General features: G+C 52.7%; 59 protein-coding genes (2 of these 59 cut by a window edge). 25 read left to right on the top strand and 34 right to left on the bottom strand.

Annotated features, from left to right (window positions below):
* The 4 genes from manX to HA51_RS10590 all read left to right on the top strand — a co-directional run.
* A protein-coding gene (manX, locus tag HA51_RS10605; RefSeq protein WP_084934483.1) for a PTS mannose transporter subunit IIAB crosses the window boundary here: on the top strand, positions 1–198 show its end. Its footprint begins 768 nt before the window's first position; only the last 198 of its 966 coding nucleotides appear in the window; its start codon lies beyond the left edge, outside the window; the stop codon is at positions 196–198.
* 57 nt (positions 199–255) lie between these two features.
* Positions 256–1,053 (top strand): PTS mannose/fructose/sorbose transporter subunit IIC, encoded by a 798-nt coding sequence (locus HA51_RS10600; RefSeq protein WP_084934482.1) that lies wholly within the window; start codon positions 256–258, stop codon positions 1,051–1,053.
* Between the two features lie 14 nt (positions 1,054–1,067).
* Positions 1,068–1,913: a PTS mannose transporter subunit IID gene (locus HA51_RS10595; protein ID WP_084934481.1), complete on the top strand. Its 846-nt coding sequence runs from the start codon at positions 1,068–1,070 to the stop codon at positions 1,911–1,913.
* A 92-nt stretch (positions 1,914–2,005) separates the two neighbouring features.
* On the top strand, positions 2,006–2,464 hold the full coding sequence (locus HA51_RS10590; RefSeq protein WP_084934480.1) for a DUF986 family protein: 459 nt from the start codon (positions 2,006–2,008) through the stop codon (positions 2,462–2,464).
* Here HA51_RS10590 and rlmA read toward each other — a convergent pair.
* The 5 genes from rlmA to HA51_RS10570 form a co-directional block, all read right to left on the bottom strand.
* Complete coding sequence (rlmA, locus tag HA51_RS10585; protein ID WP_084934479.1) at positions 2,461–3,267, bottom strand: 23S rRNA (guanine(745)-N(1))-methyltransferase; 807 nt, start codon at positions 3,265–3,267, stop codon at positions 2,461–2,463. The two genes, HA51_RS10590 and rlmA, sit on opposite strands and share 4 nt — an antisense overlap.
* A 138-nt stretch (positions 3,268–3,405) precedes the next feature.
* Positions 3,406–3,615 (bottom strand): transcription antiterminator/RNA stability regulator CspE, encoded by a 210-nt coding sequence (gene cspE / locus HA51_RS10580; protein ID WP_034828712.1) that lies wholly within the window; start codon positions 3,613–3,615, stop codon positions 3,406–3,408.
* Positions 3,616–3,698: 83 nt separating this feature from the next.
* On the bottom strand, positions 3,699–3,773 hold the full coding sequence (locus HA51_RS26925) for a DUF2627 domain-containing protein (protein WP_128599124.1): 75 nt from the start codon (positions 3,771–3,773) through the stop codon (positions 3,699–3,701).
* 530 nt (positions 3,774–4,303) lie between these two features.
* Positions 4,304–5,308 carry an MBL fold metallo-hydrolase gene (locus tag HA51_RS10575; protein ID WP_084934478.1) on the bottom strand — a complete coding sequence of 335 codons (1,005 nt, stop codon included), beginning with the start codon at positions 5,306–5,308 and terminating at the stop codon, positions 4,304–4,306.
* A gap of 18 nt (positions 5,309–5,326) precedes the next feature.
* Positions 5,327–5,605 (bottom strand): YebO family protein, encoded by a 279-nt coding sequence (locus tag HA51_RS10570; RefSeq protein ID WP_084934477.1) that lies wholly within the window; start codon positions 5,603–5,605, stop codon positions 5,327–5,329.
* Positions 5,606–5,823: 218 nt separating this feature from the next.
* On the opposite strand from HA51_RS10570, the gene HA51_RS10565 reads away from it, so the two are divergent.
* On the top strand, positions 5,824–6,060 hold the full coding sequence (locus tag HA51_RS10565) for a YobH family protein (protein ID WP_084934476.1): 237 nt from the start codon (positions 5,824–5,826) through the stop codon (positions 6,058–6,060).
* 37 nt (positions 6,061–6,097) lie between these two features.
* On the opposite strand, the gene kdgR is transcribed toward HA51_RS10565, so the two are convergent.
* Entirely contained in the window at positions 6,098–6,889 is a 792-nt protein-coding gene (gene kdgR / locus HA51_RS10560; protein ID WP_084934475.1) for a DNA-binding transcriptional regulator KdgR, read from the bottom strand.
* 192 nt (positions 6,890–7,081) lie between these two features.
* Between kdgR and HA51_RS10555 the strand changes: the two genes are divergently transcribed.
* Complete coding sequence (locus HA51_RS10555; protein ID WP_084934474.1) at positions 7,082–8,464, top strand: MFS transporter; 1,383 nt, start codon at positions 7,082–7,084, stop codon at positions 8,462–8,464.
* Positions 8,465–8,509: 45 nt separating this feature from the next.
* Here HA51_RS10555 and htpX read toward each other — a convergent pair whose 3' ends face one another.
* The 4 genes from htpX to HA51_RS10535 form a co-directional block, all read right to left on the bottom strand.
* Positions 8,510–9,391, bottom strand: coding sequence for a protease HtpX (gene htpX / locus HA51_RS10550; protein WP_084934473.1), 882 nt, complete (start codon positions 9,389–9,391; stop codon positions 8,510–8,512).
* 218 nt (positions 9,392–9,609) lie between these two features.
* A complete protein-coding gene (gene prc, locus HA51_RS10545) occupies positions 9,610–11,649 on the bottom strand; it encodes a carboxy terminal-processing peptidase (RefSeq protein ID WP_084934472.1) in 2,040 nt (679 codons plus the stop codon).
* A gap of 19 nt (positions 11,650–11,668) precedes the next feature.
* Positions 11,669–12,349 (bottom strand): RNA chaperone ProQ, encoded by a 681-nt coding sequence (gene proQ / locus HA51_RS10540; protein WP_084934471.1) that lies wholly within the window; start codon positions 12,347–12,349, stop codon positions 11,669–11,671.
* A 96-nt stretch (positions 12,350–12,445) separates the two neighbouring features.
* Positions 12,446–12,946 (bottom strand): GAF domain-containing protein, encoded by a 501-nt coding sequence (locus tag HA51_RS10535; protein ID WP_084934470.1) that lies wholly within the window; start codon positions 12,944–12,946, stop codon positions 12,446–12,448.
* Between the two features lie 217 nt (positions 12,947–13,163).
* Between HA51_RS10535 and yebS the strand changes: the two genes are divergently transcribed.
* The 3 genes from yebS to rsmF all read left to right on the top strand — a co-directional run bounded on the left by yebS (position 13,164) and on the right by rsmF (position 18,509).
* Positions 13,164–14,408, top strand: coding sequence for a membrane integrity lipid transport subunit YebS (yebS, locus tag HA51_RS10530; RefSeq protein WP_084934469.1), 1,245 nt, complete (start codon positions 13,164–13,166; stop codon positions 14,406–14,408).
* Positions 14,377–17,010, top strand: a complete 2,634-nt coding sequence (locus tag HA51_RS10525) for a PqiB family protein (protein WP_084934468.1) — start codon at positions 14,377–14,379, stop codon at positions 17,008–17,010. Before yebS ends, HA51_RS10525 begins: the two co-directional genes overlap by 32 nt.
* A 74-nt stretch (positions 17,011–17,084) precedes the next feature.
* Positions 17,085–18,509, top strand: a complete 1,425-nt coding sequence (gene rsmF / locus HA51_RS10520) for a 16S rRNA (cytosine(1407)-C(5))-methyltransferase RsmF (RefSeq protein ID WP_084934467.1) — start codon at positions 17,085–17,087, stop codon at positions 18,507–18,509.
* A 3-nt stretch (positions 18,510–18,512) separates the two neighbouring features.
* Here the strand turns inward: rsmF and HA51_RS10515 are convergent, their stop codons facing one another.
* Positions 18,513–19,160, bottom strand: coding sequence for a metallophosphoesterase (locus HA51_RS10515; protein ID WP_084934466.1), 648 nt, complete (start codon positions 19,158–19,160; stop codon positions 18,513–18,515).
* A gap of 512 nt (positions 19,161–19,672) precedes the next feature.
* Between HA51_RS10515 and HA51_RS10510 the strand changes: the two genes are divergently transcribed.
* Entirely contained in the window at positions 19,673–19,951 is a 279-nt protein-coding gene (locus HA51_RS10510; RefSeq protein ID WP_084934465.1) for a DUF6388 family protein, read from the top strand.
* A 42-nt stretch (positions 19,952–19,993) separates the two neighbouring features.
* Here HA51_RS10510 and HA51_RS27195 read toward each other — a convergent pair whose 3' ends face one another.
* The 5 genes from HA51_RS27195 to copC all read right to left on the bottom strand — a co-directional run bounded on the left by HA51_RS27195 (position 19,994) and on the right by copC (position 23,013).
* Positions 19,994–20,161 (bottom strand): hypothetical protein, encoded by a 168-nt coding sequence (locus HA51_RS27195; RefSeq protein ID WP_169718783.1) that lies wholly within the window; start codon positions 20,159–20,161, stop codon positions 19,994–19,996.
* 107 nt (positions 20,162–20,268) lie between these two features.
* Entirely contained in the window at positions 20,269–20,595 is a 327-nt protein-coding gene (locus tag HA51_RS10505) for a hypothetical protein (protein WP_084934464.1), read from the bottom strand.
* Positions 20,596–21,373: 778 nt separating this feature from the next.
* The gene (locus tag HA51_RS10500) at positions 21,374–21,721 is read right to left on the bottom strand and encodes a YebY family protein (protein ID WP_084934463.1); all 348 of its coding nucleotides are present in this window, start codon (positions 21,719–21,721) and stop codon (positions 21,374–21,376) included.
* Positions 21,722–21,750: 29 nt separating this feature from the next.
* The gene (gene copD / locus HA51_RS10495) at positions 21,751–22,632 is read right to left on the bottom strand and encodes a copper homeostasis membrane protein CopD (protein WP_084934462.1); all 882 of its coding nucleotides are present in this window, start codon (positions 22,630–22,632) and stop codon (positions 21,751–21,753) included.
* 3 nt (positions 22,633–22,635) lie between these two features.
* Entirely contained in the window at positions 22,636–23,013 is a 378-nt protein-coding gene (gene copC, locus HA51_RS10490) for a copper homeostasis periplasmic binding protein CopC (protein WP_084934461.1), read from the bottom strand.
* 153 nt (positions 23,014–23,166) lie between these two features.
* Between copC and HA51_RS10485 the strand changes: the two genes are divergently transcribed.
* Both HA51_RS10485 and exoX read left to right on the top strand, forming a co-directional pair.
* Positions 23,167–23,397: a DNA polymerase III subunit theta gene (locus HA51_RS10485; protein ID WP_084934460.1), complete on the top strand. Its 231-nt coding sequence runs from the start codon at positions 23,167–23,169 to the stop codon at positions 23,395–23,397.
* Between the two features lie 7 nt (positions 23,398–23,404).
* The gene (exoX, locus tag HA51_RS10480) at positions 23,405–24,073 is read left to right on the top strand and encodes an exodeoxyribonuclease X (protein WP_084934459.1); all 669 of its coding nucleotides are present in this window, start codon (positions 23,405–23,407) and stop codon (positions 24,071–24,073) included.
* Here the strand turns inward: exoX and HA51_RS10475 are convergent.
* Both HA51_RS10475 and HA51_RS10470 read right to left on the bottom strand, forming a co-directional pair.
* Positions 24,067–26,130: a prolyl oligopeptidase family serine peptidase gene (locus HA51_RS10475; RefSeq protein ID WP_084934458.1), complete on the bottom strand. Its 2,064-nt coding sequence runs from the start codon at positions 26,128–26,130 to the stop codon at positions 24,067–24,069. The genes exoX and HA51_RS10475 overlap by 7 nt on opposite strands.
* Positions 26,131–26,247: 117 nt before the next feature.
* On the bottom strand, positions 26,248–26,889 hold the full coding sequence (locus tag HA51_RS10470; RefSeq protein ID WP_084934457.1) for a tellurite resistance TerB family protein: 642 nt from the start codon (positions 26,887–26,889) through the stop codon (positions 26,248–26,250).
* A gap of 161 nt (positions 26,890–27,050) precedes the next feature.
* Here HA51_RS10470 and purT point away from each other — a divergent pair, with 161 nt between their 5' ends.
* Positions 27,051–28,229, top strand: coding sequence for a formate-dependent phosphoribosylglycinamide formyltransferase (gene purT / locus HA51_RS10465; protein WP_084934456.1), 1,179 nt, complete (start codon positions 27,051–27,053; stop codon positions 28,227–28,229).
* Positions 28,230–28,325: 96 nt separating this feature from the next.
* Here the strand turns inward: purT and HA51_RS10460 are convergent, their stop codons facing one another.
* Together HA51_RS10460 and zwf are read right to left on the bottom strand one after the other, a co-directional pair.
* Entirely contained in the window at positions 28,326–28,964 is a 639-nt protein-coding gene (locus HA51_RS10460) for a bifunctional 4-hydroxy-2-oxoglutarate aldolase/2-dehydro-3-deoxy-phosphogluconate aldolase (protein ID WP_039335335.1), read from the bottom strand.
* 182 nt (positions 28,965–29,146) lie between these two features.
* Positions 29,147–30,622 (bottom strand): glucose-6-phosphate dehydrogenase, encoded by a 1,476-nt coding sequence (gene zwf / locus HA51_RS10455; RefSeq protein ID WP_084934455.1) that lies wholly within the window; start codon positions 30,620–30,622, stop codon positions 29,147–29,149.
* A 364-nt stretch (positions 30,623–30,986) separates the two neighbouring features.
* Between zwf and HA51_RS10450 the strand changes: the two genes are divergently transcribed.
* The 3 genes from HA51_RS10450 to HA51_RS10440 all read left to right on the top strand — a co-directional run bounded on the left by HA51_RS10450 (position 30,987) and on the right by HA51_RS10440 (position 34,719).
* Positions 30,987–31,841, top strand: a complete 855-nt coding sequence (locus HA51_RS10450) for a MurR/RpiR family transcriptional regulator (RefSeq protein WP_084934524.1) — start codon at positions 30,987–30,989, stop codon at positions 31,839–31,841.
* A 107-nt stretch (positions 31,842–31,948) separates the two neighbouring features.
* Positions 31,949–33,391, top strand: coding sequence for a pyruvate kinase (gene pyk, locus HA51_RS10445; protein WP_084934454.1), 1,443 nt, complete (start codon positions 31,949–31,951; stop codon positions 33,389–33,391).
* Positions 33,392–33,483: 92 nt separating this feature from the next.
* The gene (locus HA51_RS10440; protein ID WP_084934453.1) at positions 33,484–34,719 is read left to right on the top strand and encodes an MFS transporter; all 1,236 of its coding nucleotides are present in this window, start codon (positions 33,484–33,486) and stop codon (positions 34,717–34,719) included.
* 65 nt (positions 34,720–34,784) lie between these two features.
* On the opposite strand, the gene lpxM is transcribed toward HA51_RS10440, so the two are convergent.
* The 3 genes from lpxM to znuA form a co-directional block, all read right to left on the bottom strand.
* Positions 34,785–35,759, bottom strand: coding sequence for a lauroyl-Kdo(2)-lipid IV(A) myristoyltransferase (lpxM, locus tag HA51_RS10435; RefSeq protein WP_084934452.1), 975 nt, complete (start codon positions 35,757–35,759; stop codon positions 34,785–34,787).
* Positions 35,760–35,886: 127 nt separating this feature from the next.
* Positions 35,887–37,215 (bottom strand): murein DD-endopeptidase MepM, encoded by a 1,329-nt coding sequence (mepM, locus tag HA51_RS10430; protein ID WP_084934451.1) that lies wholly within the window; start codon positions 37,213–37,215, stop codon positions 35,887–35,889.
* Positions 37,216–37,229: 14 nt separating this feature from the next.
* On the bottom strand, positions 37,230–38,201 hold the full coding sequence (znuA, locus tag HA51_RS10425) for a zinc ABC transporter substrate-binding protein ZnuA (protein WP_084934450.1): 972 nt from the start codon (positions 38,199–38,201) through the stop codon (positions 37,230–37,232).
* Between the two features lie 77 nt (positions 38,202–38,278).
* On the opposite strand from znuA, the gene znuC reads away from it, so the two are divergent.
* Positions 38,279–39,034, top strand: a complete 756-nt coding sequence (gene znuC, locus HA51_RS10420) for a zinc ABC transporter ATP-binding protein ZnuC (RefSeq protein ID WP_084934523.1) — start codon at positions 38,279–38,281, stop codon at positions 39,032–39,034.
* The gene (gene znuB, locus HA51_RS10415) at positions 39,031–39,816 is read left to right on the top strand and encodes a zinc ABC transporter permease subunit ZnuB (protein ID WP_084934449.1); all 786 of its coding nucleotides are present in this window, start codon (positions 39,031–39,033) and stop codon (positions 39,814–39,816) included. The genes znuC and znuB overlap by 4 nt, the downstream gene beginning before the upstream one ends.
* A 61-nt stretch (positions 39,817–39,877) precedes the next feature.
* On the opposite strand, the gene ruvB is transcribed toward znuB, so the two are convergent.
* The 6 genes from ruvB to aspS all read right to left on the bottom strand — a co-directional run bounded on the left by ruvB (position 39,878) and on the right by aspS (position 45,566).
* On the bottom strand, positions 39,878–40,882 hold the full coding sequence (ruvB, locus tag HA51_RS10410) for a Holliday junction branch migration DNA helicase RuvB (RefSeq protein ID WP_084934448.1): 1,005 nt from the start codon (positions 40,880–40,882) through the stop codon (positions 39,878–39,880).
* A gap of 8 nt (positions 40,883–40,890) precedes the next feature.
* Positions 40,891–41,505 carry a Holliday junction branch migration protein RuvA gene (ruvA, locus tag HA51_RS10405; protein WP_084934447.1) on the bottom strand — a complete coding sequence of 205 codons (615 nt, stop codon included), beginning with the start codon at positions 41,503–41,505 and terminating at the stop codon, positions 40,891–40,893.
* A gap of 206 nt (positions 41,506–41,711) precedes the next feature.
* Positions 41,712–42,239: a crossover junction endodeoxyribonuclease RuvC gene (ruvC, locus tag HA51_RS10400; RefSeq protein ID WP_084934446.1), complete on the bottom strand. Its 528-nt coding sequence runs from the start codon at positions 42,237–42,239 to the stop codon at positions 41,712–41,714.
* A gap of 37 nt (positions 42,240–42,276) precedes the next feature.
* On the bottom strand, positions 42,277–43,020 hold the full coding sequence (locus HA51_RS10395; protein WP_084934445.1) for a YebC/PmpR family DNA-binding transcriptional regulator: 744 nt from the start codon (positions 43,018–43,020) through the stop codon (positions 42,277–42,279).
* Between the two features lie 333 nt (positions 43,021–43,353).
* Positions 43,354–43,785 (bottom strand): dihydroneopterin triphosphate diphosphatase, encoded by a 432-nt coding sequence (gene nudB, locus HA51_RS10390; RefSeq protein ID WP_084934444.1) that lies wholly within the window; start codon positions 43,783–43,785, stop codon positions 43,354–43,356.
* On the bottom strand, positions 43,785–45,566 hold the full coding sequence (gene aspS / locus HA51_RS10385; protein ID WP_084934443.1) for an aspartate--tRNA ligase: 1,782 nt from the start codon (positions 45,564–45,566) through the stop codon (positions 43,785–43,787). Before aspS ends, nudB begins: the two co-directional genes overlap by 1 nt.
* A gap of 234 nt (positions 45,567–45,800) precedes the next feature.
* On the opposite strand from aspS, the gene HA51_RS10380 reads away from it, so the two are divergent.
* From HA51_RS10380 to cmoB, 3 genes are all read left to right on the top strand, one after another.
* Positions 45,801–46,622, top strand: coding sequence for a DUF72 domain-containing protein (locus tag HA51_RS10380; RefSeq protein WP_084934442.1), 822 nt, complete (start codon positions 45,801–45,803; stop codon positions 46,620–46,622).
* A gap of 75 nt (positions 46,623–46,697) precedes the next feature.
* The gene (gene cmoA, locus HA51_RS10375; protein WP_084934441.1) at positions 46,698–47,426 is read left to right on the top strand and encodes a carboxy-S-adenosyl-L-methionine synthase CmoA; all 729 of its coding nucleotides are present in this window, start codon (positions 46,698–46,700) and stop codon (positions 47,424–47,426) included.
* Entirely contained in the window at positions 47,423–48,391 is a 969-nt protein-coding gene (cmoB, locus tag HA51_RS10370; RefSeq protein ID WP_084934440.1) for a tRNA 5-methoxyuridine(34)/uridine 5-oxyacetic acid(34) synthase CmoB, read from the top strand. Before cmoA ends, cmoB begins: the two co-directional genes overlap by 4 nt.
* 3 nt (positions 48,392–48,394) lie before the next feature.
* On the opposite strand, the gene HA51_RS10365 is transcribed toward cmoB, so the two are convergent.
* Positions 48,395–49,015, bottom strand: coding sequence for a LysE family translocator (locus tag HA51_RS10365; protein ID WP_084934439.1), 621 nt, complete (start codon positions 49,013–49,015; stop codon positions 48,395–48,397).
* A gap of 175 nt (positions 49,016–49,190) precedes the next feature.
* Here HA51_RS10365 and HA51_RS10360 point away from each other — a divergent pair, with 175 nt between their 5' ends.
* Entirely contained in the window at positions 49,191–50,288 is a 1,098-nt protein-coding gene (locus tag HA51_RS10360; RefSeq protein WP_084934438.1) for a glycerol dehydrogenase, read from the top strand.
* A 51-nt stretch (positions 50,289–50,339) separates the two neighbouring features.
* Here the strand turns inward: HA51_RS10360 and HA51_RS10355 are convergent, their stop codons facing one another.
* Positions 50,340–51,200: a hypothetical protein gene (locus HA51_RS10355; protein WP_084934437.1), complete on the bottom strand. Its 861-nt coding sequence runs from the start codon at positions 51,198–51,200 to the stop codon at positions 50,340–50,342.
* Positions 51,201–51,369: 169 nt separating this feature from the next.
* Positions 51,370–52,122 carry a copper homeostasis protein CutC gene (gene cutC / locus HA51_RS10350; protein WP_084934436.1) on the bottom strand — a complete coding sequence of 251 codons (753 nt, stop codon included), beginning with the start codon at positions 52,120–52,122 and terminating at the stop codon, positions 51,370–51,372.
* 85 nt (positions 52,123–52,207) lie between these two features.
* Between cutC and HA51_RS10345 the strand changes: the two genes are divergently transcribed.
* The gene (locus tag HA51_RS10345; RefSeq protein ID WP_084934435.1) at positions 52,208–53,347 is read left to right on the top strand and encodes a MalY/PatB family protein; all 1,140 of its coding nucleotides are present in this window, start codon (positions 52,208–52,210) and stop codon (positions 53,345–53,347) included.
* On the opposite strand, the gene HA51_RS10340 is transcribed toward HA51_RS10345, so the two are convergent.
* Positions 53,344–53,898, bottom strand: coding sequence for a VOC family protein (locus tag HA51_RS10340; protein ID WP_084934434.1), 555 nt, complete (start codon positions 53,896–53,898; stop codon positions 53,344–53,346). The two genes, HA51_RS10345 and HA51_RS10340, sit on opposite strands and share 4 nt — an antisense overlap.
* Positions 53,899–54,217: 319 nt before the next feature.
* Between HA51_RS10340 and HA51_RS27685 the strand changes: the two genes are divergently transcribed.
* Together HA51_RS27685 and argS are read left to right on the top strand one after the other, a co-directional pair.
* Positions 54,218–54,340: a hypothetical protein gene (locus tag HA51_RS27685; protein ID WP_007889544.1), complete on the top strand. Its 123-nt coding sequence runs from the start codon at positions 54,218–54,220 to the stop codon at positions 54,338–54,340.
* A 168-nt stretch (positions 54,341–54,508) separates the two neighbouring features.
* Positions 54,509–56,239: an arginine--tRNA ligase gene (gene argS / locus HA51_RS10335; protein WP_084934433.1), complete on the top strand. Its 1,731-nt coding sequence runs from the start codon at positions 54,509–54,511 to the stop codon at positions 56,237–56,239.
* A 35-nt stretch (positions 56,240–56,274) separates the two neighbouring features.
* Here argS and flhE read toward each other — a convergent pair whose 3' ends face one another.
* Positions 56,275–56,414 carry the end of a flagellar protein FlhE gene (gene flhE / locus HA51_RS10330; protein ID WP_084934432.1) on the bottom strand. 268 nt of this gene lie beyond the right edge of the window, so the window shows 140 of its 408 coding nt (coding positions 269–408); the start codon falls outside the window, past its right edge; its stop codon occupies positions 56,275–56,277.

Below are 56,414 nucleotides of genomic sequence, written 5' to 3'. Positions count from 1 at the left end.
GACATCAAATCCGTCAACATTGGTGGTATGGCATTTAAACAGGGCAAAACCCAGGTCAACAACGCGGTCTCTGTCGATCAGAAAGATATCGCCGCGTTCCGCAAATTGAACGAGCGCGGTATTGAACTGGAAGTGCGTAAAGTTTCAAACGACCCGAGATTAAAAATGATGGACCTGATTGCGAAGGTCAATCAGTAGTTCGCTTTTGCCTGCACTGGCGGGCGAATACTTGAGACCTTGCTGAGGAGAAAAGCAATGGAAATAACCACGCTACAAATCATCCTGATATTTATTGTGGCTTGTATTGCCGGGATGGGTTCGATTCTTGATGAGTTCCAGTTCCACCGTCCATTGGTCGCATGTACCTTGATTGGAGCCGTATTGGGTGACATGAAAACCGGTATCATCATCGGTGGTACGCTGGAAATGATCGCCCTGGGTTGGATGAACATCGGTGCTGCGGTGGCACCCGATGCCGCTTTAGCCTCAATCATCTCTACCATTCTGGTTATCGCCGGTGGGCAAAGCGTCGGTGCGGGTATCGCACTGGCCATCCCGCTGGCTGCGGCCGGTCAGGTTTTAACCATCATCGTGCGTACCATTACCGTCGCCTTCCAGCATGCTGCCGATAAGGCGGCTGAGAAAGGCAACCTGAGCGCCATCAGCTGGATTCACGTTTCAGCCTTGGTGTTACAAGCGATGCGTATCGCAATTCCTGCGTTGATCGTGGCGATTTCAGTGGGTACCAGCGTGGTACAGGAACTGTTGGGCTCGATTCCAGAAGTGGTAACAAATGGTCTGAACATCGCGGGTGGTATGATCGTCGTAGTTGGTTACGCGATGGTCATCAACATGATGCGTGCTGGCTACCTGATGCCGTTCTTCTATCTGGGCTTCGTTACCGCAGCTTTCACCAACTTCAACCTGGTTGCGCTGGGCGTAATTGGTGTGGTGATGGCGGTGCTGTATATCCAACTGGCACCGAAATATAACCGCGTGGCAGGTGCTGCTGCCGGTCCTGCGCACAATGACCTCGACAACGAACTCGACTAGGAACAGGTGAAATCATGGTAGATACAACTAACGCTCCAAAGAAACTCACCCCGAGCGATGTCCGTGGTGTGTTCTTACGCTCTAACCTGTTTCAGGGTTCATGGAACTTTGAACGTATGCAGGCGCTGGGCTTCTGCTTCTCAATGGTGCCGGTGATTCGTCGCCTCTATCCAGAGAATAACGATGACCGTAAACAGGCGATTAAACGTCACCTGGAGTTCTTTAACACCCATCCATACGTTGCCGCACCGGTTCTCGGTGTGACGATGGCGATGGAAGAGCAGCGTGCTAACGGTGCAGCCATTGACGATGCGGCCATCAACGGTATCAAAGTGGGTCTGATGGGCCCGCTGGCAGGCGTAGGTGACCCGATTTTCTGGGGTACGGTGCGTCCAGTGTTTGCCGCGCTGGGTGCAGGTATCGCGATGAGCGGCAGCCTGTTGGGTCCACTGCTGTTCTTCATCCTGTTTAACGCCGTGCGTATGCTGACGCGTTACTACGGGGTGGCTTATGGTTATCGTAAAGGCGTGGACATTGTTAGCGATATGGGCGGCGGCTTCCTGCAGAAACTCACGGAGGGGGCGTCGATTCTCGGCCTGTTTGTTATGGGGGCCTTGGTCAACAAGTGGACACACGTGAACGTGCCGCTTGTGGTGTCGCGTATTACCGATCACACCGGCAAAACCACGGTGACGACTGTGCAGTCAATTCTCGATCAGTTGATGCCCGGTTTGATCCCGCTGCTGCTGACCTTTGGTTGTATGTGGCTGTTACGCCGCAAGGTCAATGCGCTGTGGATTATCGTCGGCTTCTTTGCCTTAGGTATCTTCGGTTACTGGATCGGTCTACTCGGTCTGTAATACGCTCGCCGGGGGCTTTCGCTCCCGGCCGTTTTTAGCGGGATTACCTGAGCGCCAACGTTGAGGTAAATTCGTTTGAGGAAGAAAATTTCATGTCACTGACTGACGCTCTGATCGCGCTGCTCATCATCGCCTTCGCCCTGTTCGCACTCTACGATGATGTCATCTTGCCGCGGCGCAATGGCCCCACCAAGCTTCGCGTGGCGTTGCGTCGTCGACACAAAATTGACAGTGGCATTTTTATTGTATTACTGCTGATTTTGCTCTGGAACAACGTCAGTAACCATGGCCCGCAACTGAGCACCACGTTGCTGATGGTGCTGTGCTTTATGGCTATCTGGTTATTCTGGCTGCGTACGCCCAAGCTGCTGATGAAAAACGACGGGCTGTTTTTTGGATGTGTATGGATCGACTATCGCCGCATTCAGAGCATGAACCTCTCTGAAGACGGCATTTTAGTGATGCAACTGGAACAGCGTCGTCTGCTGATTGCAGTGAAACAGCTTGACGATTTGGAGCGGATTTATAACACCCTGGTGGAAGCGCGTTAAGCGCGCTGCCAAAGCGTCAGGACAAAATCGGCATCGCAGCTAAAGGTATCGGCTGCCGCCAGTTCTTGCCACATCTCTTCACGCGCACGCCAGGCAAACGGCGTCATCTGCAACAGACTCACTGCTTCAGCGCCTTTTAACGTCATCTCATAACGAAGCTTTTGTTGTTCGACTTGGCTAAAGCCTTCATAGGCTTTCTCTTCGGCCGCATGCAGTTGTACTTCGCGATAAATGTGCGCTTTAAACTGCTGCAGGTGATGTGGGCCTGGTGTCACGGTGAGTAAATAGCCGCCCACTTTGATGACACGGCTGAGTTCGGCCTCATTACAAGGCGCATAGATACGCACAATGCCATCCAGTGATGCATCCGCAAACGGCAAGCGCTGGCTTGAGGCCACACAGAACTTCACCGCACGGTAGCGCTTAGCCGCCATACGAATCGCCGCCTTCGCCACATCAAGCCCAAATAGCTGTGCCTGCGGCAGTGCTTCTGCCATCGCTGCGGTGTAATACCCCTCACCACAGCCGATATCCAATACCTGCGTGGTTTGGCCGGACAACCGCTGCGTCAACATCTGGGCGACAGCATCACGCAACGGCTGATAGTGCCCTGCATCGAGAAACATCCGGCGCGCCAGCAGCATTTCAGCGCTGTCACCAGGTTCACGGGATCCTTTGTGCTGTACGGGCAGCAGGTTGACGTACCCTTCTTTAGCCTGATCGAACTGATGACCCGCATCACAGCGAAAACTGTTCGCCTGAAGCTGTAAAGACTGATGGCAAAGAGGGCAAATCAAAGACATAGATAACTCCGGGTTAGCGATTCGCGCGCAGTTTACCCTGATCATCTGGCAACAGAAAGGATAAAGAAAAGCCCCGGTCATAGACCAGGGCTTTACAATTCGTGTCAGCGGTGCATGGCACCGAGTCTGAGAGCGAAATCAGATAGCAGTAACGTTTACTGCTGCTGGGCCTTTCTGGCCGTCCTGAATTTCAAACTCAACAGCCTGGCCTTCTGCCAGAGTTTTGAAGCCATTACCTTGGATTGCAGAGAAGTGTACGAACACATCTTTGCTGCCGTCAGCAGGAGTAATGAAACCAAAACCTTTAGACTCGTTGAACCACTTAACCTGACCTTTAATCTTTGCCATTTTTGCAAATTCCTTAGAGTGTTTATATTGCCCGAGGGCAGTCTTACAGAGAAACCAGAGACATTACTGAATGAGGCACTAATTTAAGGTTCGGCAAGGAAGCGGAATTCAACGTCAACGTCTTTACTCGTAACTTCTTTACTGAAGATGCCATACATAAACAGAACTGTACCTCGTTTAACCCACGATTCGTTATCACATATCCGCAAATTAATGGCAAGCCATTTTTAAACGGTGATAGACACGACGCACATTATTGGCTGCAACCTCACATATTTTAGCCGACAGTGCAGTGACAAGTGCGGGGTTCAATAAACGAAAACGTTTATGAGTCAGTATAGTTAGCGCCATCAGGCCGCCAAGTCAAGCGCAGCGGGATGACAAAACCATACCAATTAAAGCAGATTAGATTACGCAGAAAATATTGCACTAATATGGCACAGATAAAATATTCCATCAAAAAAATTACATCTAATGCAACAATCGTGCATTGTGCAAAACTTGTACAGATCCATTTATTAGGTACAAGTCATAAATTATTTTGCACCAAAATCAGGAAAGTAATACGCCACTTGCCCCAAATATATGCACTGCAATTTGGCGGTTATCTTATTTTTAACTATTTACCCAACAATTAAATGTTAAAAAACGGCACCCGGATACTTGATTTAACAAAACAGGCTTAGGACTAATCTGAGTCGATATTCAACAAGCTACGGCTCTCCCCTATTCTCCAGGGAATAAAGCCCTTATTGGACTCTCCCGCTGCCTGCAGCGCTTTCTCCAATGCCGCAGGGGGTTCATCCAGCGGATCATCAGCCAATTCAAACACTCCCCAATGTATCGGCAAAGTGAGTGGGCGGCCAATTGATTGCCAGAGGCGCATGGCCTGGTCCGGGTCCATATGTTGCCCACGCATGAACCATTTTGGTGCATAGGCGCCAATGGGTAATGCTGCAAGGTTAAATGGCCCCAAACGGTTAGCGATCTCAAGTAAGTTATCGCTGTAGCCGCTGTCACCCGAAAACCAAAAATTCAGCGTCATATTGCGTACGACCCATCCACACCAGAGTGAGCGATTCCGATCCCAAAAGGTGCGCATGCTCCAATGTCTGGCAGGGACTGCCGTAAAGGTAAACCCTGAAACGTCGACAGATTGCCACCAGTCCAACTCACTGACATGGCGCACACCGCGTTTGCGACACCATCCGCCCATCCCCAGCGGCACGATGAACTGCGCAGCAGGAAAATGACGGGCAATGCGTTTTACCGTGGGACGATCGAGATGATCATAATGGTTATGCGAAATCAGCACAAAATCGAGATGAGGTAACTGTGTGATACTCAGTGGCGCGGGTGTTTTGCGTTCAGGCCCTGCAAACGGCAACGGGGAAGCTCGCGAAGAGAGCACGGGATCAATAAGTATGTAGCGTTGATTAAGGCGTAGCAGAATTGCGGCATGACCCAACCACCAAACGCGATCGTCATTGCCACTTAAATCTGCGCTTTGACACCAGTTATCAATGAAAGCCGGATATCCGGCCTGTGGCGGCCGCGGCAAATTCTCCGCTTTACGCTCGCGCCGCCAGCGCTGCAAATCCCCAGGCTGACGCAACTCCTCTTCCGGGTTGCGGAAGCCTTCTGGCGTATGATGTGCCAGTGATGCGTCATACCAGGGATTTTGCCAGGCCATTACTGCGTCCTATTTTACTTAACGTTCGGGAATCATCCGGATGAAGTCACGTTGATCCGCGTCATCCTCTTCTTCCTGCTGTTGTGCTGTGGCTGGCTGTTGTGCATCCGCCAGGCGGCGCAGCAGCGCATTCTGTTTTTTCTGCTCTTCTAACAGCGCTTCCAGCAAATGGATCTGTTCACTGGCTCGCACGCTGGCACGGTTGACGAAGAACCATGCAATAAAGGCCACAACAATGATGATGGCCAGAACGCCATAATTGAACAGCGGACTGGTATTTGCGGCTAACTCGTTCATAACTGCCTCTATAGTCAAACATAAAACACTTACACCGCCGCTGATTCTACTCGTTGTGTGCGGAAAAGATAATGGTTGCCAGTGGAAAGCAGATTATCCCGCATCATCACTGCTTTCAGTTATCTCTGATCGATTTAATCGGCAGGACGCGGCATGCTGCTACTATAGAAATGGCAGCGACTTCAGGATAGCTGCGTTATGTATCACAAGGAGAAAAAATGAAACTATTCATTCGAGCGATAATGGTAGTGGCGGTAATCTGGTTGGCAATGCTGTTTACGGGCTATGGTGTGTTGACGGGTAGCAACAAGAATGCAGCAGGACTGGGATTGCAGTGTAGCTATCTCACCGCGCGTGGCATGATCACAGCACAATACTTGCACACTGACAGCGGCATCGTTGGTGTAACCGATTGCCCATTACTTAAGAAAAGTGGCGAAGTAGTAGACAATTGATTCATATAACGGGCTGGCAACAGCCCGTTATACTGTCTCAGAAAGGATACTGGTGGTAGCCCATCTGGTCGGAAATGTTCCGCGCGGCACGATGCAGCATCGCAACATATTCGTTTTTTGCTTCTTCGGAAAAACGGATGGTGGGGAAGGAAATACTCAACCCAGCTATCACCACACCAAAGCGGTCAAACACCGGCACTGCGATACAGCGTAAGCCCTCTTCCTGCTCCTCATTGTCCTCGCCAAACCCCTGTTCTTTTACCTGAAGCAGGACGTCGAGCAGTGCCTCTGCGGTCACAATCGTATTGGCGGTGCTGCGGCGGAATTCAACTTCACTCAAGATCTCCTCCGCTTCGCTGCGATCGCGCCACGCCAGCAGCACTTTACCAATAGCGGTGGTATGCAGCGGGTTACGGCGGCCAATGCGCGAGTACATCCGTAGGTTATAAAGTGAGTCAATTTTATGAATATAGACGATGCTATCTTCTTCCAAAGCCCCAAGATGGATGGTCTCTTTGGTCAGTCGCGATAGTTCACGCATTTCGACATCCGCACTGCGGATGAGATCGACGTTTTGCAGCGCTTTAGCACCCAGTTCAAAAAGCTTGAGGGTCAGTGAGTATTTTTCACTTTCCCCTTCCTGTGCCACATAACCCAGCGACTTCATGGTTTGTAGAAAGCGATACACCGTGCTTTTGGACATCATCACACGTTGCGACAGCTCAGTAATACCGTGATCGCGCTCTTCGCCCAGCGCCTGCAAAATGCCAAACACTTTCATTACCGATGAAACGGAATCTGGCTGTTTATCGTTATCACTGCTCGCCATAGCGCATATCCTTTTTTGACGGTGTTTCAAAAAAAACGGAACAGAATTGCCAGTATATGCGTTTCAGCCCAGTAGCAGCAACGGCTGGTGCTCGGGACACATTCCTTCGTAATTTTTTGTCAATGAATTCGGTGCTTTCCAACACAAAATTGATTAGCATGATGATATTCACTTACTTCACTTATTCCTTTTATGTCCCCTACACCTTCTCAGGATGGCTTGCCAGTGCCGCAGCGTTATGGCGCCATTATTACTATCGCATTAGGTATCATGATGGCGGTGCTGGATGGCGCGATTGCTAACGTGGCCCTGCCGACCATCGCGCGTGAACTCAATGCCAGTCCCGCTGAATCTATCTGGATTGTCAACGCCTACCAGATTGCGATTGTTATTTCGCTGCTCACACTCTCTTTTATCGGGGATATGTTGGGCTACCGCCGCGTCTACCAAGTTGGACTGGGGCTGTTTATCGCCACATCACTGTTTTGCGCCCTCTCCTCTTCGCTAAATATGTTGACCGTGGCGCGCATACTGCAAGGATTTGGCGGCGCAGCACTGATGAGCGTTAACACCGCACTGATCCGCATTATCTACCCACAACGTTTCCTGGGCCGGGGAATGGCGATCAATTCGCTGATCGTCGCCGTCTCCAGTGCTGCGGGCCCCACTGTTGCCGCCGCGATTCTCTCCATCGCCAGTTGGAAGTGGCTATTTCTGATTAACATTCCTCTCGGCATCGTGGCGCTATGGCTGGCACTGCGCTTCCTGCCAGATAACACGCAGAAATCAAAACAACAGAAATTCGACGTACCGAGTGCCGTCATGAACGCACTGTTCTTTGGTTTGCTGATTTCCGCATTGAGCGGCTTTTCGCAAGGTCAGGATGGCTGGTTGATTCTGGGTGAAATTGTGGCATTAGTGCTGGTAGGCGTAGTATTTGTCCGTCGCCAATTGTCGATGCCTGTGCCGCTGTTGCCCGTCGATCTTTTGCGTATCCCTATCTTTTCGCTCTCACTGTGCACCTCAATTTGCTCTTTCTGCGCACAAATGTTGGCAATGGTTTCGCTGCCGTTCTTCTTACAAAACGTATTAGGTCGGGATGAAGTAGCAACGGGCTTGCTGCTGACGCCATGGCCACTGGCTACTATGGTGCTGGCGCCTATTGCCGGTCGTTTAATTGAGAAGTTCCACGCGGGTTTGCTGGGTGGACTGGGGCTGGCGATGTTTGCCGCAGGTTTGTTCCTGCTGGCGCTGCTGCCAACTCATCCTACCGATCTGGATATCATCTGGCGCATGATGCTGTGTGGTGCCGGTTTCGGTTTGTTCCAGTCGCCTAACAATCACACCATTATTTCTTCTGCACCGCGTAATCGCAGTGGCGGCGCCAGTGGCATGCTGGGAACAGCGCGCTTAGTAGGACAAAGCAGTGGTGCAGCATTGGTTGCACTGATGTTCAACCTGTTTAATGACAGTGGCACTCACGCTTCGCTGGTACTCGCAGGCAGTTTTGCTACCGTCGCCGCCGTGGTCAGCATGGCACGTATGACACAATCACGCGCGGTCAGCGATGCGTAAAACAACAAGGGCGCCCTCAGGCGCCCTTGTTCATTCATTACCCTATTACTTCAGATAGTCGCCATTACGCAACGCTTCGATACGCTTATCTAACGGTGGGTGCGACATAAACAGCTCGCTTAGCGATTTGCTTTTACCATTGATGCAGAATGCCATCATGCTGCTTGGCTCCTGCGGCTCATAGCTGGTCTTCAATCGTTGCAGCGCGGCAATCATCTTCTCGCGGCCGACCAATTTGGCAGAACCCGCATCCGCATGGAATTCACGGTGACGTGAGAACCACATGGTAATAATGCTGGCGAGAATACCGAACACCATTTCAAGCACCATCGCGACCGCAAAGTAAACCATCGGGTTGCCGTTGCTGCTCTCTTCACCATCACGGTTACCAGACAAGAAGCCAGAGGCTACTTGCGCAATAATACGCGAAATAAAGATGACGAAGGTGTTCACCACACCCTGGATCAGCGTCATGGTGATCATGTCACCATTGGCGATGTGGGCCATTTCGTGAGCCAGTACCGCTTCCGCTTCGTCGCGACTCATGTTTTGCAGCAAACCGGTCGAGACTGCCACTAACGAAGCATCACGACGTGCACCGGTAGCAAAGGCGTTAATATCTGGCGCGTGGTAAATCGCGACCTGCGGCATCGCAACGCCGGACTGTTGAGCCTGGCGGCTGATGGTTTCCATCAGCCAGCGTTCCGTCTCGTTACGGGGTTGTTCTATCACTTCACCACCAACGGAGCGCAACGCCATCCACTTGGACATCAGCAGTGAAACAAACGCACCGCCAAAGCCAAACAGACCTGCCATAATCATCAGACCCTGAACACTGCTTGACTGGATTCCTGTCAGACTCAGAATCAGTCCGAATACCAACATCACCGCCAGGTTGGTGACCAGGAAAAGCGCAATACGCATCATAAACGTTAATCTTCCTCAGTTGTGCTCGCGCTTATGCGCGGATATATATCCTATGTTCATTACGCAGCATTTCAAGCGACCTTAATCTTTAAGTGCCTAAAAAGACATAACTTTACATTTGGTAACGATACCAGCAAATTCACTCATTCGTCGCCGTGAACAAAGATTCTCTCCAAAAAAAAGCACCGCCGAAGCGGTGCTTTTCAATCAGCAGGCGATTACTTTGCCTGTGCTGCGGCTGGTTGGGATTTCTCCAGCTGCGCCATGTCATTGGCAATTTTGACTGTTTCGTCCAGATACGGGTCTGGCTCTTTATAGTCTTTCGGCAGATCGTCGAGGCTCTTCAGCGGTGCTTTGCCTTCAGCCTGATAGCGTGCGTTGATACGCTCCAGACGCAGTGCATCATCTTCATGATTCTCTTTCTCACGCTGGCCGAGATTGAGTGACACGATATTGCGTTTGTCTTTCATCGCATCGAAGCGCGCAATATCTTTCAAGATGTACTGGAACTCGCGATCTTTCGCGATGCGATCCGCGTGCTCTTTGGTCAGTTGTGGAACCAAGGCTGAAATATCACCGGTTTTGGTGTAAGTCGCCGCGTTCACGCTATCCCATGGCAACGCGTTGTCCTCAAACTTCTCACCCGTTTCAGCCGCTTCCACACCTGTCGGCATCAGCAGGTCAGGCGTCACGCCTTTACGCTGAGTACTGCCGCCGTTGATGCGGTAGAACTTCTGAATCGTGTACTGCACCGAACCCAGTGCAGGCCATTCCGGACGCAGCATTTGATCGTAGATGCGGTTAAGCGAACGATACTGCTGTACGGTGCCTTTACCGAAGGTGGGCTCACCGACAATCAATGCACGGCCATAATCCTGCATGGCAGCAGCAAAAATTTCAGAGGCTGATGCACTGAAACGATCGACCAACACTACCAGTGGACCTTTGTAATAAACGATACCATCGTTATCACTGTCCTGACGCACGCGACCATTGTTGTCACGAACCTGCACTACCGGACCACTTGGAATAAACAAGCCAGAAAGGGATACCGCTTCTGTCAGTGCGCCACCACCGTTGGTACGCAGATCGATCACGATACTGTCGACGTTTTGTTTCTGCAGTTTTTGCAGCTGCACTTTCACATCGTCAGTCAGGCCCACGTAGAAGCCAGGAATGTCCAGCACGCCAACCTTTTCTTTACCGACGTTGTGCACAGTGCCTTTAACCGCACGGTCTTCCAGACGAATCTTCTCACGCGTCAGCGTCACGATACGGGTTTTGGTCCCCTTACCGGCCGGCAGAATCTCAAGGCGCACTTTACTGCCTTTCGGTCCCTTGATTTTGGAAACCACGTCATCCAGACGCCAGCCAATCACATCTTCCATTGGCTTGCCTGGCTGGGCGACACCGACAATACGGTCACCCACGCTGATGGATTTGCTCTTCGCCGCTGGACCACCGGCAACCATCGAGTTGATCACCGTGTAGTCATCGTCCATCTGCAGCACCGCACCGATACCTTCAAGCGACAGGCTCATCTCGGTGTTAAATTGTTCGGTATTGCGAGGCGACAGGTAATTAGTGTGCGGATCGATTTCATGCGCAAAGGCAGTCATCGCCAGCTGGAACACATCTTCGCTGTTGCTCTGTGCCAGGCGGCGGATAGCAAAGTTGTAACGCTTGGTCAGCGTTTCACGAATTTCTTTGTCATCTTTGCCAGCCAGTTTAAGGCTCAGCTCATCATATTTAACTTTGGCATCCCACAGCGCATTTAACTCATCGGTACTTTTTGGCCATGGCGATTTTGAGCGGTCAATGTCAATCGTGTCATTGCCGGCGAAATTCATTGGGCGGTTCAGCACGCTCAGCGCATATTGATAGCGCTCAAAACGGCGTTTCTGCGCCAGGTTATAGAGATCGTAAAAGACATCCAGCTTACCGCTGCGGAATTCATCGCCAAGAGTGGTTTTCTTATCAGCGAATTGCGCAACGTCAGAGGCCAGCAACACATTATGGTTGTAATCGAGCAGATTCAGGTAGCGATCAAAAATTTTCGCGGAAAAATCCTGATTCAAATCGAACTGACGATAATGCGAGCGAGTAAAACGCGAGGTGACGCGCTCACTAACGGTAGGATGCTGCGGATCTTCATGTAACTGTGGAATCTGGTCAGCGCGGGTAATGTTATCTGCGCCAAAGGTGGGGCCTGCTAACAGCAGGCCCGCGATCATACCGATCTTTAAAATGTTGTTCATGCCGAGGTCAGCCTCCGTTTCAGAACTGCAAGTGTTCTGCGCGCACAATCATTGCCATGCCGGAAGCGAGTTGCACCCGAACGCCATCCTTGGTGATTTCAAGAATGGTGGCGTCCATTGCACTTTTCCCTGCTTTAACTTTGATGTTCTGGCCGAGCTGCAAAGTTGAGGTATCAGTGACAGGTATCGCTTGCGGCTGGCGCGGTGCAGGATTACGTTCAGCAGAAGCTGGACGCGGAGCCTGTGGACGCGGCTTACGCGGGGCTTCGCCTTCAGCAGCTTTACGCGGTGCAGGTTTACGCGGGCGACGTTCAGCGGTCTCTTCACCGGCTTCACGCTTCTTCGCTCTCTGCTGATCACGTTGTGCCTGAACGCGCGCTTTAGCTTCTTCTAACTGCTTACGCGCATGCTCTACATGTTGCTCATCCAGCACGCCACAGGCGTTGCCGTCGAGATCGACACGATTTGCACCGGCTTTAATGCCGTAAAGGTAACGCCAGCTCGAGGTATAAAGACGCAAGGCCGAACGCAGTTGCGTCTTGCTCAGGCTGTTTTCACCCTGAACGCGCTCGACCAGATCCTGGAAGATACCGACTTTGAGCGGACGCGCTTCGCCTTCGGCGCTAAAGCATTGCGGAAAACGTTCCGCCAAAAAGGCGATAACTTCTTTACTGCTATTCAACTTAGGTTGATTTTCCATGAAATTTCCTGATTACTACGGGTTTGCCGACCAGAGCAGGCATGAACAGGCGACATTATAATGACAACATCGCCAAATGCTATGTGATCCAGTCGATTAGCTATGCGTCAGCTGAAGAAATTTTTCGATGTCGCTGCCCGCCAGCACTTCACAAAGCCCGTCGGTAAGGGCCACCAGCCCCGTTTCGTCCTCACTATCGAAGCGAGAATAAACCGTACTATCAATGTCCAACACACCCACTAAGGTGCCGTTTACTTTCAGAGGAATCACGATTTCCGCGTTGCTGGCTGCGTCACAAGCGATATGGCCTGGAAACGCATGCACATCTTCAACGCGCTGGACTTTATCCTCTGCAATCGCTGTGCCACATACTCCTTTACCTACCGGAATACGCACGCAGGCAATTTTGCCCTGGAACGGACCCAACACCAGCGTGTTGGGCTCGGTCAGTAAATAGAATCCTGCCCAGTTCACACCTTCCAGACGTTCAAATAGCAGCGCACTGCAATTACCCAGCGCCGCCAGGAAAGAGGTTTCGCCCGCTAATAATGCGCGAACATCACGATTCAAATCCTCGTAAAACTCTTTTTTGTTCATTGTTTAACCATAACTCGTCACTGCAGTGACCCTGTTGTCACTCAGTTGTTAAAATAAGCACTAATAATCCAACCCCATAAGGTGAATCATTGTGTTAGTTACTATACCCTTAGCAGTCGGTGGTTAAGATTTTTCTCGGACCACAGAATGTTGCAGGCAGATTGCTCTGCTCAGCTTGCCGGTAACCGTAACGAACGATGGGCCACTTGCGTCACCTATGAAAATTCACGCTATCAGCCAGACGTTGCCCCACGCACGTTATCAGCGTTGCCCGCAATGCGATACCCTTTTTTCCTTACCGGATGTGAAATCGCATCAGTCGGCTCACTGCCCGCGCTGCCATGCAAAAATTCAAAGCGGCCGCGACTGGTCAATGACGCGACTCACGGTGATGGCCGTGACCATGATCGTGCTGATGCCCTTCGCTTTCAGTCTGCCATTAGTGGATATTCGCCTGCTGGGCATGCGCATCAACGCCAGCCTGGTGGAGGGCGTGATCCAGATGGCGCAACAGGGCAACGTGCTGACGGCCTCGATGGTCGCGTTCTGTACCATTGGCGCGCCCGTGACCTTAGTTGCTGGCATCTGCTATTTATGGATTGGCCACGCCCTCGGCATGAACCTACGTCCGGTATTACTGATGCTGGAAAAACTGAAAGAGTGGGTGATGCTGGATATCTATCTGGTCGGTGTGGCGGTCGCCTCTATAAAGGTGCAGGATTACGCCGCGCTGGAAGTGGGCTACGGTCTGGTTGCGTATATTGCGCTCACGGTATTGAGTTTATTGACGCTGATCCACCTCAACGTCGAACAGCTATGGGAGCACTTTTATCCGCAGGCAATACCGACCTCACCCCCTGAGGAGTGGCAGGTGTGCCTTAACTGCCACCAAACGGGCGTGGCAGATGAGCGCGGGCGCTGCATGCGTTGCCACACGCCGCTCGATTTCCGGCGTCGCCACAGTTTGCAAAAATCCTGGGCCTCGCTGATTGCCTCCATTGTGTTGTTGATCCCCGCTAACCTGCTGCCGATTTCGGTGGTTTACGTCAATGGTGCGCGCCGTGAAGACACCATCTTCTCGGGTATTTTGGGACTCGCTTCAGGCAATATTCCCGTGGCCGCAGTGGTATTTATCGCCAGTATTTTGGTGCCTTTCACCAAAGTGTTGGTAATGCTGACATTATTAATCAGCATTCACTTCAAGTGTGAACAAGGTCTGAAAACCCGTATCCGCTTGTTACGCGCCGTCACCTGGGTGGGGCGCTGGTCGATGTTGGATCTGTTTGTGATTGCGATGACCATGTCGCTGGTTAATCGCGATCAACTTTTTGCTTTTACCATGGGACCTGCCGCCCTTTACTTTGGCGCGGCAGTCATCCTGACCATTATGGCTGTTGAGTGGCTTGATAGCCGCCTGATCTGGGATGCACATGCAACAGGAAACGCCGACTACACCGACTAGCGCAAATCTGCGTAACAAACGCAAGATTTCGCCGTTCTGGTTATTGCCCATTATTGCCCTGCTGATTGCCGGCTGGCTGCTATGGACCAATTATCAGGAGCGCGGTACCACCATTACCATCAACTTCCAGACCGCGGACGGCATTGTGCCGGGCCGCACGCCAATTCGTTATCAAGGCGTGGAAGTCGGTACTGTACAGGGCATCGTGCTGAGCGATGACTACAACAGCATCCAAATTAAGGCCAGCATTAAGAGCGACATGCGTGATGCGCTCAAGGACAACACTAAGTTCTGGCTAGTGACGCCGAAAGCCTCTCTGGCGGGGGTTTCTGGGCTGGATGCGTTGGTTGGCGGTAACTATATCGGCATGATGCCAGGTAGCGGCAACCCGCGTGAGCATTTCACCGCGTTGGATACTCAGCCTAAATACCGCGTCAACACCGGCGAACTGTTGATCCATCTCCACTCACCTGATCTGGGTTCACTCAATACCGGTTCGCTGGTGTATTACCGTAAAATTCCGGTGGGTCGCGTTTATGACTACAGCATTAACAGCAACACCGATGGCGTGACCGTCGATGTGCTGATTGAACGTCGTTTCGTCAACCTGGTAAAAAAACAGAGTCGTTTCTGGAACGTCTCCGGCGTGGATGCCGATATCAGCTTAAGCGGTGCAAAAGTAAAGCTGGAGAGTTTGGCTGCGTTAGTGAATGGCGCGATTGCCTTTGATTCCCCAGAGCAAGGAGAGCAGGCCAACAGTGACGAAAACTATCAGCTCTACCCCGACCTGGCACGCAGCCAGCGTGGCGTGCAGATCGGTCTTGACTTGCCAAGCGGGGATAACCTGAAAGCCGATAGCACCCCTTTGATGTATCAAGGCCTTGAGGTCGGTACCTTGACCAAACTTAACCTGCTACCGGGCGGGAAAGTCACAGGCGAGCTGACGGTCGATCCTTCCGTCACCGGTTTAATGCGCAGCGGTACGCGAATTGAAATGCGTGCGCCTAAGTTAAGCCTGACTGACACCAATCTCAGCAGCTTGCTGACCGGCAACACCTTTGAACTGGTTCCCGGGGAAGGACCCGCACAGGATCACTTCACCGTGTTACCGGCAAGTGAAACCCTGCTGCAAAAACCGGATGTGCTGACCGTACAGCTTAGCGCACCAGAAACCTATGGCATTGATGCGGGCCAGCCGGTGATGCTTTACGGCATGAAAATTGGTCAGATCATCTCCCGTCAGTTGGATGAAAACGGCATCAGTTTCGCCGTGGCGATCAACCCGGAATATCGCCATCTGGTCCACGCAGACAGCAAATTCATCGTCAACAGCCGTCTTGACGTGAAGTTCGGTCTTGATGGCATGCAGGTATTAGGTGCCAGCGCGCGGGAATGGGTGGATGGCGGCATTCGTCTGGTGCCGGGTGCCAAAGGTAACCCTTCTACACGCTATCCTTTATATGCCGATGCAGAACGGGCACAGGAAGGTATTATTGGCGATCAGCCACCAACAACATTGAAACTCACGGCCAGCAGTTTGCCAGACGTACAGGCGGGTTCGGTGGTGCTGTATCGCAAGTTCCAGGTCGGGGAGGTTGTAGATGTGGTCCCACGTGCTGATGCATTTGAGATTTCCGTCCATGTTGAGCCGCAGTATCGCAAGTTACTGACCAATGAAAGCGTGTTCTGGGCCGAAGGCGGCGCAAAAGTGCAATTGAACGGCAGCGGCCTGACGGTTCAAGCTTCTCCACTTAACCGTGCGCTTAAGGGCGCCATCAGCTTTGATAATCTGACTGGCGCGCAGGCGGCAAAAGGCGTGAAGCGCGTGCTATATGCTTCAGAAACCGCCGCACGTGCAGTGGGTAGCCAGATCACGCTGCACACCTTCGATGCCAGCAAGCTGGCGGCGGGCATGCCCATTCGCTATCTCGGCATCAATGTCGGTCAAGTTGAGTCGCTGGCATTGAGTAAAGACAATAATCAGGTGGTGGCGAAAGCCGTACTTTATCCAGAGTATGTGCAAGATTTCGCGCGCGTCGGCAGCCGTTTCTCGGTGGTCGCGCCGGAAATCTCGCCAGCGGGTGTCAATCATCTGGAAACGCTGTTGCAGCCTTATCTCAATGTGGATCCTGGTAAAGGCGCGCAGGCTCGAACCTTCGAGTTGCAGGAAAGCACCATTACCGATTCGCGTTACCTTAATGGACTCAATATCTACGTGGATGCCACCGAAGCCGGTTCGCTGTCGCTGGGAACACCGGTGCTGTTCCGTGGTGTAGAAGTAGGTACGGTCACCGGCACGTCGCTGGGTAACATGGCCGACCGCGTGCAGATAGCGCTGCGCATCAGCAAGAAATATCAGCATCTGGTGCGTAATAACTCGGTGTTCTGGCTGGCGTCTGGATACAACCTCGACTTTGGCCTGATAGGTGGCGTGGTGAAAACCGGCACCTTCCAGCAGTTCATTCGCGGTGGCATTCAGTTCGCGACACCTCCAACCGTGCCACTGGCGCCGCAAGCAGGCGCAGACAAGCACTTCCTGTTGCAGGATGAAGCGCCGAAAGAGTGGCGCAGTTGGGGAACGGCCATTCCGGACCCTAATTAACCAATCGGGCAGCCTGCGGGCTGCCCGTTTTATTTGCACGTGTTACACTTCGCGCTCAATTTGTTACCCGGTAGATGCCCGTGTCCGAACGCTTTCCTGAAGACTTCCTTGCGCTGATGCGCGCCAGCCTCGCTGATGAGGATGAACTACAACGCTTTTTAGCCATCAGCCAACAACCGCTGCGACGCAGCCTGCGCGTGAATACCCTGAAAATCAGTGTTGAGGCGTTTCTGGCACGCACGGCGCATTACGGTTGGCGTCTGACGCCGGTTCCCTGGTGTGCAGAAGGATTCTGGATTGAGCGTGACGATGAATCGTTGCCACTGGGCAGCGTTGCGGAGCATCTCAGCGGTTTGTTCTATATTCAGGAAGCCAGCTCAATGCTGCCCGTCACGGCACTGTTTGACGCTGCACCAGACGCACGTCAGGTCATGGATGTGGCCGCCGCGCCCGGTTCTAAAACCACGCAAATGGCTGCGCTGATGCGCAATGAAGGTGCGATTCTCGCTAATGAGTATTCGGCAAGTCGGGTAAAAGTACTGCATGCCAATATCAGCCGTTGTGGGGTAAGCAACGTCGCGCTAACCCACTTTGATGGCCGCGTGTTCGGCGCTGCTTTGCCAGAACAGTTTGACGCCATCCTACTGGATGCGCCTTGCTCCGGCGAAGGTGTGGTGCGCAAAGACGCCGATGCACTGCGTAACTGGACCCTGGCGAGCACCGAAGAGATCGCCGCGACCCAACGTGACCTGATCGACAGCGCTTTCCATGCATTACAACCTGGCGGCACCTTGATCTACTCCACCTGTACGCTGAATCAGATTGAGAATCAGCAGGTGATTGCCTGGTTGCAGCAACGCTACCCAGATGCTGTGGAAATTATGCCGTTAAATGGCTTGTTTGTCGGTGCTGAGCAAGCGTTGACGCCAGAAGGCTTTCTGCACGTCTTCCCACAAATCTTCGACAGTGAAGGCTTCTTCGTTGCTCGCCTGCGCAAAACGGCCAGCATCCCTGCCTTGCCTGCGCCAACCTATAAAGTGGGTAAACTGCCCTTCTCGCCTGTTAGCCGCAAGTTTTCAGCTGAAGTGCAGCAAGCCGCAGCCAAAGTCGGTATACAGTGGGACGATAATCACAGGCTGTGGGAGCGCGATAAAGAGTTGTGGCTGTTCCCTGCCGCGCTGGAGAGCTGGCTCGGCAGAGTGCGTTTCTCGCGTATTGGACTGAAGCTGGCTGAAACCTTCCCAAAAGGTTATCGCTGGCAACATGAAGCGGTAGTAGCGCTCACTCAGCCAGGCAGCGCGTTAGATTTCGAACTCACCGAAGCGGAAGCGGAAAGTTGGTATCGAGGGCAGGATATACGTCCTGACGCGCTGCCAACGCGTGATGAAATCATTGTCACGTTCCAGCAACAGCCGCTGGGGTTGGCGAAGAAGGTCAGCAACCGCATTAAAAACAGCTATCCTCGCGAACTGGTGCGTGATGGGCGTCTGTTCCGTTAATTTTTACTGAAGCCGAACCAGCGTTAAGCGATTACCGAACACCGCACCGGTATCGATATAGTGCTGGTTCGCGACGTTCAAAGGCTGTTCCAACGGCGTGTGACCAAAATAGAAATCGCTGGCACCCTCGATACTGGCAGACGTACCACGATGATGCCGCCCAAGACGATCTCGACTCCACACCACCTGATGCCAGTCGACATCCTGACCCAGCTCATAATGGCTGGCTGGATAGTCGGCATGGGCAATCACCACAACCCGATCCGCGAGTTCAATGTGCAAGATCAACGGCAAATCGGCGCAGCGCTTCAACGCGTGGCGTGCCGCAATCAGCTCTGCACCTTTCAGCTGCCAGAACCAATCACCGCCATTCATCATCCATAGCATAGGGTCTTGCCCCTCAAGCGCCGAGAGTGCCATCTGCTCATGGTTGCCTCGTACGCAGCGGAACCACGGTTCCTGAAGCAACTGCAAACAGCCGGGGCTGTCTGGCCCACGGTCGATAAGGTCCCCCACTGACAGCAGCAAATCCTGCTCTTTATCGAAATCATGTAGGATGAGTTGCGAATCCAGTTGGGCGCGACAGCCGTGTAAGTCACCGACGACCCAAATGTTACGCCACGTTTTGGCACTCAGCGTTTGGTATAACATGTAATCCTTCCCGGTTGACTGGAAGTTTAGTAAACCCGGCATAAAGTATAGTCCGGTGAGGTGAAGGCAAGGGAGGGAACAGCATGAGCAGCCGTAAACAATTTATCGGGGTGTTAGTGTTTATATTCCTTGGCAGCCTACTGCTGCTGGAATCGATTGCGCGCTTGGTGCATTTGCTGTTTGTTGGGTGACGGCGAATTGCTTCGATAAGATGGCAGGAAGATTTTCATCAGGGCTGCATCCTTACAGCCCTGATGAAAGTCCCGTCCGGCGCTTATCTCCGGCGCTCAGTGAAGGCGTTAGCTCTGTGCGGGACGGCAACGACCTTACCAAGTAAGACAATTCCGAACAAGATAAATGATATTAAATATCATTATCATTCGCGTTATTTACACTTTCCTTACAGTTGAAGTTCAAATCTGTGCTACTCCTCTGCTCCCGCACCTTCAGTCACTTGCTCGCCTTTTGCTTTACTAAACTATAAGTGAAGTGATTTTAAAAGGAGCAAGCGAATGAAAGACTATTACAAGATCGACCTGGAAGTGTTTATGAGTAATAACGCGGATCTTATTAAGGAGATTAAAAGCAAAGCGCCTGTATATGCCGACGAATTGGGATTGGAGGTGGTGCAATATATTAATCGTGAGGTTAAACAAGCTCACCTGGATTATATCGACAGCCTGGGGGTGCACGATCCCTATGAATATTACATCTCACAACATGAAGAGGATCGTTATCTGGCCGATCAGCTGATCGCTCAGCATCGTGCTGCACTGCATCCGACATCCTAGCCTGTTGATTTGCCACACAACTCGTGTGGCAAAGACGGCTGTTTATCGCGAGAGCAAGAAGATAGCCAGCAGGAAAAACACCCACAATCCGGCAAAGGTGGCGAACCCGACGCGCGGGGTTTTCGCCCGACCAACCACCACACCAATAAAGATACACAGCAGCGTTAAGGTGCCAATCATTACCCAGAGAAGATATTGCGCATTTGCCATGAAGAATCCTTATTTACCGGCAATAAAACGATGCGCACTCTTATACCATTTTTCCAGCACGCTGACTGCTACTAAATGACCGCATATTCAGTGCTGGCTTGGGTTCATCAAGCCGTTGGGTGATGGCAACGCACGGTTTTTAACTGTTCTAGCTCCGATAACCGCGCAGCGGCATGTTTGTTGGCGCTGGCCTTGACGATACCGTTGCCGATACCAAAATCGCCGATGAAGCCAATCACGGTCAGCGCATCAAACTCACCGGTTTTATCAATCTGCTGCTGTACGCTGTGGGTTTTTGCGATCTCTTGATCAAGCGTCGCGCAGCTGTAAGTTTGCGCCTCTTCATCACTCACTTTAGCCGATTGCGGGTATTGCTTTAGTGCGCAGCCGGTAAGAAGCATTAACGCGAAAAGTAGACTGGTAGGTTTTAACATCTTATGACTCTCGTTTAGGCCGGTACGGCTGGTCGTTTAGCTGCGAGGAAATGTAGCATGTGAGGCGTGACGCGATTGAGGGAATAACAGGCTGGATTTCGGGCAATTCACGTAAAAATGGAGTAAGGATGTGTTGGTTAAGGCGGTGATATTCGTTGCGAAGTTAATTGTCCTGGTTGAACCTGGATACTACTGCTTTAGCATTAAATATTGATATGTGATTATTGTCATGAACTTTGGTATCAGTGTGGGCCATAGCACCTCTGCAGCTGCCGGGCCGTCATGCAGACGAATAGCGTGAAGGTACCGAGTCAGCGGCACGAGGGCAACCAGCCTCAAAACGGCACCAGACTGCGTTATCACCACACGCGTCAACAAGAATTAACTGATCGCAAAAGTATGTCGATGACCAAAAAGCACTTGGATTCTCGCGGTCAGGAATATGTGATGATTTGATTCGGATATAATTATTTCTGACAAATTTCGGACAGTTTCGTACTTGCTGAAAATAATCCTTATAAAACATCAGCATAAAAAAAGACCCAATACGATTCCTGTATCGGGTCCAGGGAAATGGCTCTTTGAGAGCCGTGCGCTAAAAGTTGGCATTTTTGAAGGCGACTTCTCGCCTTGCCTTTTAAAGGTAGTTCAGGAACGATTATTTTCCAGCCAACCGCGAGGCCAGGAAGAGGAAGCTGCCAACTCTGTGATCGTGCTGACACATCGGAGAAGCAAGCGTAGCGGCAAAATTGTGCGCTACGCCCGTATTTTGGTGTGATTACTTACCGCACAGCTGCTGCGCACGATCAACGATCGGCTGCAGGCTCATTTTCTGACCTGGATGCGCTTTATCTTCTGCCACGATGGTATCAATCGATTGCAGTGTCCCTTTGCCCGCGTCGACACGCGCGTGGGCTTTATCATTAAGTGGATACTGCAACAGTGTGCTCGGGTTGATAGCAAACAGTGAACCGTCTTTCTCGCAGGTCAGCATCACTTCTTCACGCGTGAAGGGCCACTTGTCTTTACCGATCTCAAAACGACTGACGGTAATAATCTGCGCGGCCATTGCCTGGCTGCACAGCGCCATCAGCACGCAAGCTGGAATCAATTTCTTCAGCAAAATATCGACCTCATCTTTTCTTTCATCACAATTCAGGCCGGCGACAACGTGGCAAACACGCTGACCAGTCCGACAACAATAACAGCCAGCAGCAGCTCAAGCTGCGTCAGGCGAATAAAATTCTGTGGTGCCCGGCTGCCAGCAACGTAAAAGCGTGGCACCAGGTAGTAGCGATTGATGAGCGCAATGCCCACCATCATCATCACCAACATGACCTTCATTACTAACATTGCGCTCCAGAACGTGGCAGGCCAGTTCAGTGGTGAACCGGCAATCAACCAGCTATTGATCACGCCCGTCAGTAGCGCCAACGCAACGGCCAAGTGTCCATAACGCGAAAAGCGCATCATGCAACGAATTGCATCCGTGCGGAAAGCGATCTGACGAGCTTCACGCATCAGTATCAATAGCGGATACAGGCCACCGGTCCAGAACGCGGCGGCAATCAAATGGAGTGCATGGTTACTCTGCTGCAGCAAACCCGGCAGGCCGTCACGCATGGCAGCGTGCCCTACTCCGGCTAACGCAATAATTTGCAGTAGCCCACTGACCAATAAAATCTGTTGACGCAGTATGCCACGCAACAGCAATGCCAGTATGCTGACCAGTGCGAAGGCCAGCTCCCAGCGCCAGACGGCACCGAAGCGGGTATTCAACACGGCCTGCCAGGTTTCGACATCGCTAACATTACGCCAGTCGCCGCTCATCAAACCGGTTTGCGTCGCCAGCATCAACAGCGCACTGATCAGACTCAGTAGCGCTGTGGTCACTAAAATTCGATGTAAGCGTTGTGCCAGCACCGGACGATAACGCCGCGGTGCCAGCAGAGCCGTGTAGAACGCACTACCCGCCAGCAACAGCACGGCAAGAAAATGCAGGGCGCGCAGCGCAATCCACAACGTACTCAAGCCCATTGGTTACTTCACGCTGAACGCGTAGCTTCCCTTGGTTTTATGGCCATCCACAGACAGCACATGCCAGTTCACCTGGTATTGGCCGGATGGTAATGGCTTGCTGATAGGGACAATCAGTTGATCGTGCTGCTTATCATTAAGCTTGGCCTTTTCCACTGCCACCGGCTGGTTTTGCACATTCAGCACTTCCACACCGCTGAAGGCCGGTTCGACATCTTCAGTAAAGGTCAGGGTCAAATTTTGTGGAGAACCGTCAACCACCGCTTTATCCGCAGGGACCGGAGTTTTAAGGTGGGCATGTGCCAGTGCAAACTGACTGAATGCTAACGCAGATGACGCCAGTAACAGCGCCACAACTCGGTTTAACGCAGTTTTCTTCATCACTTCTTCCCTTTTTGATGCGGCCAAGCGCCGTCAACGTGGCAGCAGGATACGCCGCTGGTTAAAGCGTGTCGAGACTTGCGATGCGATCCAATTTCCTTGATCCGTAAAGGGGAAACCATTACTTTTGCCCCTGTTTATCAGGAGAAATGCATGAGCCAAAACCTTGCCCTGCTGTCGCAGGAAGAGAAAGACAAAGTGAACGTTGATCTGGCCGCCGCCGGAGTGGCTTTCAAAGAGCGCTACAACATGCCGGTGATTGCCGAAATGGTCGAGCGTGAGCAACCGGAAGCCCTGCGCGAATGGTTCCGTCAGCGCTTGATGGGCTATCGTCAGGCATCGCTCAGCCTCTCTCGCCTGCCCTATGAACCCAAACAGAAGTAATTAATCTATGTTACGCGTTATCGATACCGAAACCTGTGGCTTGCAAGGCGGCGTGGTCGAAGTTGCGTCAGTGGATGTGATCGACGGCCAAATCGTCAATCCGATGAGCGATTTGATTTGCCCGGACCGCCCTATCAGCCGCCAGGCAATGGCCGTGCATCGCATCACGGAAGCGATGGTCGCCGACAAGCCGACTATTGAAGAAGCGATTGGCCGCTATCACGGCAGCCCGCATTACGTGGCACACAATGCCAGCTTTGACCGTCGGATGTTGCCCATCATGCCCGGTGAATGGATCTGTACCATGACACTGGCACGCCAGCTGTGGCCCGGCATCAAATACGGAAATCAGGCACTGCGCCAAAGCTTGAAGCTAGATGTCACGCCACCGAGTGAATTGCACGCCCACCGTGCACTCTATGACTGCTACGTCACTGCCGCACTGCTGATTCGCATTATGGAAACATCAGGTTGGAGCACCAGTGAGATGATCAGTCGCTGCCAGCCTGCGGAGGTCAGCGGCGATGTCTTCCCGTTTGGTAAGTATCGTGGACAGATCATTGGCAGCATTGCCCGCAAAGATCCCGGCTACTTACGCTGGGTGCTGGAAAATGTGCGCGATTTGCGCCCGCCATTGCGGCAGGCGCTACGCAAGTATGTTAAGAGCGATCAATAATCGATGCGGTCTGGCAAACTGCCCTGCGCCAGACCAATCAGGAAGGTAAATTCCTGAGCGACCCCTTCATAAGCTTTGAAGCGCCCTGATTTACCGCCGTGCCCAGAATCCATCTCTGTACAGAGCAATAACAGCGTGTCATTGGTTTTTAACTCGCGCAGTTTTGCTACCCACTTCGCCGGTTCCCAATACTGCACTTGAGAATCGTGCAATCCGGTGGTGACCAGCAGATGCGGATAGGCTTTGGCTTCGATGTTGTCATACGGGCTGTACTGGCGAATGATGTGGTAGTACTCCGCCTCTTCCGGGTTGCCCCATTCATCGTATTCGCCGGTGGTCAGCGGAATTGACGGATCCAGCATGGTGGTGACCACATCAACAAACGGCACTTGCGCCACCACACCGTGGAACAATTCTGGCGCAAGGTTGATCACACCGCCCATCAATAGCCCTCCCGCACTGCCACCCATCGCATACAGCTGCTGCGGATTGGCATAGCCTTTCGCTACCAGCGCTTCCGTCACATCAATGAAGTCGGTGAAGCTGTTCATCTTATGTTTTAAGCGACCATCGTCATACCACTGCTGCCCTAGCTCCCCGCCGCCGCGCACGTGGATAATCGCGTAGACAAAACCGCGCTCCAACAGACTGATGCGGCTGGTGCCGAAACTGGCATCCATACTGCTGCCGTACGCACCGTAGCCGTAAGCCAGCAAGGGATTGCTGCCTGGCTTAAAGTGTTTGCGGTGATAAACCAGCGAAACGGGGACTTCAGTGCCATCACGAACCGTAATCCAATGGTGTTCACTTTTGTAGTCGTCGGAAGTGAAACCCGGCACTGGCGTTTGTTTCAGTACTCGGCGATCACCGGTTTCCATGTTGAGTTCAAACAGCGTGGTTGGCGTAGTCATCGACGAATAACCGTAGCGCAGCGTGTCACTCTCCGGCGAAGGGTTGTAGGCCAGCCAAGTGACATAAGCGGGATCGTCAAAGGCAATCCCTATGCTTTCTCCACTTTCCCAATTGATCTGGCGTAGCGTGTTAACGCCACGCTGGCGCTCTTCCACCACCAACCAATGGCGGAACAGCTGGAAATCTTCCAGTACCACATTGTCACGCGCCGGAATCAATGCCTGCCAGCGATTTTCCGCCAGCCAGGCACTGCGATACAGGCCGAAGTTTTTACCCTCACGATTGGAACGGATATAGAAATGATGATCGTAGTGATCGATGCTGTATTCATGGTCGCGCCGGCGTGGACAAAATACCTGTGGCTGCGCATCGGGATACTCAGCATCGATCAGCTGAATTTCACTGGTGTTGGTGCTGTACATGGCAATCAAGATGAAGTGCTCTGACGTAGTTTTATGCACGCTAAGATGGAAACTCTCATCTTTCTCTTCATACACCAGCTGATCGTCAGATTGTGGATGGCCCAGCTCATGACGCCACACCTGATAAGCCAGCAACGTTTTTGGATGTTTGCGTACGTAATAAAGCGTGCGGGAATCATTCGCCCACGCCACGCTGGAGGAAGTATCGCTTAACACTTCTGGATACCAACTGCCACTCTCTAAATTGCGGAAGCGGATGCCATATTGACGACGTGACAGATAATCTTCTGCCAGCGCCATCACCTGGTTGTCGGGGGTAATCGCCAGTGCGCCCATGGTATAGAAATCACTGTGCGATGCTCGCTGGTTTCCATCGATCAGCAATTGCCAGGGTTCATCAGCAGGTGCGTCCACCGATTGACGGAAATAGATCGGGTATTCATTGCCTACTTCGTAACGACTTTGGTAACGGTAGCCGTTCTTCACATAAGGCACCGAGTGATCCTGTGCGGGAATACGGTCAATGATCTCTTTGAGCACCCGCTGCTGTAAATCGTCTTGTGATGCCATCATCGCCTTGCCGTAGGCATTTTCGGCATGCAGGTGGTCGAGAATCTCGGGATTTTCACGATCATCATCGCGCAGCCAATAGTAGTTATCGGTGCGCGTTTCACCGTGCAGATTCATCACGTGGGGGATTTTTTTCGCTTGTGGCTGATGCATTGTGGCTCCTGTCCCTGAAAAACAACATTCAGCAAGCGTGGCACTTATCACGCGGGAAGCCAAGCATCAGCGCACATGATGTGTAAATGAGAGCGATAACCTGCCTCTCAATCAGGGTTACGCGGCTTTCTCGCTTTCAATATCTCGTTGAATCCCCTCGCGCACGTCTTGCGGAATCTTTAAGGCATCACCCAACGCGGAAAGATAGCTGCGTTCCATAAAGTGATCCACATCGATGGCGGCACAGCTCAGGAAATAGAGTTCTAAGGCTTCCTCTTCGTTTTTAACATCCGCCGCCAACCAGTGTGGGTCAAGAGGACGATTCATCGCTTGTTGGATCAAGGCTTCTGCCTGGGCGCTATAACCGGCTTGATGAATGTTTTGCCCAATCGCCGCATGCTCGCGTTCATCAATGTGACCATCACTTTTGGCCGCGAACACTAATGCCGTGACCAACCGCTCTGCACGTTGATCAACCGGCGTCTGTAATTGACCAAAACCGGGTTCATCCTGATGGGTTTCGCGCACCCGCTGTTTGTACTTGTTCCACAGCACCGCCCCCGCAGCGGCGCCACCGCCAACCAGCAGCGCTTTGCCACCATATTTGGTCAGCAGTTTACGGGTAGATTTACTGGCCACTAATAATCCTGCCAGACCGCCAAGCGCACCGGGTGCTAACATATCGCTCAATCCACCTGATTTCCCGTCCCCACCTTTTTTCGCCAGCACGGATTGGATCTGCTGCAGCCAATTATTCATCGTTTAACTCCTGTTTAAGTTTCCGCATTCCATGCTGCCGCAGCTTGTGTCAGGTAACGTCAGAGCGGGAAAAGTATGGCAAACCTGTTTGAGGCGAATGCGTGAGTACGCAAACGTTTTCGTTTATACTGCGCGCGCATTTTGACTGCTAAGGTGAAATTATGACGACTCTAGGAACTGCGCTGCGTCCTGCCGCAACGCGTGTGATGCTGTTAGGTTCAGGCGAATTGGGCAAAGAAGTGGCGCTGGAGTGTCAGCGTCTGGGTGTGGAAGTGATCGCGGTGGATCGTTATGCCGATGCGCCTGCGATGCACGTTGCCCATCGCAGCCATGTGATCAATATGCTGGATGGCGATGCGCTGGCAGCGTTAATCGCGCTGGAGAAGCCGCATTTTGTGGTGCCAGAAATCGAAGCCATCGCCACCGAAAAATTGCTGGAACTGGAGGCTCAAGGCCAGAAAGTGGTGCCAACCGCCCGTGCTGCGCGCCTGACCATGAACCGCGAAGGTATTCGCCGTCTGGCAGCAGAAGAGCTCTCCTTACCCACTTCAACTTATCAGTTTGCTGACAGCAAAGAGAATTTTGTCGCTGCCGCACATGAGATTGGCTTCCCGTGCATCGCGAAGCCGGTAATGAGTTCATCCGGCAAAGGCCAGAGTTTCATTCGTGAAGCCAGCCAGCTGGATAAAGCCTGGGATTATGCACAGCAAGGCGGTCGTGCCGGTGCCGGTCGCGTCATCGTGGAAGGCGTGGTGAAGTTTGATTTCGAAATCACCCTGCTGACCATTAGCGCGGTCGATGGCATTCACTTCTGTGCACCGATTGGTCACCGTCAGGAAGATGGCGATTATCGTGAATCCTGGCAGCCACAACAGATGACTGAATTAGCCCTGCAACGCGCACAAGATATCGCCGCGAAGGTGGTCAAAGCGCTGGGTGGTTATGGTCTGTTTGGTGTCGAGCTGTTTGTGTGTGGTGATGAAGTGGTGTTCAGTGAAGTCTCACCGCGTCCACATGATACCGGCATGGTGACACTGATCTCTCAGGATATGTCAGAGTTTGCGCTGCATGTGCGCGCCTTCCTTGGCCTGCCTGTTGGCGGGATTCGTCAATATGGCCCGGCAGCATCGGCGGTGATTTTGCCGCAGCTGGATAGCCAAAACGTGCAGTTTGTAAATATCGAAGCGGCCTTAGGTGCCGGTCTGCAACTGCGCCTGTTTGGTAAGCCTGAAATTGCCGGTCAACGTCGTCTCGGCGTCGCGCTGGCAACCGGCGAGAATACTGATGATGCTATCGCGCGTGCTGTCGCGAGTGCCGCAGCAGTGAAAGTTGAAAGCTAATCCTGCCATTCACCTGTAAAGGGTAACTGACAGCGTTTAAGGGCGGCTCCAGCCGCCCTTATAGTACGCGTCACATTTCGCACTCTGGTAAATCCGTTATTTCGCGCCTTCAACCGCTTCACGCGCCAGACGTGTAATACGATCCCAGTCGCCGCTTTCCAGTGCATCGTTTGGCACCAACCACGAACCACCGATGCACAGCACACTTTTCAGCGCCAGATAGTCACGGTAGTTGGCTGGTGAGATACCGCCGGTTGGGCAAAAACGCACCTGCGGGAACGGGCCGCCAATCGCTGACAAGGCTTTGACCCCGCCATTAGCTTCAGCCGGGAAGAACTTGAATTCGCGCAGGCCATAATCCATACCCAGCATCAACTCGGAAACGGTGCTGATACCGGGAATCAATGGCACCGGACCTTCCACCGCTGCTTTCAACAAGGGTTCTGTTAAACCAGGGCTGATGACGAACTGGGCACCGGCATCGGTGACTTCTTTCAACTGCTGAGTATTAATCACGGTGCCCGCACCTACAATCGCTTCCGGCACTTCTTTGATCATCGCACGCAGTGCATCCATTGCCACTGGCGTACGCAATGTCACTTCCAGCACCCGCACACCACCGGCCACCAGCGCTTTCGCCATCGGCACCGCATGTTCCAGTTTGTTGACTACGATCACCGGTACAACGGGGCCCGTTGTCATGATCTGTTCAGCACTTGTTTTCCAGTTCTTCATCACGTTTCCTTGGTTGCTTCAGCCAGGCTTCGCCACGCTGTCAATAATTTCGCTCTACCATACAAGATTGGCTGGAGTGACGTCTATGAGTATCAAATATTTTTGAAACCTAGGTTCATTTTTAAGAGAAATGAATTTTAGATATAAAAAAGCCCGCACATAGCGGGCTTTGATGTCACGGTTTACTCAAACTCATTCCAGGAGCGACCGTCGCGGGTGATCATCGCCACCGAGGCCACTGGGCCCCATGTGCCAGCCTGATAAGGCTTAGGTGCATCGGCATCGGCATTCCACGCATCAATAATGGAATCAACCCAGCCCCATGCCGCTTCAACCTCATCACGGCGCACAAACAGCGCCTGAATGCCGCGCATGGTTTCCAGTAACAGACGCTCGTAGGCATCCGCCAGATGCGACTGGTTAAAGGTTTCTGAGTAGCTCAGATCCAGCTTGGTGGTCTGCAGTTTATGCTTGTGATCCAGACCCGGCACTTTGTTCAGGATCTCGATATCGACCCCTTCATCTGGCTGCAGGCGAATGGTCAGTTTGTTCTGTGGCAGCTCGGCGTAAGAGTCTTTGAACAGGTTCATCTCTGGGTTTTTGAAATAAACCACCACTTCAGAGCACTTGGTCGGCAAACGCTTACCGGTACGCAGGTAGAAAGGCACGCCCGCCCAACGCCAGTTATCGATATCCACGCGGATAGCCACGAAGCTCTCAGTGGCGCTCTGCTTGTTCGCGCCCTCTTCTTCCAGGTAACCCGGCACTTTTTTGCCTTGGACAAAACCGGCGGTGTACTGGCCACGTACCGTTTTGTCACGCACGTTGGTTTGATCAATACGACGCAGTGAACGCAGCACTTTCACTTTCTCATCTCGGATGGCATCCGCACTGAGATCGGAAGGCGGCGACATGGCGATCATAGTGAGGATCTGCAAAAGGTGGTTCTGGATCATGTCGCGCATCTGGCCGGCTTGGTCAAAGTAACCCCAACGGCCTTCAATACCCACTTCTTCAGCCACCGTAATCTGCACGTGGTCGATGGTGCGGTTGTCCCAGTTATTGACGAAGATGGAGTTGGCGAAACGCAATGCCAGCAGGTTCAGTACCGTCTCTTTACCGAGATAATGGTCGATACGGAATACCTGGTTCTCTTCGAAATACTTGCCCACGCTGTCATTGATCTCTTGCGAGGTCTCAAGTGAGGTGCCTAACGGCTTTTCCATCACCACACGCGCGGGTTTGGCATTCAGTTTGGCCGCACCTAAACCGTCACAAATTGCGCCAAAGGTGCTGGGTGGCATCGCGAAGTAGTTGATGGTGACACGTTCTTTCTGGTCAAGCATCTTGCCCAGCTTGGTGAAATGCGAGGTGTCGTTAACGTCGAGGTTGCAGAAGTCGAGACGGCTGCTGAGTTTGTCCCACAGCGCTTCGTCGATCTTCTCTTTCATGAAGGTTTCCAGCGCCTCACGCACCACTTTGGTGTAAGCGTCTTTGTCCCACTCTGCACGGCCCACACCAATGATGCGTGTGGTGTCGTGAATCTGACCCGCTTTCTCCAGTTGATACAGTGAAGGCAACAGTTTCCGGCGTGCAAGATCGCCTTTGGCACCGAAAATAACCAGATCGCATGCCTGGGCTGTTTGTGTTACCGCCATTTTCCTCTCCTCGTTGCAGGATGTACCCGGTTTGAGCGTCCTCATCATCCCAGGTCCTTATTGTAATTTTCTTACAGCACAATGTACTTTTTTCCCCGCATCGGAACAACCCAGACGCGGTGTGGCATTAGCCATTACTTTGAACATGATGGCGAACAAAGGTGTGTTGTGGTGTGCGCTTTACGCGCTTTTTCTGTTTCGATATTTGTCGGGTAAAACCCGGCAACGATCAAAGTATGACAAAAAAATCAGGCTTACATTTGTCCGCTGCTGCGTGCGAGGGCGTATTACACGGTATATTCTTGAGAATTGGCAGCGATTTCATCATTTGATGAAAGTGATTGAGGACTATCAGGTTAACGACATGCTGGAACACATTCAGGCGCAACTTGATGCGCTGAGTAAATCAGAACGTAAAGTGGCAGAACAAATCCTTGCCGCTCCGCAACAGGCCATGCACTCCAGCATTGCCACGCTGGCACGTGCTGCCGACGTCAGCGAACCCACGGTCAACCGTTTTTGCCATCGCATGGGTACGCGAGGCTTTCCCGATTTCAAATTACGTTTAGCACAAAGCCTGGCTAAAGGGCCAAACTGGGTTAGCCGTGATGTGGAAGAAAATGACAGCGTTGAGAGTTATAGCCATAAGATTTTTGATTCTGCATTAGCTGGCCTGAGTCGTGTGCGTCAGCAACTTGATTTACAGGTTATCGATCAGGCCATCCAGGCATTAACCGCCGCCAAAAAGATTGCCTTTTTTGGACTCGGCGCCTCCGCCGTGGTGGCCCATGATGCGACCAACAAATTCCTGCGTTTTAATCTGCCGGTCATCTGGTCAGAGGATATTGTGATCCAACGCATGAGTTGCATAAATAGTGGACCAAATGACGTTTTTGTTCTCATATCACATACTGGTCGAACCAAAAATATGATAGAACTGGCTCGCTTAGCGCGTGTAAACGCTTCCACAGTATTGGCTATCACCTCTCCGGGTTCACCCTTAGCGGCAGAAGCTTCTCTCGCTCTGACGCTCGATGTCCCTGAAGATACTGATATTTATCTGCCGATGGTTTCCCGCCTGGCACAACTCACCGTGGTTGATGTTTTGGCGACAGGTTTTACCCTTCAGCGTGGCACGGATTTCCGCGAAAACCTGAAACGGGTGAAAGAAGCACTAAGAGATTCGCGCCTGGAAAAGCGGGTGCAGGAAAATAATTAACATCACATTCACAATGTGAGTCGAATCACAGCCCATCGATCATATAGAATAGATGACCACACCGTGTCCTACGAAAGTGGCACGTTACTTTGTCAACGGAGTCCTTCATGTCAAGACGTCTCAGAAGAACCAAGATCGTTACCACCCTCGGTCCAGCAACCGATCGCGACAATAACCTCGAAAAAATCATCGCGGCGGGCGCTAACGTTGTGCGACTCAATTTCTCACACGGCACCGCAGAAGACCACCAACTACGCGCCAATAAAGTGCGAGAGATTGCCGCGAAGCTTGGCCGCCATGTGGCGATTCTGGGTGACCTGCAGGGTCCTAAAATTCGTGTATCGACCTTCAAAGAAGGCAAAGTATTCCTGAACGTCGGCGATCGCTTCCTGCTGGATGCTGACATGAGCAAAGGCGAAGGCGATAAAGAAAAAGTCGGCATCGATTACAAAGGCCTGCCAGAAGACGTGGTACCCGGCGACATCTTGCTGCTGGATGATGGCCGCGTGCAGCTGAAAGTGTTGGAAGTACAGGGCGTAAAAGTGTTCACCGAAGTGACTGTTGGCGGCCCGCTCTCCAACAATAAAGGCATTAACAAGCTTGGCGGCGGTCTGTCTGCAGAAGCGCTAACCGAAAAAGATAAAGTCGATATCGTTACTGCTGCGAAAATTGGCGTTGATTACCTGGCCGTTTCGTTCCCGCGTAATGGCGAAGACATGAACTATGCTCGCCGTCTGGCGCGTGAGGCGGGTTGTGATGCTCAATTAGTCGCAAAAGTGGAACGTGCTGAAGCCGTTGCGTCACAAGAAGCGATGGATGATATCATCCTGGCCTCTGACGTGGTGATGGTTGCTCGCGGTGACCTCGGCGTAGAAATTGGCGATCCAGAACTGGTGGGTATTCAGAAAGCACTGATCCGACGTGCTCGTCAGCTGAACCGTACTATCATCACGGCGACTCAGATGATGGAATCCATGATCACCAATCCAATGCCAACCCGTGCAGAAGTCATGGACGTGGCGAACGCCGTGCTGGATGGTACCGATGCCGTGATGCTGTCAGCTGAAACAGCGGCAGGCCAATATCCGGCAGAAACCGTGTCAGCGATGGCAAAAGTGTGCCTTGGTGCGGAAAAAATCCCTAGCGTTAACGTCTCCAAGCACCGTCTTGAAGTGCAGTTCGACAACGTGGAAGAAGCGATTGCCATGTCTGCGATGTATGCCGCAAACCACCTTCAGGGTGTGTCTGCCATCATCACCATGACCGAATCTGGCCGTACAGCATTAATGACTTCGCGTATCACTTCGGGTCTGCCGATCTTCGCCATGTCACGTCACGAACGTACCCTGAATCTGACGGCACTGTTCCGTGGTGTAACGCCCGTCTATTTCGATAGCAACAACGATGGTGTTGCCGCCGCACATGATGCCGTGAACCTGCTGCGCGACAAAGGTTTCCTCGTCTCTGGCGACCTGGTGATTGTCACTCAGGGCGACGTGATGGCGACCACCGGCACCACCAATACCAGCCGTGTCCTGCGTGTAGATTAAACCCTAACGCAATACCGACAGCGGCTGTAACAACATGGACAAACGCGACTGCCTGGCAGTCGCGTTTTATTTTTCTCTGACAAGGAGGCCAGATGGCCCGCTTTCAACCGATTTCTCAACTCACTGGGCGCGTGCTGCTGTTTCCGCTCGCGCTGGTGCTATTTGAGTTTGCGACCTATATCGCCCATGACATGATTCAGCCCGGTATGCTGCTGGTGACCGCTGAATTCAACGTGGGGCCGGAATGGGTCTCCACTTCGCTCACCGCCTATTTGATGGGCGGTGTGGTCCTCCAGTGGCTGCTCGGCCCGCTTTCCGATAAATATGGCCGACGTCCGGTACTCCTGTTCGGCATTCTGTTCTTCGCGGCAGCATGCATTCTCACCACCTGGGTAACCAGCATCCAACAGTTCGTGACGTTGCGCTTCATCCAAGGTATCAGTCTGTGCTTTATCGGAGCAGTCAGCTACGCCGCCGTGCAGGAAGCTTTTGATGAAGCGTTGGCGGTACGCATGATGGCGCTGATGGCTAACGTCGCACTGCTGGCTCCGCTGGCGGGTCCGCTAGCCGGAGCCGCATGGCTAACGGTCGGGGAATGGCGCAGTATGTTCTGGCTGTTCGCAATATGCAGCGTGGTAGCGTTTGTGGTGTTGTGGCGCATCATGCCGGAAACGGCCGGTGACCGCAGTCACTCCATCGCCCTACCCAATCTGGCACGCACGTACGGTCGCTTGGTCCGCGATCGTCAGGTGATGTACGGATCATTCGCTATCGGCCTGGTGTTTATCCCGATTTTAACTTGGGTTGCCTTATCACCGGTGATCCTGATGCACGATGAAGGGCTATCGCGCATGGAGTATGCACTTCTGCAATTACCGGTTTTCCTGGCGATGATCGCCGGTAACCTGACATTAGGTAAACTGGCGGGCCGCGTCCCGATCGAACAGCCTCTCAAATTCGCTGCTTGGCCAATTCTGGTCGGTTTAAGCATCTCACTGCTGGCTAACCTGCTTGATAGTCACACTTACCTGCTGTTGACCGCGGGATTAAGCCTGTATGCCTTTGGTGCAGGTATGGTGAATGCGGGTTTGTATCGTCTGACACTGTACTCCAGCGATGAAGGTAAAGGCAGCGTGGCGGCGATGCTCGGGATGATCAGTATTTTGACGTTAGCCATCGGCATTGAGCTGGCGAAAAGCGGCTACTTCAGTGGCGGAACGCCGTGGTTTAGTGGCATTAATTTCGCAGCAGGTGTGCTGTGGTTTGGTTTGGTCACGTTGTTCCTGCGGGAGCGTAAGCGTCGCAGCCGTGTTGAAGCGGTAGAGTGAGGCGAGATGAATGATGCCGCTACAGACTGTACATGCTGTAGCGGCATCATTCATTGCGCTGAAGACTATTTACGTGGATAGAGATCTTTGCGCACGTAGGGTTCGATATCCCCCTCTTTACGCGTTTTCAACAACTTCAAAATCCAGGTGTACTGCTCCGGATGCGGGCGAACAAACACCTCGACCTCTTCATTCATACGACGCGCCAGGGTGTTGTCATCGGCATCTAACAGGTCATCCATCGGTGGTCGCACATAAATTTCCAACCGATGTGTTTCGCTGTTATAGACCGGGAACAGCGGCACCACGCGGGCTCGGCAGACTTTCATTAATCGTCCAACGGCAGGCAAGGTGGCCTTATAGGTCGCAAAGAAGTCTACGAACTCGCTGTGCTCCGGGCCGTGATCCTGATCGGGCAGATAATAGCCGTAATAACCCTGACGTACCGAGGCAATGAACGGCTTGATGCCATCATTACGCGCATGCATGCGGCCGCCAAAACGACGACGCACCGTATTCCACACGTAATCCATCAGCGGATCGCTCTGGTTGTGGAACATTGCCGCCATCATCTGGCCTTCAGACGCCAGTAACATCGCCGGGATGTCCACTCCCCAACCGTGCGGCACGAGGAAAATGACGTTTTCTTTGTTAGCCTGTAATTCTTCAATGATTTCGCGACCGTGCCAATCCACACGCTGACGGACCCGCGCAGGATCGCGTATCCCCAACTCAGCCATCATGACCATCGCCTGCGGCGCGGTGGCAAACATACGATCAGCAATCTCTTCGCGCTGCGCTTCGCTCAGTTCAGGCAAACAATAGTAGAGATTGATCAGCGCACGGCGGCGCGCACTTTTTGCCAGCTTGCCGGCAAATCGACCTAATCCGCCCAGAATCGGATCGCGCACTCTGGCAGGCAACATCGCCATACCGGCCAGCGCACCAATCGCCAACCAGTTGCCCCAGTATTTCGGTTTTAAAAAAGAACGTTGAAAAACGGGAATAAACTCACTGTTATTTTTCTTTCGGGTTTCCATGCACTCGCCTCTGACAATGACGGGACAATGATAGTGACGGTGGTTAATTTTGCAATCATCATGCGCCAGATAGCAAAAAACCGACGAATAAATCGTCGGTTTTTTCGAGGTTGGCTATCTTAATCGGCTATTTCAGCGCTAACTGCGGCAGATACGTCTTCACATCGGCCAGATAATTGCTGCGATCTTTACCGGTCAGACCTTCCATACGTGGCAGCTTCGCCGTCAATGGATTGACAGCCTGATTGTTGATCCACACTTCGTAATGCAAATGGGGACCAGTAGAACGACCGGTGTTGCCCGACAACGCAATACGGTCGCCACGCTTCACTTTCTGACCTGGCTTGACCAACGCCTTGCTCAGGTGCATATAGCGGGTCATATACTGACGACCGTGACGAATAGCGACGTAATTCCCGGCTGCACCGCCATTTTTTGCCATCACCACTTCACCGTCACCCACCGCAAGCACCGGTGTACCAATCGGCAGGGCGAAATCGACACCTTTATGAGGTGCGATACGTCCCGTCACCGGGTTCAGGCGGCGTGGATTGAAGTTAGAGGAGACGCGATACTGCTTCACGGTGGGGAAACGCATGAAACCACGCGCCAAGCCGGAACCGTTGCGATCGTAGAATTTGCCGTCTTCCGCGCGGAAAGCGTAATAATCTTTGCCACCGCTGCGCAAACGCACGCCGAGCAGTTGGCTCTGGGCACTCTTTCCATCCAGCATCTCACGCGACATTAGCACGCTGAAATCATCACCGGCGCGCAGTTTGCGGAAGTCCATCTGCCACTGCATCGCTTTAATGACGCTGCTGGTTTCTGCACTGGTCAATCCAGCACGCTGAGCGCTGGCGCCAAAGCTGCCGCGCACTTCGCCTTTCAGCACGCTGTTTTGCCACTCACCCTTTTGCATCTCTTGCTGCATCTTGAAGCTGCCATTAGGCTGACGCGCATAGGTGCGAGTTTCACGGCGATCCACTTCCCAGGTAAAGTCCTGTAGTTGTCCATCGGCATCCAGCGTCCAGCTGAGCTGCTGGCCAACGCGCAGGTTACGGAAGTCTTTGTCGCTGCTCACCAGCGCATTGATATCACCGATATCGATGCCGTATTGATTCAGCGCGCTACCGAGGGTATCACCCGAGGAAATGGTGTAATCATGAACGTTCGGATTGTCCGGTACGTCTTTATCGATGTCATCAGCGGGGATGTCTTCTTCCGGTTCTGCAGTGGTCTGGTCGATCGGCTCACTGGCATCCGGTAACAGCGTACGCAGTTCGTTTTTGTCCAGCGTGATATCTTTCACGATGGGCGCAACATCATGGGGATGGTAAACGTAAGGCCGCCATACTGCGACGGCCAACGTAATAACAGTTAATGAACCCAACATAACGCGGTGGGGGCGCGGCAAATTATTAAATGCGAGGGCGACAGAGCGGGCTATCTGCTGCACTTTTACCTATTCCTCTATGCTCCATTCAGGCAGCTCGCATACTGGCTCGACAACTGTGAGAGGAATTTCACATAGCTGTCTTTGGTTAAGCTGATTCCCATGCCCAACGGATCAAGGGTGCCTTTACGCACGTTAGTTCCGCGAGACACGGCATCGATGACGGCCGGCCTGAATTGTGGTTCAGCAAAAACGCATACGGCTTTCTGCTCAACCAACTGTGTTCGTATTTGATGTAGTCGCTGGGCGCCCGGTTGGATCTCAGGGTTGACGGTAAAATGTCCAGCGGGGGACAAACCGTAGTGTTTTTCAAAGTAGCTATACGCATCGTGAAAAACGAAATAACCCTTGTTCTTAACCGGGGCAAGCTGAGCACCTATTTGCTTATCAGCACTGGCTAATTCTGCCTCAAACTGCTGCAAGTTCGCGTCAAGTTTGGCTCTGCTTTGCGGCATAAGTTCCAATAATTTTCCATGGATTGCAACCGCAGATTGTCTCGCTATCTCTGGGGACATCCACAGATGCATATTAAACTCGCCATGATGGTGATGATCATGTGCTGCTTCATCGCCTTCAGACTTTTCTGTATTGTGGTCATGACCGTGATCGTCGTCGTGTTCTTCTTCCTCTTCACCACCGCGAATCAACAAGGATTTAACCCCGGGCATAGCCGCAATTTCGAGGTTCTTAGCAGGCGGTAATTCTGCGGCGGACTTCGTCAGAAACGCTTCCATTTCCGGTCCAACCCAAACGACTAAGTCCGCGTTTTTAATGCGTTTTACGTCTGAAGGACGTAAAGCATAATCATGTTCTGAAGCACCATCTGGCAGCAAAACTTCAACCGGTGTAACGCCATCAGCAATCGCTGCTGCGATAAATCCGATAGGTTTGATTGAAGTCACTACCGCTGAGTGTGCAGGAAGTGCAAAGGCGGCAGCGATTGCTGCAGCAGGAAGAGTGAAAGCGAAGCGCTGCTTAATGTGTAACATAATGCGTCATTCCATCGTGACCCGTTGATGGAATGTGATATTATAACATTCGAAATTCAATGCAACCTGTAAATAATATGTCGCCACTTGTTACACTTGAAAACATTTCAGTGAAATTTTCTCAGCGCCCTGTGCTCGCTGGCATCAGCTTGTCACTTGAGCCAGGAAAAATTCTCACGCTGCTTGGGCCGAACGGCGCGGGTAAATCAACGCTGGTGCGGACTGTGCTCGGCTTACTCGCGCCGACCAGCGGCAGTGTTAAGCGCACGCCGGGTCTGCGTATCGGTTATGTGCCGCAGAAATTGCACATCGACCCGACACTACCTATTACCGTGGAACGCTTCATGCGCCTGACGCGGGGAAGCAAACGTGATGCCATTCTTCCCGCATTAAAACGTGTCCAGGCGGGCCATCTTTTGCATGCTCCGTTGCAGAAGCTTTCGGGCGGCGAAACGCAGCGCGTATTGCTGGCACGCGCCCTGCTCAACCAACCTCAACTCTTGGTGCTGGATGAACCCACTCAAGGTGTCGATGTTAACGGTCAGGTTGCGCTCTACGATTTAATTGATCAACTGCGTAGCGAGCTTAACTGTGGCGTCTTAATGGTGTCTCACGATCTGCATCTGGTGATGGCAAAAACTGACGAAGTATTGTGCCTTAACCACCACATCTGCTGTTCCGGTACGCCGGAAGCCGTTTCGCAGCACCCGGAATTTATCGCCATGTTCGGCCCTCGCGGGGCACAGCAGTTGGCTATCTATCGCCATAACCATAATCATCGTCACGATTTACAGGGACGTATTGTTCTGCGCAAGGGAAATGGTCCGTCATGATTGAACTGTTATTACCCGGCTGGCTCGGTGGTGTGTTGCTGGCGCTGGCAGCGGGTCCGTTGGGCTCATTTGTCGTCTGGCGTCGCATGTCCTACTTTGGCGATACCTTGGCCCACGCGTCTTTACTCGGTGTCGCCTTTGGCCTGCTGCTCAATGTAAACCCTTACTACGCTGTGATTTTAGTGACCGTTTGCCTTGCATTGGGTTTGGTCTGGCTCGAGCGTCGCCCGCATCTGGCCATTGATACCCTGCTGGGTATTATGGCACACAGCGCACTATCACTCGGATTGGTCGTCGTCAGCTTGATGCAGGGTGTACGTGTCGATTTGATGGCTTACCTGTTTGGTGATTTGCTGGCGGTGACGCCGGATGATTTGTGGATGATGGGGGCTGGTGTTGCCATCGTGTTGGCGGTCATGGCGTGGCAGTGGCGCTCACTGTTGTCGATGACGATCAGCCCGGAATTAGCGCAGGTTGATGGCGTGAATATTCAGCGCACACGTTTGATGCTCATGCTGGTCACAGCCCTGACGATAGGCGTGGCGATGAAATTTGTTGGAGCGTTGATCATCACCTCGTTGCTGATCATCCCGGCGGCGACGGCGCGTCGTTTCTCGCGTTCGCCGGAGCAGATGGCAGGCTTTGCCGTTGTGATTGGCATTTTGGCCGTGACGGGAGGGTTAACCTTCTCCGCCACCTACGACACGCCAGCAGGCCCTTCCGTAGTGCTTTGCGCCGCCGTGCTGTTCATCATCAGTATGGCTAAAAAGCCTGCGGCGTAACATTCGACCTAAATGACGCCCCTACCACTGTAGGGGCCGCATGAGTGCGCTGGAAGCCTGTTTACTCTTCGCGGCTAATACCGAAATGCTTGTATGCATGCTGCGTAGCCAGGCGGCCGCGCGGTGTGCGCTGAATGAATCCCTGTTGAATCAGGAAAGGTTCAATCACATCTTCGATGGTTTCCCGCTCTTCGCCAATCGCTGCTGCCAGGTTATCTAATCCTACCGGTCCGCCAGAGAACTTATCGATAATCGCCAACAGCAGCTTGCGGTCCATATAATCAAAACCTTGATTATCGACGTTGAGCATATCCAGCGCGCTGGCAGACACTTCACCGCTCATCACGCCATTAGCGCGTACTTCCGCATAATCGCGTACACGGCGCAATAAACGGTTGGCGATACGTGGCGTACCACGCGCACGGCGCGCCACTTCTAACGCACCCTCTTCACTCAACGACAAGCCTAAGCATGCTGCGCTACGGCTGACGATGTGTTGCAGATCCGGTACGTTGTAAAACTCAAGACGTTGCACAATACCGAAGCGATCACGTAGCGGCGATGTCAGTGAACCCGCGCGGGTAGTGGCACCAATCAGAGTAAAGGGCGGCAAATCGAGCTTAATTGAGCGCGCTGCTGGACCTTCGCCAATCATGATATCCAGCTGATAGTCTTCCATCGCCGGATAGAGCACCTCTTCCACCACCGGTGATAAGCGGTGAATTTCATCGATAAACAACACGTCGTGAGGTTCAAGGTTGGTCAGCATCGCGGCCAGATCACCCGCCTTCTCCAGCACCGGGCCAGAGGTGGTACGCAAATTCACGCCCATCTCATTCGCCACAATGTTAGCCAATGTCGTTTTGCCTAACCCGGGCGGGCCGAAAATCAGCAGATGATCCAGCGCGTCGCCACGCAGTTGCGCTGCTTTGATGAATATCTCCATCTGCTCACGCACCTGCGGCTGACCAACATATTCCGCCAGGAGCTTAGGACGAATGGCACGGTCGAGGCTCTCTTCTTCAATAATAGAGCCGCCCGAGACCAGGCGATCGGCTTCAATCATGCATTACCTCAAATAGCCGCGCGAAGGGCTTCACGAATCAGGGTTTCGCAGTCCGCATCGGGTTTGCCGACTTTGCTGACCATGCGGCTGGCTTCCTGCGGTTTATATCCCAACGCCACCAGTGCTGCAACGGCTTCCGCCTCTGCATCGTTGCTTTCAGGCGCTTCTGATGGTGTGGTGAGTGTGAAGGTAGAATCCCCGCCAAACAGATCACCGTGCATACCTTTGAAGCGATCTTTCATCTCAACGACCAGACGCTCAGCGGTTTTTTTGCCTACGCCTGGCAGTTTGATCAGTGACGCAATCTCTTCGCGCTCAACGGCGGTAACAAACTGCTGTGCGGACATGCCGGAAAGAATAGCCAATGCCAGCTTGGGTCCAACACCATTCACTTTCACCAGCTCACGGAACAATGCTCGCTCTTGTTTGTTGTTAAAACCAAACAGCAATTGCGCATCTTCACGCACCACAAACTGGGTGAAGATGATCGCTTCCTGATTGATTTCTGGTAGCTCGTAAAAGCAGGTCATTGGCATATGTACTTCATAACCGACACCGTGCGCCTCAATTAACACCAGCGGCGGCTGTTTTTCCAGAATATTGCCTCTTAGACGACCAATCACCTGAGCAGTTCCTTATATAAGTCTATCAATACGCTAAATATTCCCACTGAAAAAAGGCGACAATCGACAGAACGCCGATGCGCTAACCTGCGTAACAGATTCGGGTGAAAAAGGGCAACCCATGTCTCAGTCAGTGGAAATATGACGGGTATTTATAACATAAAAAAGGCTGGATCAATATCCAGCCTTCAATGTTTGGGATTTTGCTAGCCTGACCGTAACCGCCCACGCGTCATCACCAGTTTGGTATCGCCTAAGCGCGTCGTATTCTGGCTGAGATGGCAATGGGTAATGGCGATGGCTAAGGCATCGGCGGCATCCGCTTGCGGGTTAGCGGGGAGTTTCAGCAAGGTACGTACCATATGCTGCACCTGGCTCTTCTCCGCGCCTCCGGTACCCGTCACCGTTTGTTTGACCTGACGCGCGGCATATTCGAACACCGGCAAATCGAGATTCACCGCCGCCACAATCGCTGCGCCACGCGCCTGGCCCAGCTTAAGCGCTGAGTCCGCATTCTTCGCCATAAACACCTGCTCGATAGCAAAATAGTCTGGCGAGAATTGAGTGATGATTTCAGTCACTCCGGCGTAAATCAATTTGAGGCGAGAAGGCAGATCGGTGACGTTGGTGCGGATACAGCCGCTGCCCAGATAGCTGAGCTGGCGGCCAACCTGACGAATCACACCGTAACCGGTAACGCGCGAACCTGGGTCGATGCCAAGAATTATCGCCATCGCGCACCTCCGGTGTATGGCAGGGAAGAAAACGCCATTACAGCGTTTCCGCTACCTCATCAGAAATTTCACCGTTATGGTAAACTTCCTGCACATCGTCACAATCTTCCAGCATATCGATCAAGCGCAGCAGTTTCGGTGCCGTTTCCGCATCCATTTCCGCTTTGGTTGATGGAATCATTGAGACTTCAGCGGTGTCAGCTTTCAGACCACCGGCTTCCAGCGCATCGCGCACGGCACCGAGTTCTTCCCACGTGGTGAAGACATCAATTGCACCGTCATCGTAGCTCATCACGTCTTCCGCACCTGCTTCCAGCGCAGCTTCCATCACGGCATCTTCGTCCTGGCCCGGCGCGAAAGAGATAACCCCTTTCTTGCTAAACAAGTATGAAACCGAACCATCTGTACCGAGGTTGCCACCGGTTTTGGTGAAGGCATGACGCACTTCGCCCACGGTACGGTTACGGTTATCACTCAGGCACTCAATCATCACTGCTGAGCCGCCAGGACCGTAGCCTTCATAGATGATGGTTTCCATGTTGGAATCATCTTCGCCGCCCACGCCGCGTGCAATTGCACGGTTCATGGTGTCGCGAGTCATGTTGTTGGACAGGGCTTTGTCCATTGCTGCGCGCAGACGCGGGTTAGAGGCCGCATCGCCGCCACCCAGTTTCGCTGCGGTCACCAGTTCACGAATGATTTTGGTGAAGATTTTACCGCGCTTAGCGTCCTGCGCCGCCTTGCGGTGCTTGGTATTCGCCCACTTACTGTGTCCAGCCATCTTTACTGTTTCTCCGATCTTTAACAGGGTGCAGGCTATCTCACTTGCAATCTTGTCCCCCGGCAGTGCTCGCAATCCTCACGTACAAGAGTACGCTCCGGTTGCTGCGCGCTGACGGTGAACAACCTTGCTGCGCCGATAACGCCTGACTGTTCAATATTGGGCGGGGTAGAACTGGCAATTTTTGCCGATTACGCCCGTCTGTTCAATTTTAGCGGTGCGAGATGAATGTCTGGCACCGGATTTAAGTACGAAGAGAAAAGGGAATACGCTTCGTCGAATTCGTGGAATCTACCTTAATTGCCGCCGGAAAAACGCGCGGCGGCAGGCCATTCAGGTAAATTCTTCGATTGCCTGGCGATTACTCCAGGACTTGGTCAGGGCTGCGGCAGCGGCGGGCTCCAGCCAGCGCGCGGCGAGGTGCTCGGTGAGCAGCGGATCGCGTTCTTGCGGTAGCGCCAATCGGAACCAGTGTTCGCGGTTGTGCGTAGTGCCTGGCGCATAGCGATGGCGAAAGTGCGGGAAGATTTCAAACTCAATGCGTTTGTGGCAATCATCCAGCACCAGCTGTTCACCCGCAACGTCGATACCCAGCTCTTCGGACACTTCGCGCTGTGCTGCCTGACGCGGGCTCTCACCCGCTTCGAGGCTGCCGGTCACGGATTGCCAGAAGCTTTCATCATCCCGTCGCTGCAGCATTAACACCCGGCCAGTATCTCGCGCAAATATCACCACCAGCACTGAAACCGGATGTTTATAGCCCATTACTTGTTCTCTGACTTTTCTTTCTTCGGTGCCACCAGAATACCTAAGTCCAGTAGCGCCGCCGGGTTGGCTTCACTCGGTGCTTCGGTCATCAGGCACGCTGCTGCGGTAGTTTTCGGGAACGCGATAACATCACGGATGTTGTCGGTGCCAGTCAGCAACATGGTCAGACGGTCCAGACCAAATGCCAGGCCCGCGTGCGGTGGGGTACCGTACTTCAGCGCATCCAGCAGGAAGCCAAACTTCTCGCGCTGCTCTTCTTCGGTAATTCCCAAAATGCTGAACACGGTCTGCTGCATTTTACCGTTGTGGATACGTACGGAACCGCCACCCACTTCGTAGCCGTTGATCACCATATCGTAAGCATTCGCCACGGCCTGAGTCGGATCGACAGCAAGCTGTTCTGCCGTCAGCTCTTTTGGTGCGGTGAAAGGATGGTGCATCGCTGCCAGATCACCCTCTTCATCCGCTTCGAACATTGGGAAGTCGACGACCCACAGCGGTGCCCATGCTTTGTCATTGGTAATTTGCAGATCGCGGCCCACTTTCAGACGCAGTGCGCCCAGTGCATCCGATACCACTTTGGCACGATCAGCACCGAAGAAGATCAGGTCGCCATCTTGTGCAGAGGTACGGTTCAGAATCGCTTCAACGATTTCAGGCGTCAGGAACTTCGCTACCGGGCTCTGTACACCCTCGAAGCCTTTCGCACGTTCGTTGATCTTCATCCACGCCAGACCTTTGGCACCATAGATCTCTACAAACTTGGTGTACTCATCAATCTGCTTACGCGTCAGTGCAGCACCGCCTGGCACACGCAGTGCCGCAACGCGGCCTTTCGGATCGTTAGCCGGGCCGGCGAACACCTGGAATTCTACGCTTTGCAGCAGGTCAGCCACGTCCACCAACTCCATTGGGTTACGCAGATCGGGCTTGTCAGAACCATAACGGTTCATGGCTTCAGCGAAGGTCATCTGTGGGAAATCACCCAGCTCTACACCCTTCACATCGACCCACAGTTCACGAATCAGACGCTCCATCTTTTCACGCACCTGCTCGGCAGTCATGAAAGAGGTTTCAACGTCGATCTGGGTAAACTCTGGCTGACGGTCTGCACGCAAATCTTCATCACGGAAGCACTTCACGATCTGATAGTAGCGGTCAAAACCTGACATCATCAGCAGCTGTTTGAACAGCTGTGGGGACTGAGGCAGCGCATAAAACTTGCCTTTATGAACGCGGCTTGGCACCAGGTAGTCACGCGCACCTTCTGGCGTAGCTTTGGTCAGCATCGGGGTTTCGATATCGAGGAAGCCCTCGTTATCCATAAAGCGGCGCACGAAGCTGGTGATTTTCGCACGCGTCTTCAAGCGCTGAGCCATTTCCGGACGACGCAGGTCCAGATAGCGATAGGTCAAACGCGCTTCTTCACTGTTGACTTGGTTAGAGTCCAGCGGCAGCGGTTCAGCACGGTTGATGATGTTCAGCTCGTGGGCGAACACTTCGATATCACCGGTCGCCATGTCGCTGTTGCGATTTTTCTCTTCACGTGCACGCACGGTGCCGGTGATCTGGATACAGAATTCGTTACGCAGCTCAGATGCCAGCTGGAATGCTTCCTGACGATCGGCGTCGAAGAATACCTGAGCGATACCTTCACGGTCGCGCATATCGATAAAAATCAGGCTACCCAGATCGCGACGGCGATTAACCCAGCCGCAGAGAGTGACTTGCTGACCCACGTGGGACAGATTGAGCTGTCCGCAATATTCTGTACGCATAACGTATCCTTTTAACTTCGCCGCTGCTGCAAGACAACATCAGGCCGCGTAACCTTCTGTGATGCTGTCGCAAAAAAGGCGGCTATTATAATGGAAAAACCCAGGCAGGATAAGTAGAGCCAGATCAAAGCGAATAAATGATCGGCGATTATCGCCGCTGTTTTTCCTGCCGATGTGGAAACAGGGTACATTACGCCACACTTTCCCGTCCGCAAAGCATTTAGGAGCTCAGGTTTGACACTTCGTATTGGGTTACCGCAATGGCAGCATGCGCGCTGGAAAATGTTCGGTCTGGAGACATTAGCAGATTACGCCCAGCTGTTTGACTGTGTTGAAGGCAATACCACGCTGTACGCCTTGCCCTCACCCGAAGTGGTGATGCGCTGGCGCGATATGACACACGATGATTTTCGCTTCTGCTTTAAATTCCCGAAGAGCATCAGCCATACCGCCGCGTTGCGTCACTGCGATGAGCTTCTCAACGAATTCTTCCGCTTACTCGATCCACTGAGCCAGCGTATGGGGCAGTATTGGTTGCAACTGCCCGCCACTTTTTCACCGGCACAACTCAAAGACCTGTGGGCGTTCCTTGATAACCTGCCACGCGGTTTTAGCTACGGCGTGGAAGTGCGCCACGAGCAGTTTTTTGCCAAAGGCGAGGCAGAACGCACCCTCAATCGCGGCCTGCTGGAGCGCGGCGTTAACCGCGTGATCCTTGATAGCCGTCCGGTGCACGCCTCAACCTCGCAGACCGCCGCCGCCGTGGATGCACGCGCGAAGAAACCGCGCGTGCCGCCCCACGCGGTGCGCAGTGGATCGCAGCCGATGGTGCGTTTTATCGGTAGCGATAGCGTGGAAGAGAGCGTGCCACTGTTTACGCCCTGGCAAAAAAAGCTGGCGGAGTGGCAGAACGAGAGCGATCCGATGCTGTTTATCCACACGCCCGATATGGGCGAGGTGTTTCCGCTGTTGCAAGCGCTATGGCCACAGCTGCAGCAGCTCGAGCCGACGCTGCGCAATCTGCCCAACTGGCCGCAACAAACGAGCTTGTTCTAAACGCAAAGCGGGTGCAGCTTGAGGCAGTTTCTGCCAGAATAGCGCCCTTTCCGTTTTCTCTCCGGACCTTCAATTATGTCTGACCGCGATACGCTATTTTCCGCGCCCATTGATAAGCTGGGTGACTGGACCTTTGACGAGCGCGTGGCTGAAGTCTTTCCCGATATGATTCAGCGCTCGGTGCCGGGCTATTCCAACATCATCTCGATGATTGGCATGCTGGCAGAACGTTTTGTCCAACCCGACAGCCAGGTTTACGATCTCGGCTGCTCGCTGGGTGCTGCCACGCTCTCTGTGCGCCGCAACATTCATGTGCCGGGCTGCCAGATTATTGCCGTGGATAACTCTCCGGCCATGGTAGAACGCTGCCGCCGCCACATTGATGCCTTCCGTGCCGATACGCCGGTGCAGGTGATCGAAGCGGATATTCAAGATATCCATATTGAAAACGCTTCAATGGTGGTACTGAACTTTACCCTGCAATTTCTTGAACCGCCTGCGCGTTTAGCGTTGTTGAAAAAAATCGCTGCGGGTCTGAACCCAGGCGGCGCGTTGGTGCTATCGGAAAAATTCAGCTTTGAAGACGCTGAAGTCGGTGAACTGCTGTTCAACATGCACCACGACTTCAAGCGCGCTAACGGCTACAGCGAACTCGAGATCAGCCAGAAACGCAGCATGTTGGAAAATGTGATGTTGACGGATAGCGTAGAAGCGCACAAAGCGCGCCTGAAAACGGCCGGGTTTGCCCACGCAGAGTTGTGGTTCCAGTGCTTTAATTTTGGTTCTTTGGTAGCGTTGAAATGATTGATTTTGGCCGTTTTTATCAGCAAATCGCCACTGGCCCGCTCGCCAGTTGGCTCGAAGTATTGCCTGCTCAAGTGGCTGAGTGGCAACGCGAGAACTTGCACGGCAAGTTTCGCGATTGGGAGAAGGCGGTTGATTATTTACCGCTGCTGACGCCGCAGAAGCTCGATCTTTTAGATAGCGTCAGCGCAGAAGCTGACAACCTCACCGAGCGCCAGCGTCTTGGCATTGAGAATCTGTTACGCAACTTGATGCCATGGCGCAAGGGTCCTTACTCGCTATACGGCACGCATATTGATACCGAATGGCGCTCCGACTGGAAGTGGGATCGCGTATTGCCGCACATTTCTCCACTGACGCATCGCACAGTGTTAGATGTTGGCTGCGGCAGCGGCTATCACATGTGGCGCATGATTGGCGCAGGCGCCAAATTGGTGGTCGGCATCGACCCGATGCAATTGTTCCTGTGCCAGTTCGAAGCGGTGCGTAAGCTACTGGGTGACGATCGCCGCGCGCATCTGTTACCGCTTGGCATCGAACAACTGCCCGCACTGCAGGCATTTGACACCGTGTTTTCAATGGGTGTGCTGTATCACCGCCGTTCCCCGCTTGATCATCTGCTGCAACTGAAAAACCAGCTCGTGAGCGACGGGGAGTTAGTGCTTGAAACACTGGTGGTGGAAGGTGATGAAAACACCGTGCTGGTACCCGGTGAACGTTATGCGCAGATGCGCAACGTGTACTTCATCCCCTCCGCTGCGGCATTGAAGAGCTGGCTGGAGAAGTGCGGCTTTGTGGATGTCCGTATCACCGATTACGCGGTCACCTCGGTGGAAGAACAACGCCGTACCGGTTGGATGACCAGCGAGTCTCTGGCCGAGTTCCTGGATCCTAACGACAGCACGAAAACCATTGAAGGTTATCCCGCACCGCTGCGTGCCGTGCTGGTGGCACGCAAGCCTTAGTGATTAACGCCGCGACAGCGCCAGCTTCGCGGCGAAACCGATAAACACGCACCCCGTCAGACGATCCATCACTTTCAATACCGCTGGACGACGCAAATGCGCAGCAAAATACTGGCTGCCACCAATCAGCACGGCATTCCATACCAGACCAATGGCCATATGGGTTAACGCCATCAACGTACACCACAGCGGCACAGAAGCACCCGCAGGAATAAATTGCGGCAGGAAGGTGACATAAAAGACACCCACTTTAGGGTTCAGCAGATTGCCAAACAACCCGCGAGAGAAACAGGCAAAATAACTCTGCTCTTTGCTTTGTGCACTGTGCCCCTCTTCCGCTTGAGTGCGGGGATTAAGCAGCAGCTTCACACCGAGATAGAGTAAATAAGCCGCACCAATCCACTTCAGTAGGTTATAGGCCATTTCTGACGCCAACAGCAGCGCACCCAAGCCTAAGCCCACCGCGACACCCCAGACCAAACACCCCAGCGTCACACCCAAAGCAGTGGCGGAAGCCCGTTTCCAACCTTGGGCCGCCGCGGAACGCAACACTAACGCGGTATCAAAACCGGGGGTGAGCGTCAGAATGGTAATCGCAAAAAGAAAAGAAAATATCAGTGTCATGGCCAGCTCCCTGTGAATTCGCGCTTATCTTAACCGTGTCGCAACATGATGACGATAATTACCTTCCGTCAGTAATTGATAATAATTCTCAACTTGCCAGCAATGGTTAAATCTCCGTCATGGTTCTATGCCAATTTAGCTGCAACCGCTTTTCTCACATCAAGGAGTTGTCGCTATGAGTAAGTTCATTTTTTCTTCTCCGCGTAAATATGTGCAAGGTGCAGGTGTGTTAGATGAACTAGGAACCTACGTTGCCGAACTGGGGCAACATGCGTTTCTGGTGGCAGATGACATTGTCTGGCAGTTGATCGGCGAGCGTACGCAGAAAACCTTACAAGCCGCCGGAGTGGAGTTTATTCGGCAGCCGTTTAAGGGTGAAGCCTCCAGTAATGAGATCAATCGCTTGACGCAACTGGCTAAATCTCAAGGCAGCAACGTGGTGGTCGGTCTCGGCGGTGGAAAAACGCTGGATACCGTAAAAGCCGTGGCCGATGAGCTTAAACAGCCCGTGGCGATTGTACCCACCGTTGCGTCAACTGATGCCCCCTGCAGCGCATTGTCAGTTATTTACTCCGACAGCGGTGTGTTTGAAAGCTATCGTTTCTACAGTAAAAACCCCGATCTGGTGCTAGTGGATACCGCCGTCTGTGCCAGTGCACCGGCCCGCCTGTTTGCATCGGGCATCGCTGATGGCTTGGCAACCTGGGTCGAAGCCCAAGCGGTGCTTCGTTCTCATGCCAAATCCATGGTCAATGGCGATCCAACCATTGCCGGTACCGCGATTGCGCGCGCCTGTGAAGAGACGCTGTTGACCTGGGGATTCAGTGCCTATACCGCCGTGAGTGAAAAACGTGTGACGCCTGCGGTGGAAGCGGTGGTGGAAGCCAATACCCTGCTCTCCGGGCTGGGCTTTGAGAATGCCGGTCTGGCGGGTGCGCATGCGATTCATAACGGTTTTACCGCCATAGATGGTGATATCCATCACCTGACGCACGGTGAAAAAGTGGCATACGGTACGTTAACGCAAATGGTGCTGGAACAGCGCGCAGATGAGGAAATTGCGCGCTACATTCGCTTCTATCGCTCGATCAATATGCCTACCACGTTGAAAGAGCTGCACCTGGAGAATGAAACCTGGGAGAATCTGGTGCGCGTAGGGGCGTTAGCGAATAGCGAGGGCGATACCCTGAAAAATCTCAACCCAAACCTGTCACCGGAAGATATTGCCAATGCGATAGTGGCTGTCGATGCATTCAGCAAAACCGTGAAATGAAGATGTGATCCAAGGGCGTGCCTAGGCACGCCCAAACCGATCACGTCATATTCAGTCGCCATCCTCTGCCGTCGCTGGCGCGCGATCCCAATACTGGTATTTGTAAGCAGAACTCAGGTGACGTTCGATAGTCCCCTTAGCAAACACCTCGGTTTCATGCAGATAACTCAGCGTACAGTTACCCACTTCATCCCAGAGCTGACACTCGTCTACGGAGTGTAAGGTACTCACTGGCGTGGTCGATAAGCCGTCGAGTCTCATCTCACGCCACTGCTTATCGTAACTGTAACTATCTTTCCCGCGCGAACTGGACGAAGAGGTCACCAGACCTTGTGGGTTCCAGCGCCAGGTGTTTTCACCGTTGCTGGCGTTGTCATTGCCGCGAGCCACACTTTTTTCCAGACGAAAATGTTTGTCATAACGGTAAGTGGTATCGGTGAAACCGTCTTTACCCATGCTGGTAAATTTATCTGAGGCGCTGACAATGTTGCCATGTTGCCCCGCTTGCCAGCTGATCGTGCCCTGACGATTATCCACTACCTGCTCTTTACCCTCTTTAACCACTTTCACCAAATAGGCGTACTCTGCCACCCAGCCATGCTGCACACGGGCAATATGCTGTTCCATGGTGAGCAGCACGTTGCCTTCATTTTTGTCATAAGTGATATCAGCCACCATCAAGTCGCCACAGGGGTCAAACTGGCCGAGGACGCGCTTTTGTGAATCGACATCCTTACCGAACTCGCCAGCCACCACTTGGCGCACCGCGCCTTTGGCATCGCCGCCCAGCATGATCCAGTTATTACTGCTGGTGATATTTTTACTCAGCGGCGGACAGGTCGTACTCACCGCTAGCGCACTACCCGATAAAGGCAACAGCAGTACCAAAACAGCACAAGAGAAGGATTTCATGAGGATTTATCCGTATCAGCGATAAACTAATCAAAGCATCTTTTTGCCTAACGCGCTATCAACGGCTGATCGACAGATAAAAAGAACCCCAGCAAGGTTCACTGGGGTTTGGTACTTGCAAACATCACGTCCTGGGTATGGCGTGCTGCGCGGCAAAACGGGTGCGAACTCAGGCGACGCGGACTGCGGTCATTTCCATCATGCTTTTCATGGCTTCAATCACATCGCCATCAACACAAGTTCGACTGAATTCATCAGTTTCCGCTTCGGAGCACATAGATACACCGGCTTTGCGGTAGCGCATCGGCGAAGCGACTAAACGGCTGGCGGAGCTGTGCACTTCCTGCAGACCACTATCAATAAACTTCTGCAAATTGCTTAAGCGGACGCCCGCCCCGGCCATAATGATAGGACCCGTACTCAGTTCATTTAGTTCCCGCAATAATGCAATTCCTGCTTCGGCACTTTGCTGCTGTCCGGAAGTCAAGATGCGCGCGATACCTAAATCAGCCAGCACCTCCAGCGATTTTTTTGGGCTATGACACAAATCAAAAGCGCGATGGAAGGTGACTGCCATGCCATCGCATAACGCCATAATTTGCCGCATACGTGCGATATCAACGTGGGCATCTTCATCAAGCATGCCGATGACGACACCAGGAAAACCCAACTCACGCATCAGCGCAACATCGGATTTCATCACCTCAAATTCCTGCGCGGTGTAACAAAAATCGCCACCACGCGGGCGAACAATGGGGTGTACGGGAATCGATAATTCACGTTGTGCGGCTTCCAGCACGCCAGCCGATGGCGTCAACCCGCCTTCGCGTGGCGCACTGCATAGCTCCACGCGATCGGCACCGCACTGCTGTGCAGTCATTGCACAGTCGATGCCGTAGCAACAAATTTCCAGTTTCGTCATACGTTACTCCTTTTCATGACTTCTGGCTCGGGAGGATGGCTTCAGTTAGTCTGCTTAAGTGGACAGTTTACGTGGAAACCTCACTATGGCATTCGATTTTGATCAATGGATAGACCGTCGTCACAGCGATAGTTTGAAATGGCACAAATATGGTGATCGCGATGTGCTGCCGTTATGGGTTGCCGACACCGATTTTCGCTCCCCACCGTGCATTATTGAGGCCATTAAAAAACGTGCCGATCACGGTATTTTGGGCTATGGCGCCACACCCAGTGGATTGATTGATATCACGGTTTCGCGTTTAGCGCAGCGCTATCACTGGCATATTCAACCGGAATGGATCGTCATGCTACCTGGGGTAGTCTGCGGTCTGAATCTTTCGGTCCGCGCATTTACGGAAACCGGCCAACGCACCGTCGCCCCAACGCCAATTTATCCCCCTTTTCGGGCGGCATCAAAGCTGGCCGAACGCGAGCAGGTTAACCTACCACTGCAGTTGCATAACGATCGCTGGGTGATGGATCTTAATGCTGAAGCCATGCAAGGAAACGAAAGGCTCCTGATGTTATGTAACCCGCAAAATCCCGGCGGAACAGTATATCGTCGTGAGGAGTTGCAAGCGCAGTTAGCGTTCGCACAACAGCATGATCTCATCGTCTGCTCAGACGAAATTCACTGTGATTTGGTGATCTCCCACGACGCGCACCATATTCCTTTCGCCGCGCTAAGTGAAGACGCCGCTCAACGCAGTATTACCCTCATGTCCCCGTCAAAAACCTTCAACATTGCCGGGCTGGGGGCATCAATGGCGATCATTCCTAATGCGGAATTGCGCAAACGCTTTAAGCAAGTACGTGAGGGCATTGTGCCGGGGGTTGATATTCTGGCATTGGTTGCTGCTGAAGCTGCATGGCGTGAAGGGGACGAATGGCTAACTGAGCAAATCAGCTATCTGCGCGCCAATCGAGACTGGCTGGTGGCGCACGTAAATGCTTTCCCCGAATTGCGTATGAATAGCCCAGAAGCGACCTATCTCGGCTGGATTGATGCGAGCCAGTTGGATGTCGCCAGCCCTGCACTCTATTTCGAGAAACACGGCCTCGGTTTTTCACCCGGCCGCGATTTTGGCGATGATCACTTTGTCCGTTTCAACTTTGGCTGTACGCGTGCTTTATTAGAGCAGGCAGTTGCCCGGTTACATCACGCGGTCAAGGCACGGCGTTAACGTTGCTCGCTGGCGACAATCTCTTCCAGTCGCCATGGATGAAACTTAATTGTGGTTTGCCCATCCGTCACCGCCAGCGTGGGGTTGGGCAAACGCTCATTCTCCCCTTTTGGCGCGCTGGTTTTGAATGAGATGCCAGGCTGGCTCAACGCATGGTCCGATAACAGCGTCATCGCACGCATTCCCAGGGTTTCTGGCTCACCGCGCAGAACAATTTCAACGTGTTCCCAACCTTCATGGCGATACAGTTTCTCACCTGGCCAAGGTAACTCAATCACATCCACCTGCCAGCCCGCGAGTCGCAGTGGCTGATGCAGTTTGAACAAACAAATAGGACGACCGTTGATGATCGCTTCCGAAAACAGGTTGCCGATTTGCTGCAATCCCGCTTTCCACCGCTCCGCCGTGGTGAACTGATGGCAACGTACGGCAAGATGATCGGCTTCATGTTCAGCTAAATCCAATCCCAATCGTGCAGCAAATTGCTGTAAATCCTGCTCAAATCTGGCCAGGTCTTGTTCTAAATCACTCAGTTCCGAAGGAAAATTCATCTTAAAACTCCAAAATCGCCTATTTCAGTTCAGTTATTTTAATCAATTCAAGCGATGGGCCGTTGCACATTGCGCTTGACAAAATTGTCGGATTCCTCCGATTAAGCATCAGAAAGCGCCTAAAACCGTTCAAACAGGGCATCTAATTAGGATTAATCGCTTAATCAGGTCCATAAGTTACTTTATGAAAGTGGGTTAAAGCACTGTTAATATTAACGATAATTAATACAATGAGATAACTCTTATTTCAGTTGCAAACAATTGCAGCTTGATACCCTTTCTTATAAATTTGTGTTTCACAACTACAAGGAATGGCTCTATGTCTATGCTCATTGTTGTCGCGGTCCTGATTGCATTGATGGGATTTGCAATTTCCCGCCACTGGAAGGTGCGTGAAGACAAAAGCGTTAAAAATCCTCGTCGCCACCCGCGCCGCCGTTAATCGGCGCGCGGGCTATTGCCAGCCCTTATTGCGCATGCGAAAAGCTGACGCACCTTAACATTTCACGTATACTTCCCCTCTTATTTTTCCGTCCCGCCGCCTAGTTGCGGGATGACGACATCGGCTCACCGCCAGTGGTGGGCCTTTTCAGCATATGAAGGTAACGCGGTGAATATTCAGGCTCTTCTATCCGATAAAGTCGGTCAGGCAATGGTCGCGGCGGGCGCACCAGCGGATTGCGAACCCCAGGTTCGTCAGTCTGCTAAGGTGCAGTTCGGTGATTACCAGGCGAACGGTATCATGGCTGTGGCTAAAAAGCTTGGTCAGGCACCCCGCCAGTTGGCTGAACAAGTGATTCAGCATCTGGATCTCGACGGCATCGCCAGCAAAGTAGAAATCGCCGGTCCCGGCTTCATCAATATTTTCCTCGATCGTCACTGGCTCGCCGCGCAAACTGCACAGGCACTGCAGTTGCCACGTCTCGGCGTGAGTCATCTTGAACCACAAACCATTGTGATCGATTACTCCGCGCCAAACGTGGCGAAGCAGATGCATGTGGGTCACGTTCGTTCCACCATCATCGGTGACGCTGCGGTTCGTACACTGGAATTTCTCGGTCACAACGTGATCCGCGCAAACCACGTCGGCGACTGGGGCACGCAGTTCGGTATGTTGATCGCGTATCTGGAAAAGCAACAGAACGAGCATCATGAAGATATCGCGCTGGCGGATCTGGAAGAGTTTTATCGCGAAGCAAAAGTCACTTATGACGCCGATGAAGCCTTTGCGGAACGCGCACGCGGTTACGTGGTGAAGCTGCAAGGCGGTGACGAATATTGCCGCAAGATGTGGAAGAAGCTGGTCGATATCACCATGAGTCAGAACCAGGAGGTCTACGATCGCCTGAACGTGACCTTGACCCGTAAAGATGTGATGGGCGAGAGCCTCTATAACGACATGCTGCCTGGCATTGTGGCCGATCTGCGTGAGAAAGGTCTGGCTGTAACCAGCGAAGGCGCCACCGTGGTATTCCTTGATGAGTTTAAAAACAAGGAAGGTGAAGCGATGGGCGTGATCATCCAGAAGAAGGATGGCGGCTATCTCTACACCACCACCGATATCGCCTGTGCGAAATACCGCTACGAAACGCTGAAGGCGGACCGCGTGCTGTACTACATCGACTCACGTCAGCATCAGCATCTGCAGCAGGCATGGACTATCGTGCGCAAAGCGGGTTATGTCCCAGAATCTGTTCCATTAGAGCACCACGCTTTTGGCATGATGCTGGGCAAAGACGGCCGTCCGTTTAAAACTCGCAGCGGCGGCACCATTAAGTTGGCCGATCTGCTGGATGAAGCCGTTGAACGTGCACTTGCGTTGGTCAGTGAGAAAAATCCAGAGATGTCCCCGCAAGAGCTGAAAGATCTGGCTGAAGTGGTCGGCATTGGGGCAGTGAAATACGCTGACCTGTCAAAAAGCCGTACTACCGATTACATCTTTGATTGGGACAACATGCTGGCGTTCGAAGGCAACACCGCGCCTTATATGCAGTATGCCTACACCCGTGTGCTTTCCGTGTTCCGTAAAGCCGGTCTTGATGCCGATAGCCTGAAGGGTGACATCGTGTTGACTGAAGAGCGTGAGGCGCAACTGGCCACCCGCTTGCTGCAGTTTGAAGAAGTGATCACTCAGGTTGCTCGCGATGGTACGCCACACGTGATGTGTGCTTATCTGTACGATCTGGCTGGCCTGTTCTCTGGCTTCTACGAACACTGCCCTATCCTCTCCGCAGAGGATGAGCAAGTGCGCAATAGCCGACTGCAACTGGCTGCGCTGACAGCCAAAACGCTGAAGCAAGGACTGGATACGCTGGGTATTAAAACCGTCGAGCGTATGTAAAACAAAAAACCCGCCTCGGCGGGTTTTTTTATGCATTACTGATAGTTGACCGTCACACTGCTGCTCACCACCCGCAAACCTGGTGGCAATGCACCTCTGCCCTGAAAACCAAATGCCAGATGCAGCGTCTCATCAGCAGAGATATTGGCGAGTTCGCGTGTCGAACCATTACCCC

It is taken from the genome of Pantoea rwandensis (assembly GCF_002095475.1).
Lineage (GTDB): Bacteria > Pseudomonadota > Gammaproteobacteria > Enterobacterales > Enterobacteriaceae > Pantoea > Pantoea rwandensis.
This window is presented reverse-complemented; position numbering and strand designations above follow the sequence as displayed.

Coding starts and splice junctions, on each gene's coding strand:
- HA51_RS10600 (WP_084934482.1), top strand. CDS start 256: ATGGAAATAACCACGCTACAAATCATCCTGATATTTATTGTGGCTTGT.
- HA51_RS10595 (WP_084934481.1), top strand. CDS start 1,068: ATGGTAGATACAACTAACGCTCCAAAGAAACTCACCCCGAGCGATGTC.
- HA51_RS10590 (WP_084934480.1), top strand. CDS start 2,006: ATGTCACTGACTGACGCTCTGATCGCGCTGCTCATCATCGCCTTCGCC.
- rlmA (WP_084934479.1), bottom strand. CDS start 3,267: ATGTCTTTGATTTGCCCTCTTTGCCATCAGTCTTTACAGCTTCAGGCG.
- cspE (WP_034828712.1), bottom strand. CDS start 3,615: ATGGCAAAGATTAAAGGTCAGGTTAAGTGGTTCAACGAGTCTAAAGGT.
- HA51_RS10575 (WP_084934478.1), bottom strand. CDS start 5,308: ATGGCCTGGCAAAATCCCTGGTATGACGCATCACTGGCACATCATACG.
- HA51_RS10570 (WP_084934477.1), bottom strand. CDS start 5,605: ATGAACGAGTTAGCCGCAAATACCAGTCCGCTGTTCAATTATGGCGTT.
- HA51_RS10565 (WP_084934476.1), top strand. CDS start 5,824: ATGAAACTATTCATTCGAGCGATAATGGTAGTGGCGGTAATCTGGTTG.
- kdgR (WP_084934475.1), bottom strand. CDS start 6,889: ATGGCGAGCAGTGATAACGATAAACAGCCAGATTCCGTTTCATCGGTA.
- HA51_RS10555 (WP_084934474.1), top strand. CDS start 7,082: ATGTCCCCTACACCTTCTCAGGATGGCTTGCCAGTGCCGCAGCGTTAT.
- htpX (WP_084934473.1), bottom strand. CDS start 9,391: ATGATGCGTATTGCGCTTTTCCTGGTCACCAACCTGGCGGTGATGTTG.
- prc (WP_084934472.1), bottom strand. CDS start 11,649: ATGAACAACATTTTAAAGATCGGTATGATCGCGGGCCTGCTGTTAGCA.
- proQ (WP_084934471.1), bottom strand. CDS start 12,349: ATGGAAAATCAACCTAAGTTGAATAGCAGTAAAGAAGTTATCGCCTTT.
- HA51_RS10535 (WP_084934470.1), bottom strand. CDS start 12,946: ATGAACAAAAAAGAGTTTTACGAGGATTTGAATCGTGATGTTCGCGCA.
- yebS (WP_084934469.1), top strand. CDS start 13,164: ATGAAAATTCACGCTATCAGCCAGACGTTGCCCCACGCACGTTATCAG.
- HA51_RS10525 (WP_084934468.1), top strand. CDS start 14,377: ATGCAACAGGAAACGCCGACTACACCGACTAGCGCAAATCTGCGTAAC.
- rsmF (WP_084934467.1), top strand. CDS start 17,085: ATGCCCGTGTCCGAACGCTTTCCTGAAGACTTCCTTGCGCTGATGCGC.
- HA51_RS10515 (WP_084934466.1), bottom strand. CDS start 19,160: ATGTTATACCAAACGCTGAGTGCCAAAACGTGGCGTAACATTTGGGTC.
- HA51_RS10510 (WP_084934465.1), top strand. CDS start 19,673: ATGAAAGACTATTACAAGATCGACCTGGAAGTGTTTATGAGTAATAAC.
- HA51_RS27195 (WP_169718783.1), bottom strand. CDS start 20,161: ATGGCAAATGCGCAATATCTTCTCTGGGTAATGATTGGCACCTTAACG.
- HA51_RS10505 (WP_084934464.1), bottom strand. CDS start 20,595: ATGTTAAAACCTACCAGTCTACTTTTCGCGTTAATGCTTCTTACCGGC.
- copD (WP_084934462.1), bottom strand. CDS start 22,632: ATGGGCTTGAGTACGTTGTGGATTGCGCTGCGCGCCCTGCATTTTCTT.
- copC (WP_084934461.1), bottom strand. CDS start 23,013: ATGAAGAAAACTGCGTTAAACCGAGTTGTGGCGCTGTTACTGGCGTCA.
- HA51_RS10485 (WP_084934460.1), top strand. CDS start 23,167: ATGAGCCAAAACCTTGCCCTGCTGTCGCAGGAAGAGAAAGACAAAGTG.
- exoX (WP_084934459.1), top strand. CDS start 23,405: ATGTTACGCGTTATCGATACCGAAACCTGTGGCTTGCAAGGCGGCGTG.
- HA51_RS10475 (WP_084934458.1), bottom strand. CDS start 26,130: ATGCATCAGCCACAAGCGAAAAAAATCCCCCACGTGATGAATCTGCAC.
- HA51_RS10470 (WP_084934457.1), bottom strand. CDS start 26,889: ATGAATAATTGGCTGCAGCAGATCCAATCCGTGCTGGCGAAAAAAGGT.
- purT (WP_084934456.1), top strand. CDS start 27,051: ATGACGACTCTAGGAACTGCGCTGCGTCCTGCCGCAACGCGTGTGATG.
- HA51_RS10460 (WP_039335335.1), bottom strand. CDS start 28,964: ATGAAGAACTGGAAAACAAGTGCTGAACAGATCATGACAACGGGCCCC.
- zwf (WP_084934455.1), bottom strand. CDS start 30,622: ATGGCGGTAACACAAACAGCCCAGGCATGCGATCTGGTTATTTTCGGT.
- HA51_RS10450 (WP_084934524.1), top strand. CDS start 30,987: ATGCTGGAACACATTCAGGCGCAACTTGATGCGCTGAGTAAATCAGAA.
- pyk (WP_084934454.1), top strand. CDS start 31,949: ATGTCAAGACGTCTCAGAAGAACCAAGATCGTTACCACCCTCGGTCCA.
- HA51_RS10440 (WP_084934453.1), top strand. CDS start 33,484: ATGGCCCGCTTTCAACCGATTTCTCAACTCACTGGGCGCGTGCTGCTG.
- lpxM (WP_084934452.1), bottom strand. CDS start 35,759: ATGGAAACCCGAAAGAAAAATAACAGTGAGTTTATTCCCGTTTTTCAA.
- znuA (WP_084934450.1), bottom strand. CDS start 38,201: ATGTTACACATTAAGCAGCGCTTCGCTTTCACTCTTCCTGCTGCAGCA.
- znuC (WP_084934523.1), top strand. CDS start 38,279: ATGTCGCCACTTGTTACACTTGAAAACATTTCAGTGAAATTTTCTCAG.
- znuB (WP_084934449.1), top strand. CDS start 39,031: ATGATTGAACTGTTATTACCCGGCTGGCTCGGTGGTGTGTTGCTGGCG.
- ruvB (WP_084934448.1), bottom strand. CDS start 40,882: ATGATTGAAGCCGATCGCCTGGTCTCGGGCGGCTCTATTATTGAAGAA.
- ruvC (WP_084934446.1), bottom strand. CDS start 42,239: ATGGCGATAATTCTTGGCATCGACCCAGGTTCGCGCGTTACCGGTTAC.
- HA51_RS10395 (WP_084934445.1), bottom strand. CDS start 43,020: ATGGCTGGACACAGTAAGTGGGCGAATACCAAGCACCGCAAGGCGGCG.
- nudB (WP_084934444.1), bottom strand. CDS start 43,785: ATGGGCTATAAACATCCGGTTTCAGTGCTGGTGGTGATATTTGCGCGA.
- aspS (WP_084934443.1), bottom strand. CDS start 45,566: ATGCGTACAGAATATTGCGGACAGCTCAATCTGTCCCACGTGGGTCAG.
- cmoA (WP_084934441.1), top strand. CDS start 46,698: ATGTCTGACCGCGATACGCTATTTTCCGCGCCCATTGATAAGCTGGGT.
- cmoB (WP_084934440.1), top strand. CDS start 47,423: ATGATTGATTTTGGCCGTTTTTATCAGCAAATCGCCACTGGCCCGCTC.
- HA51_RS10365 (WP_084934439.1), bottom strand. CDS start 49,015: ATGACACTGATATTTTCTTTTCTTTTTGCGATTACCATTCTGACGCTC.
- HA51_RS10360 (WP_084934438.1), top strand. CDS start 49,191: ATGAGTAAGTTCATTTTTTCTTCTCCGCGTAAATATGTGCAAGGTGCA.
- HA51_RS10355 (WP_084934437.1), bottom strand. CDS start 51,200: ATGAAATCCTTCTCTTGTGCTGTTTTGGTACTGCTGTTGCCTTTATCG.
- cutC (WP_084934436.1), bottom strand. CDS start 52,122: ATGACGAAACTGGAAATTTGTTGCTACGGCATCGACTGTGCAATGACT.
- HA51_RS10345 (WP_084934435.1), top strand. CDS start 52,208: ATGGCATTCGATTTTGATCAATGGATAGACCGTCGTCACAGCGATAGT.
- HA51_RS10340 (WP_084934434.1), bottom strand. CDS start 53,898: ATGAATTTTCCTTCGGAACTGAGTGATTTAGAACAAGACCTGGCCAGA.
- HA51_RS27685 (WP_007889544.1), top strand. CDS start 54,218: ATGTCTATGCTCATTGTTGTCGCGGTCCTGATTGCATTGATGGGATTT.